The 57671-nt window shown below is 48.8% G+C and carries 57 protein-coding genes and 1 pseudogene (1 of these 58 running past the window's edge); 31 read left to right on the top strand and 27 right to left on the bottom strand.

Features of this window, described 5'->3' with window-relative positions; genetic code table 11:
- Together D9597_RS16555 and pabB are read right to left on the bottom strand one after the other, a co-directional pair.
- A protein-coding gene (locus tag D9597_RS16555; RefSeq protein ID WP_130223501.1) for a CoA pyrophosphatase crosses the window boundary here: on the bottom strand, nt 1–365 show its 5' portion. It extends 214 nt beyond the left edge of the window; 365 of the gene's 579 nt are visible here — the first part of the coding sequence; its start codon is at nt 363–365; its stop codon lies off the left edge, out of view.
- Between the two features lie 3 nt (nt 366–368).
- Nucleotides 369–1730: an aminodeoxychorismate synthase component 1 gene (pabB, locus tag D9597_RS16550; RefSeq protein WP_130223499.1), complete on the bottom strand. Its 1362-nt coding sequence runs from the start codon at nt 1728–1730 to the stop codon at nt 369–371.
- A 73-nt stretch (nt 1731–1803) separates the two neighbouring features.
- Between pabB and D9597_RS16545 the strand changes: the two genes are divergently transcribed.
- Nucleotides 1804–1983: a YoaH family protein gene (locus D9597_RS16545; protein WP_130223497.1), complete on the top strand. Its 180-nt coding sequence runs from the start codon at nt 1804–1806 to the stop codon at nt 1981–1983.
- A gap of 282 nt (nt 1984–2265) precedes the next feature.
- Here D9597_RS16545 and D9597_RS16535 read toward each other — a convergent pair whose 3' ends face one another.
- The gene (locus D9597_RS16535; protein ID WP_130208426.1) at nt 2266–2565 is read right to left on the bottom strand and encodes a DUF1889 family protein; all 300 of its coding nucleotides are present in this window, start codon (nt 2563–2565) and stop codon (nt 2266–2268) included.
- Nucleotides 2566–2998: 433 nt separating this feature from the next.
- A complete protein-coding gene (locus D9597_RS16530; protein WP_130223696.1) occupies nt 2999–3343 on the bottom strand; it encodes a RidA family protein in 345 nt (114 codons plus the stop codon).
- A 131-nt stretch (nt 3344–3474) separates the two neighbouring features.
- Here D9597_RS16530 and D9597_RS16525 point away from each other — a divergent pair, with 131 nt between their 5' ends.
- From D9597_RS16525 to rnd, 5 genes are all read left to right on the top strand, one after another.
- Nucleotides 3475–5385 (top strand): ATP-dependent DNA helicase, encoded by a 1911-nt coding sequence (locus D9597_RS16525; protein WP_130223495.1) that lies wholly within the window; start codon nt 3475–3477, stop codon nt 5383–5385.
- 57 nt (nt 5386–5442) lie between these two features.
- Complete coding sequence (tsaB, locus tag D9597_RS16520; RefSeq protein WP_130223493.1) at nt 5443–6138, top strand: tRNA (adenosine(37)-N6)-threonylcarbamoyltransferase complex dimerization subunit type 1 TsaB; 696 nt, start codon at nt 5443–5445, stop codon at nt 6136–6138.
- A gap of 38 nt (nt 6139–6176) precedes the next feature.
- Nucleotides 6177–6758: a Slp family lipoprotein YeaY gene (gene yeaY, locus D9597_RS16515; RefSeq protein WP_130218769.1), complete on the top strand. Its 582-nt coding sequence runs from the start codon at nt 6177–6179 to the stop codon at nt 6756–6758.
- Nucleotides 6759–6962: 204 nt separating this feature from the next.
- Nucleotides 6963–8648, top strand: a complete 1686-nt coding sequence (gene fadD / locus D9597_RS16510) for a long-chain-fatty-acid--CoA ligase FadD (RefSeq protein ID WP_130218771.1) — start codon at nt 6963–6965, stop codon at nt 8646–8648.
- Nucleotides 8649–8729: 81 nt separating this feature from the next.
- Nucleotides 8730–9845, top strand: a complete 1116-nt coding sequence (rnd, locus tag D9597_RS16505) for a ribonuclease D (protein ID WP_130223491.1) — start codon at nt 8730–8732, stop codon at nt 9843–9845.
- Between the two features lie 42 nt (nt 9846–9887).
- Here rnd and yeaX read toward each other — a convergent pair whose 3' ends face one another.
- From yeaX to dmlA, 4 genes are all read right to left on the bottom strand, one after another.
- Nucleotides 9888–10853, bottom strand: coding sequence for a carnitine monooxygenase reductase subunit YeaX (gene yeaX / locus D9597_RS16500; RefSeq protein WP_130223489.1), 966 nt, complete (start codon nt 10851–10853; stop codon nt 9888–9890).
- A 55-nt stretch (nt 10854–10908) separates the two neighbouring features.
- Nucleotides 10909–12033: a carnitine monooxygenase, oxygenase subunit YeaW gene (gene yeaW, locus D9597_RS16495; RefSeq protein ID WP_130208412.1), complete on the bottom strand. Its 1125-nt coding sequence runs from the start codon at nt 12031–12033 to the stop codon at nt 10909–10911.
- Between the two features lie 31 nt (nt 12034–12064).
- On the bottom strand, nt 12065–13675 hold the full coding sequence (gene yeaV / locus D9597_RS16490) for a BCCT family transporter YeaV (protein WP_130223487.1): 1611 nt from the start codon (nt 13673–13675) through the stop codon (nt 12065–12067).
- Nucleotides 13676–13925: 250 nt separating this feature from the next.
- A complete protein-coding gene (dmlA, locus tag D9597_RS16485) occupies nt 13926–15011 on the bottom strand; it encodes a multifunctional D-malate/3-isopropylmalate/tartarate dehydrogenase (protein ID WP_130223485.1) in 1086 nt (361 codons plus the stop codon).
- Nucleotides 15012–15113: 102 nt separating this feature from the next.
- On the opposite strand from dmlA, the gene dmlR reads away from it, so the two are divergent.
- From dmlR to D9597_RS16460, 5 genes are all read left to right on the top strand, one after another.
- A complete protein-coding gene (gene dmlR, locus D9597_RS16480; protein ID WP_130223483.1) occupies nt 15114–16037 on the top strand; it encodes a DNA-binding transcriptional regulator DmlR in 924 nt (307 codons plus the stop codon).
- Between the two features lie 126 nt (nt 16038–16163).
- Entirely contained in the window at nt 16164–16802 is a 639-nt protein-coding gene (leuE, locus tag D9597_RS16475; RefSeq protein WP_130223481.1) for a leucine efflux protein LeuE, read from the top strand.
- Between the two features lie 181 nt (nt 16803–16983).
- The gene (gene yeaR / locus D9597_RS16470; RefSeq protein ID WP_240725503.1) at nt 16984–17334 is read left to right on the top strand and encodes a DUF1971 domain-containing protein YeaR; all 351 of its coding nucleotides are present in this window, start codon (nt 16984–16986) and stop codon (nt 17332–17334) included.
- Between the two features lie 3 nt (nt 17335–17337).
- A complete protein-coding gene (locus tag D9597_RS16465) occupies nt 17338–17520 on the top strand; it encodes a DUF1869 domain-containing protein (protein ID WP_064529220.1) in 183 nt (60 codons plus the stop codon).
- 148 nt (nt 17521–17668) lie between these two features.
- Nucleotides 17669–17917: a GlsB/YeaQ/YmgE family stress response membrane protein gene (locus D9597_RS16460; protein ID WP_130223479.1), complete on the top strand. Its 249-nt coding sequence runs from the start codon at nt 17669–17671 to the stop codon at nt 17915–17917.
- A gap of 59 nt (nt 17918–17976) precedes the next feature.
- On the opposite strand, the gene yoaJ is transcribed toward D9597_RS16460, so the two are convergent.
- Genes yoaJ through D9597_RS16445 form a run of 3 tightly spaced genes read right to left on the bottom strand, consistent with a single transcriptional unit; the run spans nt 17977 to nt 19210 of the window.
- Nucleotides 17977–18051, bottom strand: coding sequence for a protein YoaJ (gene yoaJ, locus D9597_RS16455; RefSeq protein ID WP_001386836.1), 75 nt, complete (start codon nt 18049–18051; stop codon nt 17977–17979).
- Nucleotides 18052–18053: 2 nt separating this feature from the next.
- Nucleotides 18054–18152 carry a YoaK family small membrane protein gene (locus D9597_RS16450; protein WP_001219350.1) on the bottom strand — a complete coding sequence of 33 codons (99 nt, stop codon included), beginning with the start codon at nt 18150–18152 and terminating at the stop codon, nt 18054–18056.
- Nucleotides 18153–18184: 32 nt separating this feature from the next.
- Nucleotides 18185–19210: a sensor domain-containing diguanylate cyclase gene (locus D9597_RS16445; protein ID WP_130208400.1), complete on the bottom strand. Its 1026-nt coding sequence runs from the start codon at nt 19208–19210 to the stop codon at nt 18185–18187.
- A gap of 184 nt (nt 19211–19394) precedes the next feature.
- Between D9597_RS16445 and D9597_RS16440 the strand changes: the two genes are divergently transcribed.
- On the top strand, nt 19395–19649 hold the full coding sequence (locus D9597_RS16440; protein WP_130223477.1) for a DUF333 domain-containing protein: 255 nt from the start codon (nt 19395–19397) through the stop codon (nt 19647–19649).
- Nucleotides 19650–19670: 21 nt separating this feature from the next.
- Here D9597_RS16440 and D9597_RS16435 read toward each other — a convergent pair whose 3' ends face one another.
- Nucleotides 19671–20018 carry a DUF488 domain-containing protein gene (locus D9597_RS16435; RefSeq protein ID WP_130223475.1) on the bottom strand — a complete coding sequence of 116 codons (348 nt, stop codon included), beginning with the start codon at nt 20016–20018 and terminating at the stop codon, nt 19671–19673.
- A gap of 81 nt (nt 20019–20099) precedes the next feature.
- A complete protein-coding gene (locus tag D9597_RS16430) occupies nt 20100–20546 on the bottom strand; it encodes a DUF441 domain-containing protein (RefSeq protein ID WP_130223473.1) in 447 nt (148 codons plus the stop codon).
- Nucleotides 20547–20715: 169 nt separating this feature from the next.
- Between D9597_RS16430 and yoaI the strand changes: the two genes are divergently transcribed.
- The gene (gene yoaI / locus D9597_RS16425; RefSeq protein WP_130218789.1) at nt 20716–20820 is read left to right on the top strand and encodes a small membrane protein YoaI; all 105 of its coding nucleotides are present in this window, start codon (nt 20716–20718) and stop codon (nt 20818–20820) included.
- Here the strand turns inward: yoaI and yeaK are convergent, their stop codons facing one another.
- The 5 genes from yeaK to yeaG all read right to left on the bottom strand — a co-directional run bounded on the left by yeaK (nt 20821) and on the right by yeaG (nt 27988).
- Nucleotides 20821–21324: a mischarged aminoacyl-tRNA deacylase gene (gene yeaK / locus D9597_RS16420; protein WP_130218791.1), complete on the bottom strand. Its 504-nt coding sequence runs from the start codon at nt 21322–21324 to the stop codon at nt 20821–20823. It abuts the gene before it with no gap.
- Between the two features lie 42 nt (nt 21325–21366).
- Nucleotides 21367–22857 (bottom strand): diguanylate cyclase DgcJ, encoded by a 1491-nt coding sequence (dgcJ, locus tag D9597_RS16415; RefSeq protein ID WP_130223694.1) that lies wholly within the window; start codon nt 22855–22857, stop codon nt 21367–21369.
- 180 nt (nt 22858–23037) lie between these two features.
- A complete protein-coding gene (locus D9597_RS16410; protein ID WP_130218793.1) occupies nt 23038–24381 on the bottom strand; it encodes a GGDEF domain-containing protein in 1344 nt (447 codons plus the stop codon).
- Nucleotides 24382–24658: 277 nt separating this feature from the next.
- Entirely contained in the window at nt 24659–25942 is a 1284-nt protein-coding gene (locus tag D9597_RS16405; RefSeq protein WP_064529212.1) for a YeaH/YhbH family protein, read from the bottom strand.
- A 111-nt stretch (nt 25943–26053) separates the two neighbouring features.
- Nucleotides 26054–27988 carry a protein kinase YeaG gene (gene yeaG / locus D9597_RS16400; protein ID WP_130223471.1) on the bottom strand — a complete coding sequence of 645 codons (1935 nt, stop codon included), beginning with the start codon at nt 27986–27988 and terminating at the stop codon, nt 26054–26056.
- A gap of 435 nt (nt 27989–28423) precedes the next feature.
- Here yeaG and mipA point away from each other — a divergent pair, with 435 nt between their 5' ends.
- Together mipA and D9597_RS16390 are read left to right on the top strand one after the other, a co-directional pair.
- Complete coding sequence (gene mipA, locus D9597_RS16395; protein WP_130223469.1) at nt 28424–29170, top strand: scaffolding protein MipA; 747 nt, start codon at nt 28424–28426, stop codon at nt 29168–29170.
- An 88-nt stretch (nt 29171–29258) separates the two neighbouring features.
- Nucleotides 29259–30113: an aldo/keto reductase gene (locus tag D9597_RS16390; protein WP_130223467.1), complete on the top strand. Its 855-nt coding sequence runs from the start codon at nt 29259–29261 to the stop codon at nt 30111–30113.
- A gap of 48 nt (nt 30114–30161) precedes the next feature.
- On the opposite strand, the gene D9597_RS16385 is transcribed toward D9597_RS16390, so the two are convergent.
- Both D9597_RS16385 and gapA read right to left on the bottom strand, forming a co-directional pair.
- The gene (locus tag D9597_RS16385) at nt 30162–31046 is read right to left on the bottom strand and encodes a D-hexose-6-phosphate mutarotase (protein WP_130223465.1); all 885 of its coding nucleotides are present in this window, start codon (nt 31044–31046) and stop codon (nt 30162–30164) included.
- An 83-nt stretch (nt 31047–31129) separates the two neighbouring features.
- The gene (gene gapA, locus D9597_RS16380) at nt 31130–32125 is read right to left on the bottom strand and encodes a glyceraldehyde-3-phosphate dehydrogenase (RefSeq protein ID WP_000153502.1); all 996 of its coding nucleotides are present in this window, start codon (nt 32123–32125) and stop codon (nt 31130–31132) included.
- A 341-nt stretch (nt 32126–32466) separates the two neighbouring features.
- On the opposite strand from gapA, the gene msrB reads away from it, so the two are divergent.
- From msrB to D9597_RS16330, 10 genes are all read left to right on the top strand, one after another.
- The gene (gene msrB / locus D9597_RS16375; protein WP_130218799.1) at nt 32467–32880 is read left to right on the top strand and encodes a peptide-methionine (R)-S-oxide reductase MsrB; all 414 of its coding nucleotides are present in this window, start codon (nt 32467–32469) and stop codon (nt 32878–32880) included.
- Between the two features lie 41 nt (nt 32881–32921).
- Nucleotides 32922–33194, top strand: a complete 273-nt coding sequence (locus D9597_RS16370) for a YeaC family protein (RefSeq protein WP_130223463.1) — start codon at nt 32922–32924, stop codon at nt 33192–33194.
- Nucleotides 33195–33554: 360 nt separating this feature from the next.
- Nucleotides 33555–34631 carry a zinc-binding dehydrogenase gene (locus tag D9597_RS16365; protein WP_130223461.1) on the top strand — a complete coding sequence of 359 codons (1077 nt, stop codon included), beginning with the start codon at nt 33555–33557 and terminating at the stop codon, nt 34629–34631.
- Nucleotides 34632–34657: 26 nt separating this feature from the next.
- Nucleotides 34658–36037, top strand: a complete 1380-nt coding sequence (locus tag D9597_RS16360) for an MFS transporter (protein WP_130223459.1) — start codon at nt 34658–34660, stop codon at nt 36035–36037.
- 15 nt (nt 36038–36052) lie between these two features.
- Entirely contained in the window at nt 36053–37096 is a 1044-nt protein-coding gene (locus tag D9597_RS16355; RefSeq protein ID WP_130223457.1) for an NAD(P)-dependent alcohol dehydrogenase, read from the top strand.
- A 20-nt stretch (nt 37097–37116) separates the two neighbouring features.
- Complete coding sequence (locus D9597_RS16350) at nt 37117–37953, top strand: ketose-bisphosphate aldolase (RefSeq protein WP_130223455.1); 837 nt, start codon at nt 37117–37119, stop codon at nt 37951–37953.
- A gap of 4 nt (nt 37954–37957) precedes the next feature.
- On the top strand, nt 37958–38905 hold the full coding sequence (locus D9597_RS16345; protein WP_130223453.1) for a sugar kinase: 948 nt from the start codon (nt 37958–37960) through the stop codon (nt 38903–38905).
- Nucleotides 38906–38914: 9 nt separating this feature from the next.
- Nucleotides 38915–39895 (top strand): NADH-dependent methylglyoxal reductase, encoded by a 981-nt coding sequence (gene ydjG, locus D9597_RS16340; protein ID WP_130223451.1) that lies wholly within the window; start codon nt 38915–38917, stop codon nt 39893–39895.
- Nucleotides 39896–40030: 135 nt separating this feature from the next.
- Nucleotides 40031–40789: a DeoR/GlpR family DNA-binding transcription regulator gene (locus D9597_RS16335; protein WP_130223449.1), complete on the top strand. Its 759-nt coding sequence runs from the start codon at nt 40031–40033 to the stop codon at nt 40787–40789.
- 119 nt (nt 40790–40908) lie between these two features.
- Nucleotides 40909–42267, top strand: a complete 1359-nt coding sequence (locus D9597_RS16330; RefSeq protein ID WP_130223447.1) for an MFS transporter — start codon at nt 40909–40911, stop codon at nt 42265–42267.
- Nucleotides 42268–42366: 99 nt separating this feature from the next.
- On the opposite strand, the gene pncA is transcribed toward D9597_RS16330, so the two are convergent.
- From pncA to sppA, 4 genes are all read right to left on the bottom strand, one after another.
- Nucleotides 42367–43008 carry a bifunctional nicotinamidase/pyrazinamidase gene (pncA, locus tag D9597_RS16325; protein ID WP_130223445.1) on the bottom strand — a complete coding sequence of 214 codons (642 nt, stop codon included), beginning with the start codon at nt 43006–43008 and terminating at the stop codon, nt 42367–42369.
- 10 nt (nt 43009–43018) lie between these two features.
- Nucleotides 43019–44035, bottom strand: a complete 1017-nt coding sequence (gene ansA, locus D9597_RS16320) for an asparaginase (RefSeq protein ID WP_130223443.1) — start codon at nt 44033–44035, stop codon at nt 43019–43021.
- Between the two features lie 131 nt (nt 44036–44166).
- Nucleotides 44167–44877 carry an SIMPL domain-containing protein gene (locus D9597_RS16315; RefSeq protein WP_130208358.1) on the bottom strand — a complete coding sequence of 237 codons (711 nt, stop codon included), beginning with the start codon at nt 44875–44877 and terminating at the stop codon, nt 44167–44169.
- A 115-nt stretch (nt 44878–44992) separates the two neighbouring features.
- Nucleotides 44993–46849 (bottom strand): signal peptide peptidase SppA, encoded by a 1857-nt coding sequence (gene sppA, locus D9597_RS16310; protein ID WP_130223441.1) that lies wholly within the window; start codon nt 46847–46849, stop codon nt 44993–44995.
- A 161-nt stretch (nt 46850–47010) separates the two neighbouring features.
- Between sppA and D9597_RS16305 the strand changes: the two genes are divergently transcribed.
- From D9597_RS16305 to D9597_RS16285, 5 genes are all read left to right on the top strand, one after another.
- A complete protein-coding gene (locus tag D9597_RS16305; RefSeq protein ID WP_130218825.1) occupies nt 47011–47562 on the top strand; it encodes an NAD(P)H nitroreductase in 552 nt (183 codons plus the stop codon).
- 116 nt (nt 47563–47678) lie between these two features.
- A complete protein-coding gene (gene selD, locus D9597_RS16300) occupies nt 47679–48722 on the top strand; it encodes a selenide, water dikinase SelD (RefSeq protein WP_097502026.1) in 1044 nt (347 codons plus the stop codon).
- Nucleotides 48723–48726: 4 nt separating this feature from the next.
- Complete coding sequence (gene topB, locus D9597_RS16295) at nt 48727–50673, top strand: DNA topoisomerase III (RefSeq protein WP_130218829.1); 1947 nt, start codon at nt 48727–48729, stop codon at nt 50671–50673.
- 241 nt (nt 50674–50914) lie between these two features.
- Nucleotides 50915–52615, top strand: coding sequence for a molecular chaperone HscC (locus D9597_RS16290; RefSeq protein WP_130223439.1), 1701 nt, complete (start codon nt 50915–50917; stop codon nt 52613–52615).
- Nucleotides 52612–54570, top strand: a complete 1959-nt coding sequence (locus tag D9597_RS16285) for an SEL1-like repeat protein (RefSeq protein ID WP_130223437.1) — start codon at nt 52612–52614, stop codon at nt 54568–54570. The genes D9597_RS16290 and D9597_RS16285 overlap by 4 nt, the downstream gene beginning before the upstream one ends.
- Before the next feature lie 55 nt (nt 54571–54625).
- Here D9597_RS16285 and gdhA read toward each other — a convergent pair whose 3' ends face one another.
- Complete coding sequence (gdhA, locus tag D9597_RS16280) at nt 54626–55969, bottom strand: NADP-specific glutamate dehydrogenase (RefSeq protein WP_130223435.1); 1344 nt, start codon at nt 55967–55969, stop codon at nt 54626–54628.
- A gap of 295 nt (nt 55970–56264) precedes the next feature.
- Here gdhA and D9597_RS16275 point away from each other — a divergent pair, with 295 nt between their 5' ends.
- Entirely contained in the window at nt 56265–56537 is a 273-nt protein-coding gene (locus D9597_RS16275; RefSeq protein WP_130223433.1) for a YnjH family protein, read from the top strand.
- On the opposite strand, the gene D9597_RS16270 is transcribed toward D9597_RS16275, so the two are convergent.
- Together D9597_RS16270 and D9597_RS23200 are read right to left on the bottom strand one after the other, a co-directional pair.
- Nucleotides 56497–56904: a pyrimidine (deoxy)nucleoside triphosphate diphosphatase gene (locus D9597_RS16270; protein ID WP_130223431.1), complete on the bottom strand. Its 408-nt coding sequence runs from the start codon at nt 56902–56904 to the stop codon at nt 56497–56499. The genes D9597_RS16275 and D9597_RS16270 overlap by 41 nt on opposite strands.
- Before the next feature lie 47 nt (nt 56905–56951).
- A pseudogene (locus tag D9597_RS23200) lies at nt 56952–57671 on the bottom strand (transposase); the annotation flags it as partial.

The following is a 57671-nucleotide window of genomic DNA, read 5'->3' as shown; positions in this document are numbered from 1 at the left end:
TCGGGCGGGATAATGCCGACCACTGGGGTTACCTGATAGCCAGTTATGCTATCGACGGGCGGCAGCACGCCGATAACTTCAACGGCGGAAGGCGGTATAGCGACCTCTTCTTCGGCTTCACGCAGCGCAGCGGCGATAACTGACGCGTCCGTGTCATCGACTGCACCTCCAGGGAATGCGACTTGTCCAGCATGTTTGCGCAGATGAATGGAACGCTGAGTCAGCAGCAAGCCCGGTTGCGGTCGGCGGACGATGGGGATTAACACGGCAGCCTGACGATGATTTAAGGTTTCCCGGTTAATTTGCGGACGCAATAGTTGAAATCGCGATAAAAAATCATCAAGCGTCAGGCCACGGTATTCCACGTCTTACTTCTCCAGTTGCTTCAGGATACGATTAACTTTATCAAAAGTTTCCTGATATTCCGCTTCTTCCTGGCTATCAGCAACGATGCCGCCACCAGCGGAACAGTAAATCTGCCCGTTAACCGCCGTCAGCGTGCGGATGGTGATGCTGGTATCCATATTGCCGCAGAAGCTTAAATAGCCAATGCTGCCGCACCAGGCATTGCGTCGCTGCGGTTCCAGTTCATCAATAATCTCCATTGCCCGTACTTTCGGCGCGCCGGTGATTGAGCCTCCGGGAAAAGCCGCGCGCAGCAGATCGCTGGCATGCAACTGCTCTGGCAAGCGCGCCGTTATGGTGCTGACCAGATGATGCACGGCAGGGAAGGGCTCTACCACAAACAGTTCAGGCACTTTTACTGAGCCTGGTACGGCAACTCGGCCAATGTCATTGCGCATTAAATCGACAATCATCAGATTTTCGGCGCGATCTTTCGGTGAGTTCGCCAGTTTTTCAGCTTGTTTGTTATCTTCCTGAGGATCGGACAAGCGTGGGAGCGTGCCTTTAATCGGGCGGGTCTGGATCTCACCACCATCACAAAGAATAAACCGTTCTGGTGAAAGGCTTAAAATCACACCTTGTTCCAGACGCAGGAAGGCACTGAACGGTGCGCGGTTGGCCTGATTAAGCTGAACGAACGCCTGCCATTCATCGCCAGAATAGGTCGCGTGAAAACGCTGGGCGAGATTCACCTGATAGCAATCGCCGCTGTGCAGATATTCCTGCACCTGGCGAAATTTCTCGCCATACTGCTCGCGGTTCATATTGGATTGCCAGGCGGATGTTAACTGGAAATCTTGCTGTGGTGCTATTTGCTGGCTATCCAGCCACGCCAGACGGGCATTGACATCACGATGGCTGAGTAGCGAAATACGCTGGCGCTGGTGATCGACGATCAGCGCCCAGTCGTAGATACCAACCGCCATGTCAGGCAGGTCGATATCTCGTTGCGCAATTTCTGGCAGCGACTCAAACCGACGACCCAGATCGTAGCCAAACAGCCCAAGCGCGCCGCCCTGAAATGGCAAATTATTGCTATGCGACGGGTGAATGTTTGCACGGTCCAGTGCCTGTTGGAGCACTTTGAGCGGATCGTCAGTGGTCGTTGTGCGGATTTCTCCTTCACATACCCGGGTTTCATTATCGTGAGTGGTTAAAGTGCAAACGGGGTCAGCCACCACAATATCAAAGCGACTATGCGGATGGTCGGCGTAGCCGGAGTGCAACAACATCGCCCACGGCAGGTGGCTTAAGCGGGCAAAATAAAATTCAGCGGCGTCCTGACGCCAGGGTAAAGTAATCACAGCGGGAGATAACGTCTTCATCAGTCCTGACTCTACTGGCTATGTGCCGGGTAGCATGAAATAATTAGCGCCAACAATTTAGCAGGAGTTAACAATGTTTGCAGGTTTACCTTCACTCACCCATGAACAGCAGCAAAAAGCCGTTGAGCGTATTCAGGAACTGATGGCACAGGGGATGAGCAGCGGTCAGGCAATCACGCTGGTGGCAGAAGAGCTGCGCGCCAACCATACCGGCGAGCAAATAGTGGCGCGTTTTGAGGATGAAGACGAGTAACACAAAATGATCCGTATCGATTTCGTCACGGATGACGTCCTGTATCTTGATACGGATAGCCTCATCGGCTGGGAATTTCCGGCATGAACTTACATCGTGCCATTTTTGACGGTATGTGCCTGGACGGCGCGCGTTATGACAATGGTCCACTGCGTTGAAACAAAAATCACGGGGCCATATCTGTTGATTAATTTGGGCTGTGTTGATGATGACGAGAAAAAAGGACGCTTTTCTGAGGTCAATGAAAGCGTCCGGATTGATTTTTAAAGCTGGAGTTTTAACTCACACAAGGGCTTTAAGTTCTTCCTGCATATAAGACGAGAAGTATTCAGGGTTTTTAATCACCACGCGTTCGCCAGAATCCATCTTTTTTGCCCATCCCACCATTTTTTCCGTGAATCCAGGATTCCAGCCTTCCTGTTCAGCTCGCGCAGTAATATCGGCGGTACTCGCGGGGACTCCCAGGTCATGCAAATATTTAAATATTCCTTTCGCCGTACTTTCATTCATCGAGCTTGGTGTTGATGCTGATACATCCATGGCACTAATGAAATCCAGGGCTTTATCTATTGCAGCAGGCATATTCTTGTCCTTAAATTAACCACGTTTTTGATAAGGCTATATATGACCTTAAATTGCATCTAATATCAAAGGGATTATAACGATATATCAGTAGTTAACCTGTTGACATTCAGGTATTTTAAAGGTAGCAGGTCATGGCGGGTTTTCTAGTGATATGGCAAAAAATTAACGGTGAATCGCCGCGCTCCAGCCAGATTGTTAAGGGCAGAAAAGTCAGAGTAAACGGCTCGGGGAGTTAACAGAATGGTTTAATTTGGGTGATTAATATCATTTTTGTATAGATGCAGTTGAAATCATAAAAATAAGTTACCTGACGGATTTCATTATTTATCTAAAGTATCCTCTTAAACACTGGCCGATTTGTTTATAACCGACCAGTATTTTCGAACAATTATCGTCTGATTTTTACTTTGATAGAATTCTTTTTCTGGAATTAAACCGCAGCGATAATCTTAATTTCAACCTTGTACTGCGGATTCATCAGCCCCGCCTGCACCGTGCAGCGCACCGGCGCGTGACCCGCTACAACCCAGGCATCCCATGCTTTATTCATTGCCGCAAAGTCGTTTTTATCGGCAAGGAAAATGGTGGCATCCAGAATGCTCGATTTATTGCTGCCCTGTTTTTCCAGCACGGCGTCAATTTGCGCCAGCGTGTTGGCGGTTTGTTCAAAAGCATCGGCATCGAGGTTTTCTGGTACGCCAGTGTAGTAGAGCGTGTTGTTGTGGATCACCACATCAGACCAGCGGGTTTCAGCGTCGATACGAACGATAGTCATCATTATGTCCTCATTAACTTTCCATTTTTGTGCTGCAAAGACTGCCACAATGTGAGGTTGCCGTCACCACTTCAACTGGCGAAAACCAGCCTGGCCTGACATAATCCCTGTTCAAATCAACAGGGGGTAGTGTGACGGACGATTTTGCACCAGACGGTCAACTGGCGAAAGCGATACCAGGCTTTAAGCCGCGAGAACCACAGCGACAGATGGCGGTAGCCGTCACCCAGGCGATAGAAAAAGGCCAGCCGCTGGTGGTGGAAGCAGGAACCGGTACGGGCAAAACCTACGCTTACCTGGCTCCTGCGCTGCGGGCGAAAAAGAAAGTCATCATCTCGACCGGCTCAAAAGCGTTGCAGGATCAGCTCTACAGCCGCGATTTGCCAACGGTCTCAAAGGCATTGAAATACACGGGCAATGTGGCGTTGCTGAAAGGGCGCTCAAACTACCTCTGCCTCGAACGACTTGAACAGCAGGCGCTGGCGGGCGGAGATTTGCCAGTACAAACCTTAAGCGATGTGATCCTCCTGCGCTCCTGGTCTAATCAAACAGTCGATGGCGATATCAGCACCTGCGTTAGCGTGGCGGAAGATTCACAGGCGTGGCCGCTAGTCACCAGCACCAACGACAACTGTCTTGGCAGCGACTGCCCAATGTATAAAGATTGCTTTGTGGTTAAAGCGCGTAAAAAAGCGATGGATGCTGATGTGGTGGTGGTGAACCATCATCTGTTTCTGGCGGATATGGTGGTGAAAGAGAGCGGATTTGGCGAACTGATCCCGGAAGCAGACGTGATGATCTTCGACGAAGCCCACCAGCTGCCGGACATTGCCAGCCAGTACTTTGGGCAGTCGCTCTCCAGCCGACAACTGCTCGATCTGGCAAAAGACATTACCATCGCCTATCGCACCGAATTAAAAGACACTCAACAGTTACAAAAATGCGCCGACCGTCTTGCCCAGAGCGCGCAGGATTTTCGTCTGCAACTCGGCGAGCCAGGTTATCGCGGTAATCTGCGCGAACTGTTAGCCAACCCACAAATTCAGCGGGCGTTTTTACTGCTCGATGACACCCTTGAACTCTGTTACGACGTGGCGAAACTGTCTCTGGGGCGTTCCGCCTTGCTTGATGCGGCATTTGAGCGCGCCACGTTATATCGTACACGTCTGAAGCGGCTAAAAGAGATCAACCAACCAGGCTACAGCTACTGGTACGAATGCACTTCGCGCCATTTTACTCTGGCACTCACGCCGCTCAGCGTGGCGGATAAATTCAAAGAGCTAATGGCGCAAAAGCCCGGAAGCTGGATCTTTACCTCGGCAACGTTGTCGGTGAATGACGATCTGCATCATTTCACCTCGCGGCTTGGTATCGAACAGGCGGAGTCGTTGCTGTTGCCAAGCCCCTTTGATTACAGCCGCCAGGCGTTACTCTGTGTGCCGCGCAATCTGCCGCAAACCAACCAGCCAGGTTCTGCTCGCCAGTTAGCGGCAATGCTGCGACCGATCATCGAAGCTAACAACGGTCGTTGCTTTATGCTTTGTACCTCGCACGCCATGATGCGCGATCTGGCTGAGCAGTTCCGCGCTACCATGACGCTTCCCGTATTGTTGCAGGGGGAAACCAGCAAAGGGCAACTGTTGCAGCAATTTGTCAGTGCCGGTAACGCGCTTCTTGTGGCGACCAGCAGTTTCTGGGAAGGGGTGGACGTGCGTGGCGATACATTGTCATTGGTGATTATCGACAAGTTGCCGTTTACCTCGCCGGATGACCCGCTGTTAAAAGCGCGCATGGAAGATTGCCGTTTGCGCGGTGGCGACCCGTTCGATGAAGTGCAACTACCAGATGCCGTTATTACTCTCAAACAGGGAGTAGGGCGACTGATTCGCGACGCCGACGATCGCGGCGTGTTGGTGATTTGCGACAATCGGCTGGTGATGCGCCCTTATGGCGCCACTTTTCTTGCCAGCCTGCCGCCCGCGCCGCGTACCCGTGATATTGCCCGTGCGGTTCGTTTCCTTGCGATACCATCCTCCAGGTAATTTGTGATGGAGTATGGTATGATGCGCGCCTTTTTATTGATCTAAGCACGAAGACCCATGCGAATTCTGGCTATCGATACCGCGACAGAGGCCTGCTCTGTCGCCCTGTGGAACGACGGTACTGTCAACGCTCATTTTGAGCTTTGCCCTCGTGAACATACTCAACGAATCTTACCGATGGTGCAGGATATCCTGACCACCAGCGGAACTTCCCTGACTGACATAAACGCTCTGGCTTACGGGCGCGGCCCCGGTAGCTTTACCGGCGTGCGCATCGGTATTGGCATTGCGCAAGGGCTGGCACTTGGTGCGGAGCTACCGATGATTGGCGTCTCCACGCTAATGACAATGGCGCAAGGAGCATGGCGCAAAACTGGCGCAACCCGCGTACTGGCAGCCATTGACGCGCGAATGGGCGAAGTTTACTGGGCCGAATATCAGCGTGATGAAAACGGTGTCTGGCACGGTGAAGAAACCGAAGCCGTACTCAAACCAGAACTCGTTCATGAACGGATGCAACAGCTTTCCGGTGAATGGGCGACCGTGGGTACAGGCTGGCAAGCCTGGCCGGATCTCGGTAAAGAAAGCGGGCTGGTTTTGCGCGATGGCGAAGTGTTACTGCCCGCTGCAGAAGATATGCTGCCGATTGCCTGTCAGATGTTTGCCGAGGGTAAAACGGTGGCGGTGGAACATGCCGAGCCGGTTTATTTGCGTAACAACGTCGCGTGGAAGAAACTTCCGGGCAAAGAATGAATCTTAAGAGTATGCCCTGAGAAAAAAGGAGTCGCATCATGGCGGTTCAAAACAATGTTATCAAAGGCATACTGGCAGGTACGTTTGCGCTAATACTGAGCGGTTGTGTCACTGTGCCGGACGCCATTAAAGGCAGTAGCCCAACGCCGCAACAAGATTTAGTTCGGGTGATGAATGCGCCGCAGCTGTACGTTGGTCAGGAAGCGCGATTTGGCGGTAAAGTGGTTGCGGTGCAAAACCAGCAAGGGAAAACCCGCCTGGAAATTGCCACTGTACCACTCGACAGCGGAGCAAGACCGACGCTGGGAGAACCTTCTCGCGGGCGCATTTATGCCGATGTGAATGGTTTTCTTGATCCGGTCGATTTCCGAGGCCAGCTGGTGACAGTTGTCGGGCCAATCACCGGTACGGTTGACGGAAAAATTGGCAACACGCCATATAAATTTATGGTAATGCAGGCAACGGGTTACAAACGTTGGCATTTAACCCAGCAGGTGATTATGCCGCCACAGCCGATTGATCCCTGGTTTTATGGTGGGCGAGGCTGGCCCTATGGCTACGGCGGATGGGGCTGGTATAATCCAGGTCCCGCGAGAGTACAAACAGTTGTAACTGAATAATTGCTTGTTTTTAAAGAAAAAGAAACAGCGGCTGGTCCGCTGTTTCTGCATTCTTACAGTAAAGATAAAAATAAATAGTGACGCGCTTCGCAACCTTTTCGTTGGGTAATTATCAAGCTGGTAAGATGAGTTAATATTATGTTAACAACATGTTTATCACTTGGGGTTGCGATGACGACGAACACGCATTTTAGAGGTGAAGAATTGAAGAAGGTTTGGCTTAACCGTTATCCCGCGGACGTTCCGACGGAGATCAACCCTGACCGTTATCAATCTCTGGTAGATATGTTTGAGCAGTCGGTCACGCGCTACGCCGATCAGCCCGCGTTTATGAATATGGGGGAGGTCATGACCTTCCGCAAGCTGGAAGAACGCAGTCGCGCGTTTGCCGCTTATTTGCAACAAGGGTTGGGGCTGAAGAAAGGCGATCGCGTTGCGCTGATGATGCCTAACTTATTGCAATATCCAGTGGCGCTGTTCGGCATTTTGCGCGCCGGGATGATTGTCGTAAACGTCAACCCGTTGTATACCCCACGCGAGCTTGAGCATCAGCTCAATGACAGCGGCGCATCGGCGATTGTCATTGTGTCTAACTTTGCCCACACTCTGGAAAAAGTGGTTGATAAAACCGCCGTTCAGCACGTTATTCTGACCCGTATGGGCGATCAGCTTTCCACAGCGAAAGGCACACTGGTTAACTTCGTTGTTAAATACATCAAGCGTCTGGTGCCGAAATACCATCTGCCAGATGCCATTTCATTTCGTAGCGCCCTGCATAACGGCTACCGGATGCAGTACGTCAAACCTGAACTGGTGCCGGAAGATTTAGCTTTCCTGCAATACACCGGCGGCACCACAGGTGTGGCGAAAGGCGCGATGCTGACTCACCGCAATATGCTGGCGAACCTGGAACAGGTCAACGCCACCTATGGGCCGTTGCTGCATCCAGGTAAAGAACTGGTAGTAACGGCACTGCCGCTCTATCACATTTTTGCACTGACCATTAACTGTCTGCTGTTTATCGAACTCGGCGGGCAGAACCTGCTTATTACTAACCCACGTGATATTCCGGGGCTGGTGAAAGAGCTGGCGAAATATCCGTTTACCGCTATCACCGGCGTAAACACCTTGTTCAATGCGTTGCTGAACAATAAAGAGTTCCAGCAGCTGGATTTCTCCAGTCTGCACCTTTCCGCAGGCGGTGGGATGCCTGTTCAGCAAGTGGTGGCAGAACGTTGGGTGAAACTGACCGGACAGTATCTGCTGGAAGGTTATGGCCTGACCGAGTGCGCGCCGCTGGTCAGCGTTAACCCGTATGATATTGATTATCATAGCGGTAGCATCGGTTTGCCGGTGCCGTCGACGGAAGCCAAGCTGGTGGATGACGACGACAACGAAGTACCACCAGGCCAGCCAGGTGAACTTTGTGTCAAAGGACCGCAGGTGATGCTGGGATACTGGCAGCGTCCGGATGCTACCGATGAGATCATCAAAAATGGCTGGTTACACACTGGCGACATCGCGGTGATGGATGAAGAAGGATTCCTGCGTATTGTCGATCGCAAAAAAGACATGATTCTGGTTTCCGGTTTTAACGTTTATCCCAACGAGATTGAAGATGTCGTCATGCAGCATCCTGGCGTACAGGAAGTCGCGGCTGTTGGCGTACCTTCCGGCTCCAGTGGTGAAGCGGTGAAAATCTTCGTAGTGAAAAAAGATCCATCGCTTACCGAAGAGTCACTGGTGACCTTTTGTCGCCGTCAGCTCACGGGCTACAAAGTACCGAAGCTGGTGGAGTTTCGTGATGAGTTACCGAAATCTAACGTCGGAAAAATTTTGCGACGAGAATTACGTGACGAAGCGCGCGGCAAAGTGGACAATAAAGCCTGAGCGTTAAGTCAGTCGTCAGACGCCGGTTAATCCGGCGTTTTTTTTGACGCCCACTAAAGAGAATACAATTTGAATTACCAAATGATTACCACGGACGATGCGCTGGCTTCTTTGTGTGAAGCCGTCCGTGCCTTTCCGGCGATAGCCCTGGATACTGAATTTGTTCGTACGCGCACTTATTACCCGCAGCTGGGGTTGATTCAACTTTTCGATGGCGAGCATCTGGCGCTAATCGATCCGCTCGGGATCACCGACTGGTCACCGCTGAAAGCGATCCTGCGTGATCCGTCCATTACCAAATTTCTCCATGCGGGCAGTGAGGATCTGGAAGTGTTCCTCAATGTCTTTGGCGAATTACCACAACCCCTGATTGACACGCAAATCCTCGCTGCTTTCTGCGGACGCCCGATGTCGTGGGGATTTGCTTCCATGGTGGAAGAGTACACCGGCGTTACGCTCGACAAGAGTGAATCGCGCACCGACTGGGTGGCAAGACCGCTAACCGAACGTCAATGCGAATACGCGGCAGCGGACGTCTGGTATTTGTTACCGATCACCGCAAAGCTAATGGTAGAAACGGAAGCCTCTGGCTGGTTACCTGCGGCGCTGGATGAGTGCCGCCTGATGCAAATGCGTCGTCAGGAAGTCGTTGCGCCGGAAGATGCATGGCGTGATATCACCAATGCCTGGCAATTACGTACACGCCAACTGGCCTGTCTGCAACTGTTAGCCGACTGGCGCCTGCGTAAGGCGCGGGAGCGCGATCTGGCGGTGAACTTTGTCGTGCGTGAAGAGCATTTGTGGTCGGTTGCGCGTTATATGCCGGGGAGTCTGGGCGAGCTGGACAGCCTGGGTTTATCCGGTAGCGAAATCCGCTTCCACGGTAAAACGCTGCTGGCGTTGGTGGAAAAAGCGCAGGCATTGCCGGAAGAGGCGTTACCGCAGCCAATGTCAAACCTGATGGACATGCCCGGTTATCGCAAGGCGTTTAAAGCGATTAAGTCGCTGATCACTGACGTGAGCGAAACGCACAAGATCAGCGCCGAGTTGCTGGCATCGCGTCGGCAAATCAACCAACTGCTGAACTGGCACTGGAAACTGAAACCGCAGAACAATTTGCCCGAGCTGATTTCCGGCTGGCGCGGTGAGCTGATGGCAGAAGCATTGCACAATTTATTGCAGGAATATCCGCAGTAAAACCTTCCTGAGCCGGACAGGGTGCGTCCGGCTTCAGACAAACTACAAATCTAACACCAGGCGTTTACCCTTCGCGCGTGAACAACAGATCAACATACTTTGCTGGCTGGCGCGTTCTTCATCGCTAAAATACTGGTCCCGATGGTCAGCTTCACCTTCAAGAATCGCCGTTTCGCAGGTCCCACATACCCCTTCACGACATAAACATTCCACTTTCGCTGCTTTATTATTTTCAATAACCTGCAAAATAGTCATCTCTTCCGGCACCACAAACTCTTTACCGGAACGCGCGAGTACCAGTGTAAACGCATCGCCGGTTTTGTCTTCAATAGCAAACTGCTCAAAGTGCAGCGTATCGGCGGCGATGTCCAGACGGGCAGCTTCACTTCTTACCGCTTCATTTAGCGCCTCGGGGCCACAGGTATAAACGTGTGTGCCAGGTTCGATATCCGCCAATAATCGCGCTAATTCAAGCCGCGTTCCGGTCGATGAGTGATGCAAATGGATTTTCTCAGCCTGCGGATGTTGGACTAGCTCATCACGAAATGCGCAACTTTCTGGATTTCGCGAGCAGTAATGTAGCTGCCAGTCGACGTCGCTGTGTTGTAACTCTGCCATGTGCGACAGGAAAGGGGTGATACCAATACCGCCCGCGATGAACAGATGCTTTCTGGCCGAGGGAATTAGCGCAAACAGGTTATTAGGCGTTGAAATGGTTAACCGATCGCCCACTTTTACCTGCTGATGTAAAAAGCGTGAACCGCCGCGCGAGTTTTCTTCCAGTCGAACGGCAATCTGATAATGAGTTGTATCGAGCGGCGAACTCAGTAGTGAATACGCATTGCTGTACTGGTTATCACCATCGCTCATCTGCACAATGACGTGACTTCCACCGTTGAACGCAGGCAGCGGTTTGCCATCGGTTGTCACCAGCGTGAAGCGTTTCACCTGTTCGGTAAGCGGTTCAACCTGGCTTACCTGTACTTCAAACATTTGATAGTCTGACATTGCTGTACTCCATCAAAAATCAGCCCGGCGGCGGAAAATACCGCCGCCGATGTCATTAGTCCTTAAACACCTGCGCCAGCAGATTATGGAAATGGGCGATACCGTGTTCGGAAATTCCGCTACCGCTACTGTCGGCCATGATGCGCCCCTGACCACGATAGCCACGCGATTTCAGCCCTTTCTGTACGCTTTCAACCAGACGTAAATCCTCCGGACGGAATACATCGCGATACCACTCAATCAGCGATTTTTGCTCGTCGGTCAACTCTTCATTGGTGAAGTAAATATCGTAGTTTTGCAGGGTAGTTTCAGAATCCACCGGGAATTCATAAATGACTGTCATCATCCCTTTGATCGGCGTGACGTTCAGCATCGTGCACGGCCACAGCCAGAAACCGTGGAATGCCGCATCCGTACCCTCTTCAAATTTAAACGACTGTTCGGACGGTTTGGCGAAACCGTATTGCAGCGTCCAGTTACCGTGCATGGTGTGCCAGTAACGATCAACCTGAACGGAGTCGGAGAAACCTGGATGCGCCGGACCACAGTGATAGCACTCGAGATAGTTATCGACAATGTTCTTCCAGTTGGCAGGCGTGCGGGTGGTAAAGCGGGCCGCCAGTTTCAGGTCGTGGACTTCCGGGCAGGCTTCCAGCACTTTCGCTCCCAGACCGGGTAACTGATCTTCAACGCTGGTGGCGTTGGGGTCCATGTTGATGAAGACGAATCCGGCATATTCTTCCAGACGCACCGGGACCAGTTGCGCTTTGTCGCTGTCGAAATTAGCGACGTTTTCACAGTTACGTGCGTGGGCCAGGTTGCCATCGAGTTTGAATGCCCATGCGTGATACGGACAGGTAATCACATTTTTTGCTTTTCCTTCACCGCTCAACAACTGATGACCACGGTGCGGACACACGTTATAGAACGCGCGCAAAACCTTATCACGACCGCGTACCAGAACAATGCTTTCGCCAATGATCTCACGCGTCACGTAATCATTCGCATTCGCCAGTTCGCTACTGTGAGCGACGCAAATCCAGCTTTTGGCGAAGACGTTTTCTTTTTCGTGTTCAAAGGCGCTCTGATCGGTATAAAAACGGGCAGGAATGGTCCACGCCTCCTGCGGGTTAGCGCAAAAATTTTCGGGTAGTACAAAGTCAGGGCTCAGATTGCTCATAGGGATACCTTTATCGTTAGGATGATGGCGTTCAGTTGTCGCCTTTGAATACCGTTCCTGCCGGGATCAGCGGATCTTTTTCCGATGCTTCTACCGGTGTCTGCGGGAGATAATGTTCAACTTGATGAGCCGGAATGTCGGCGTAATCCTGTTTCAGCCAGCGAAGAAATCCGCCGACTTTCACCAGTAAAATGACGAGGAAGGGAAGGGCTGTGAGCACGACGGTGGTTTTCATTGTTTCCAGCGACGCGCCGGTGAACAGAATTGAAAGCGGGATCAGTGTGATCACCACGCACCAGAAAAGACGCAGCCCACGGTCAGGATCGTCACCTTCCTGGAGATTTCGCGTACTGGTCGCCGCCATGGTGTAGGCCACCGCATCCATATGCGAGGCAAGGAAAATAATCATCACGCCCAGGTATGCGGCGAGGAACAATTTACCGGCTGGCAACGACATCAGAACTTGTTGAACGGCAGTTTCACCGCCCAGTGTTTCCAGCACCTGTGGGACGTTGATTACGCCATTGATAAACTGATGAATGGCATAGCTTTCCATTACACCGAAGAAGAACCAGCAACCGACGGTGCTGCCGAGGATCAAGCCCCAGATAACTTCTTTAATCTTACGACCGCGCGAAACGCGGGTGACAAACATTGCCACACCGGGCGTGTATGAGATCCACCACAGCCAGTAGAAAACGGTCCAGTTGCGGGTAAATGAACCATCGCCAAGCGGATCGGTAAATAAGCTCATTTGCAGGAAGTTTTGCGTGGTCAGGCCGATGGCATTGATGATGCTGTTGGTAATAAATTCGGTTGGGCCGACAATCAGAACCAGCAATGGCAGCAGGAAGGCGCCCCAGCCAACCATTTTGCTCAGACGTTGCAAACCGTTGTTGATACCAATCCACGAGCTAAGGCAAAAAATGCCGCCGGAAAGCAGGATCACAAATGCCTGCACGGTGAAGTTATCCGGTAAACCGGTCAGCGCGGAAAGCCCACGGGTAAAGGTTGCGGCGGTGACGACCAGGGAAATGGTCAGTGCGCCGACAGTGGCGATCAGGAACATCAAATCGACCAGTTTTCCCCACGGACCTTGCGGGCGAACGCCGGTAATAGCAGCAGTAATGCCGGAAAGGCTCAGCCCTTTATTTTTCCGTACATGAAAGTGGTAAGCCATGATTAATGAGGCCAGCGTATAAGTTGCCCAGGCGCTGATGCCCCAATGGAAGAAGGAGTAGGGAACGCTAAATTCGAGTGCCTGTTGTGAACGCGGCGCGATATTTAAACCAGGCGTTTGATAATAATAGGCCCACTCAGCAACCCCCCAATAAAGCGTAGAAGAACCTAAACCGGCACAAATAAACATAAACAGCCAGGAGAGCGTGCTGTATTCCGGTTTTCCTTCGCCAAGACGAATATTGCCGTATTTACTGGTGGCTAAATAAATCACCAGTCCCATTGCCAGCAAAACCAATACCTGTACGGCGGAACCTAACGTACGCGTGACAAATGTGAATATTGCGTTGGCCGCGTCGGCCGATTGTTGTGGGAAAAGGCTTAATGCAGCTGCGATGAAAAGAATGGCCACCAGACTGATGCTTATCAGCGGCACATCTTTTTTCTTAACATTGCTCATCATGAGTCATCTCCTGGGCATAAAAGCCCGTCTCTGGCTTTTGCCAGTTGTAATTATGTGCAGGGTAATGAATTGCATGTTGTGTTTAACAAATTGATTATTTGCATGTTACATAAATTAAACAATTAAGAATACGGAAAGCCATAAAACACGAAACGGAAACAATAAAAGGTGAAATGACGCAGGTTATTTACTGAAGAGAATGAATAAAAAAACCGCGTCAGTGACGCGGTTCAAATAAACTGGTTTGACCTTAACGCAAAATAATTTTGCAAATCGCGTCGGCAACCTGTGGCGTGGTGGCATTGCCTTTCATATCGGGTGTTTTCGGCCCGTGAGCAATCACTTCTTCAATCGCTGCCAGAATACCGTTATGCGCTTGCTGGAAACGCTCATCGCCATTGCCGAGGAAATCGAGCATCATTGCACCGGCCCAAATCGTGGCGATAGGGTTAGCAATATTTTTCCCGTAGATATCCGGCGCGGAACCGTGGACAGGCTCGAAGAGCGACGGGAAAGTACGTTCCGGATTCAGGTTGGCGGATGGGGCAATGCCGATGGTGCCGGTGCAGGCCGGGCCAAGGTCGGAAAGGATATCGCCAAACAAATTGGATGCCACCACCACGTCAAAACGTTCTGGTAGCATCACAAAGCGCGCGCAGAGAATATCAATATGCTGCTTGTCCCAGCGGATCGCCGGGTAATTTTCTGCCATTGCTTCCACGCGTTCGTCCCAGTACGGCATGCTGATGGCTAAACCGTTCGATTTAGTGGCAGAAGTTAGCGTCTTACGTGGGCGGCTTTGTGCAAGTTCAAAGGCATAACGCAAAATACGGTCGACGCCACGGCGGGTAAATACCGATTCCTGGATGACAACCTCATGCTCCGTTCCTTCGTTTAGCCGTCCACCCAGAGACGAGTATTCGCCTTCCGTGTTCTCGCGCACTACGTAAAAATCGATATCGCCAGGCTGTTTCCCCGCCAGTGGGCAAGGTACGCCAGGAAAGAGGCGGACCGGACGCAGGTTAACGTATTGGTCAAATTCACGGCGAAATTTCAGCAGCGATCCCCATAACGAAATATGGTCCGGAACGGTATCCGGCCAGCCGACGGCACCAAAGTAGATAGCGTCGAAACTGCTGAGTTGTTCATGCCAGTCGTCCGGCATCATTTTGCCGTGATGGCTGTAATATTCGCAACTTGCCCACTCCATCTGCTCAAAGCTTAAGGCAAAGCCCCAGCGTTCAGCGGCAGCCTGTAACACACGAATCCCTTCAGGAAGGACTTCTTTGCCGATTCCATCCCCGGGTATTGCAGCGATCCGAAACGTTTTCATCATTGGGTTCTCACTTCCTGACCATCAAAATTGACAATACCCTCATCCTATAATTGACTGAAAAGGAATTAATCCCCGCAACTGGTGAAACATAAAACACGAATCATGAATAATTTACCGCTGCTGAACGATTTGCGCGTCTTTATGCTGGTGGCTCGCCGGGCTGGTTTTGCTGCTGTAGCAGAAGAAATGGGTGTTTCTCCGGCTTTCGTTAGCAAGCGTATCGCCTTACTGGAACAAACGCTGAACGTGGTGTTATTACACCGCACCACTCGTCGCGTGACGATCACCGAAGAAGGTGAGCGGATTTATGAGTGGGCGCAGCGCATATTGCAGGATGTCGGGCAGATGATGGATGAACTCTCCGACGTGCGCCTCGTGCCACAAGGGATGTTGCGTGTTATCAGTAGTTTTGGGTTTGGACGGCGAGTTGTAGCTCCGGCATTATCGGCGCTGGCAAAGGCTTATCCGCAACTGGAATTACGCTTTGACGTGGAAGACAGACTGGTCGACCTGGTCAATGAAGGCGTCGATCTCGATATTCGTATTGGTGATGACATTGCACCTAACTTAATCGCCCGCAAACTGGCGACCAATTACCGTATCCTCTGCGCGTCGCCGGAATTTATTGCACAACATGGTGCGCCGAAACATTTCACGGACCTTTCAGCGTTACCTTGTCTGGTTATAAAAGAGCGCGATCATCCTTTTGGCGTCTGGCAATTGCGCAATAAAGAAGGAAACCACGCCATTAAAGTCACTGGCCCGCTAGCGTCTAATCATGGTGAAATAGTGCATCAATGGTGTCTCGATGGTCAGGGTATTGCGCTGCGCTCCTGGTGGGATGTCAGCGAAAATATTGCCAGTGGCCATTTGGTGCAGGTACTACCGGAGTATTATCAGCCCGCGAATGTCTGGGCGGTGTATGTATCCAGGCTGGCAACATCAGCGAAGGTGCGGATAACGGTAGAGTTTTTACGCCAGTATTTTGCCGAGCACTACCCGAATTTTTCACTGGATCACGCCTGATTAATGATTCAATTATCGGGTTATTATCAGGTTAAAACCTGATTTTCTCCTTTCTAAGCCACTACAGATTGGTTAGCATATTCACCTTTAATCGCGCATTTCCCAAAGAAAATTAAAGAGGTTAACGTGTTCGCTGAATATGGGGTTCTGAATTACTGGACCTATCTGGTTGGGGCCATTTTTATCGTGCTGGTGCCTGGGCCGAATACTTTGTTTGTGCTTAAAAATAGCGTCAGCAGTGGAGTGAAAGGTGGTTATCTTGCAGCCTGCGGCGTATTTATTGGTGATGCGGTATTAATGTTTCTGGCGTGGGCAGGTGTGGCAACGTTGATTAAGACCACACCGATATTATTCAACATCGTACGTTATCTTGGCGCGTTTTATTTGCTCTATCTTGGGGGTAAAATTCTTTACGTCACCCTGAAGGGCAACAATAGCGAGGCCAAATCGGATGAACCGCAATATGGCGCTATTTTCAAGCGCGCCTTAATATTGAGCCTGACCAACCCGAAAGCTATTTTATTCTACGTGTCATTTTTCGTGCAATTTATCGACGTTAATGCGCCACATACGGGTATTTCGTTCTTTATTCTGGCGATGACACTTGAGATAGTTAGCTTCTGTTATTTGAGCTTCCTGATTATTTCCGGCGCCTTTGTCACGCAGTACATTCGCACTAAAAAGAAACTGGCAAAACTAGGCAACTCTCTGATTGGTTTGATGTTTGTCGGTTTTGCCGCTCGACTGGCGACGCTGCAATCTTAATGCTTTCCGCCCGCGATCCCGCGGGCTTCCCTCCTGAACGCTACCGCGACTGGACGTTGACACGGTGCTAAAAAGTAACCAATAAATGGTATTTAAAATGCAAATTATCAGGCGTACCCTGAAACGGCTGGAGTAAACGGTTTTCAGCGCATTTACCGAAGGAGGGAGAAGGATGCTACAAATCCCACAGAATTACATTCATACACGCTCAACACCTTTCTGGAATAAACAAACCGCACCTGCCGGAATATTCGAACGTCATCTTGATAAAGGAACTCGTCCCGGGGTTTACCCTCGATTGTCAGTTATGCATGGGGCGGTCAAATATCTCGGCTATGCTGATGAACACAGCACAGAACCTGATCAGGTGATCCTTATCGAAGCAGGGCAATTTGCGGTGTTCCCGCCGGAAAAATGGCACAACATTGAAGCCATGACTGACGATACTTATTTCAACATCGACTTCTTCGTTGCCCCTGAAGTCCTGATGGAAGGCGCAAAACAACGGAAAGTCATTCATACCGGGAGATGAATTATGGGCAAAGCAACGTATACCGTAACCGTCACCAATAACAGTAATGGTGTCTCTGTTGATTATGAAACAGAGACACCGATGACATTGCTGGTGCCAGAAGTTGCGGCGGAAGTGTTAAAAGATCTTGTTAACACGGTGCGCTCTTATGACACAGAAAACGAACATGATGTTTGTGGCTGGTAATTTTACCTGATAGAAAAATTCGCCATTTTATGCGCCATCGCAAAAAAAATATGCGTGATGCTCATCACAATTTTTACTTCTTTGATGTTGTGCTATGCTTTTTATTAGCGACCAACTCGCTAATACAAAACAGATAAGGAAGGATAAAATGGGCATTCTGTCATGGATTATTTTTGGGCTTATTGCTGGTATTCTGGCTAAGTGGATTATGCCAGGTAAAGATGGTGGTGGATTCTTCATGACTATCCTGTTGGGGATTGTCGGCGCCGTGGTCGGCGGATGGATCAGTACACTGTTTGGTTTTGGTAAAGTCGATGGCTTCAACTTTAGCAGCTTCGTGGTTGCGGTGATCGGTGCGCTTGTCGTGCTGTTTATCTACAGAAAAGTCAAAAGCTAACGCTGAAATAAAACAAAGGCTGCTTTTTCGCAGCCTTTGCTATTTTTACAGGTGCAGTGTTACCACCACCCTAGCTCGGTACCGAGGACGACAATAATCGCAACACCCATCATAATAATCGTTGTTTTTTTCATCTTTATGCTCCTGGGGCAGCATAGCCGCCAATAAAAAACCACGCTAAAAATACGACTGCCGTAATAAAGATTACGACAGGGAAAATAATACCGATTCGCATGTTATCACCAATCAAAAGGATGTGAATACGCCTCAGGAATCCAGAGCTGAATGCGCGACAAAAGGCTTTTTCTCTTTGTGTTTTTTCTCCTGGTACATTGCAATATCGGCGGCATGCAGGGCGCTGTCGGCATCAGTTGTTTCAGGATCCACTTCAATAATGCCGAGGCTGGCGCCAGGATAAAACAAGTCAACATCACCTAAGTGATATTCACCGCGTATTTGCTGCTGAATACGCTCACGCAATGACGGGATATCGGCATTTTCATCGGCCAGCGATGCGACCAAAAATTCATCACCGCCGAGACGACCAATAATCTCGCTATTCTGATGTAGTGTGTTAAGGCGCTGGCCAACCTGAATAAGAAACAGATCGCCGCTATTATGACCAAAACGGTCATTGATTAATTTGAAGTTATCCAGATCGATAAAGGCAATAATTGCTTTACGCTTCAGATGCCGCGCGAGAGAAAAAAGTGTCGTCAGATTATCAAAAATTGCCCTTCGATTCGGCAGTCCCGTCAAAGAGTCAGTATAGGATTGCGCAATCAACGCCGCATTAGCTTCACGCAATTGCTCAACCAGCGCCTCTTTTTGGATGTATTGTGTAATAAGCCCGGCGAATAACTGCAAAACTTGCTCCGCGCGTTCGCTCCACGGGCGTTTCTCGCTGCTGGCGGCGCAAAGCGTGCCGTAGAATGAGCCATCCGGTAAGTGAATCGGCGTGCTCAGAAATGTCGTGATCCCAAGATTGCGTGCCGCAATGCAGTCGCCCCAACGGTCAGGGACTTCATCGCTGAAAAAACAGTTCTCATCAATTGCGCGTTTGCACAATGAGTGATCCCAGGAAACGGTAAAATTCTCCGGGATGTGCATTTTCTGGCTATTACGGGCATACAAAATGTGTTGCAGGCGCGCGTCAATATCCACTTTTGTCAGATACGTCGACTCCATGTCGGTAACCATTTCTAGCATCTCCAGAAGTTGCCGGACCAGACTTTCCAGAGACTGTTCCGAGGCAAGTGACTGCGAGACGCGGGCAATGATCTGATCTGACACGAAAGAACTCCAGGTGGTGGTAGGCAAAATGCTGAATATTTAATCTTTGCAGGCATGATAAAACATCATCAACAAAGATGAAACCAGACGTAATATATTTTGAATGAATGTAAAAGAAATAGTGCTGCAAAACATAACGATACCGCGATACTCTAAAGAGTAGATAAACGAGTGAGATCACTATATGAAAATTATCCGTTTTGCTCTGCCTTGCCTGCTAGTCCTGGCGGGGTGTTCAACCGCCTCTCAACCCGATGCGCCTAAACCGCCACATGTTGGAATGGCTAATCCTGCATCGGTCTACTGCCAGCAAAAGGGAGGTGCGCTCATTCCGGTACAAACAGCGCAAGGGGTCAGCAACAATTGCAAACTACCGGGCGGTGAAACGATTGATGAATGGGCATTATGGCGGAGGGATCATCCGGCTGATAGAAAATAACAACCGGATGCCGGGCTGGAATCACAAACTGCGTAGCCAATCGGCCAGCACCAGTGCATGGTTTTGCGTGGTATTTTTTGCCGAATAGAGTAGGGTTAGTGTCTGCTGGCGGGCAATATCCGCCAGTCGTTTCCCTTCTTGCTCATGCTGCGCCAGTTCTGCAAGATATTGTTCGCGAAAGGTTTCAAAATCGATCACTTCGCTGTGAAAGGCTTTGCGTAGTTCTGTTGAAGGCGTGATGGTTTTGTCCCATTCATCAAGTGCTAAATCTGTTTTCTTGATACCACGCGGCCAGAGACGATCGACCAGTACGCGATAACCATCGCCTTGTTCAGCCGCATCATAGACGCGTTTACACTGAATATTCATCGTGTTTGTTCTCCCTTTCACGCAACATTGCCACGCCACTATAGCACTTTGTTTTTATGCTTATGGCGGCTACGGCAACAATTACTGCTTACCAATAATCAGCGAAACCAGGCCAGCAGCAATAAGCGGGCCGACGGGCACACCGCGAAAAAGCGCTACGCCTAAAACCGTACCCATCAGTAATCCGGCGACCAGTTGTGGTTGACTACCCATTAACGTGACGCCGCGTCCGCCAAGCCAGGAAACAATGACGCCTACGGCAATCGCGACTAATGATTTCCAGTTCAGAAACGAGTGAACAAGTGTTGACGGGGGCAGCGTCCCGCTGGCGATTGGGGCCATAACACCGATGGTGAGAATAATTATCCCGATGCTCAACCCTTGTTTTTCAATCCAGGGGAAAAAGGTGCTCAACGGTGTGACGCGGACAATGATCAACACCAGAATTGAAACGGCGACAGTGGTGTTGTGGCTGATGAAGCCCAGCGCAGCTAATCCGAGGAGGATTAACAAAGTGACATCAAACATCGTGGTTTCCTTGCCAAAAAATAATTACCCCCTGTACTTTACGCTTGCTGAGGGCAGGAATCAGACATTAATTACCCTTTTTGCATAAAAAATAGGGAGAATTGTCATCAAACTGCCATTTACGTACGCTAACAATAACGTGAAAACAGTTATCTCCAGGGGTAAAACCATGAACGATCAAATGTTCATTGAGACACTGATTATCACGTCATCGTTTTTTGCCATTGCAGTTGTGCTGGTACTGTCAGTTTTGCTACTTGAACGGACCAGCTAGTTATACAGTACGGCGAAAATGGACCAGCTCTGGTTGCGCAATACGTAAATAATCTGCGGTGTTAAGAATAACTGATTTATCCAGCATGCCCGCATTGAAGGCAATTTCATCGAATCGCTCGAAGAGTAGTGGGTCGGCGACCAGTTTGAGTTTGGGGTGAAAGCTGAAAGGTGGGATAGCGCCAAAAACGCAGCCCGTGAGTTCATCGACCTCTGCCGGGCTGGCAAGCGAGGCGCGTAACCCGCCAATGTGACTGGCGAGTTGGCTCAGATCGGCCTGTTGATCGGCAGGAAGTATCGCTAATACATGTTGATTAACGCCATTACCTTTGACTTTACACACCAGCGCCTTGGCGCCCTGGCCCAAAGCGGTGCCGCGAATTTCTGACACCGCTTCACATTTGCCCACTGCTTCGTGGGTGACGATGCGGAAGTTAGCGCCTTCTTGTGATAATAAAGCGATTAAGCGCTGATGCGTCACGCTTCCTTTAGCCACTTCAGTCATTTCACGCTCCTGGATTTATAACGAAACAACCACAGAAGATTATCATGAACTGCTGTTTTTGTTCTGTTTATTGACATACAGACGTTCATCGGAAGCTTTATAAGCATCATGGATCGTATCGGTTTCTTTCATCGCGTAAATACCGGAAGAGAAGCCGATCTCTTTCTGCGGCGCGATGTGTTGTAGGCGTTTTTCAATACGTTCAGGCAATTGCGCAGCAATTTGTGGCGTCGAATCGACCAGGATGATGCAAAATTCATCACCGCCGAGACGGATAGCATAATCACTTTTACGAATCGACTGTTTAATCGCCTGTGCTAATAAAGTAATCGCTAAATCACCTTCCTGATGACCCAGTGTGTCGTTAATTTGTTTTAACTTGTCCATGTCAATAGCAATGAACATGACTGCAGAACCTGCCTGAACCAGGCGTTGCAAGCGTTGCTGCAACTCAGGAGTCAATATTTTGCGGTTATACAATCCAGTCATTGCATCGCTAATATTTTCGCGAGTCACATTTTGGTACAAGCGGAAGTGCATGCGTACCATATTCAGTAATATCAATGCCGTCAGCAGCCAGAAGACAACGCTTTTCCATGAAGAAGTAATAAAGTAAAGAATATCAATGGATAATGTGACGCGAATTCCGCCAGGTAAGTCATGGACATAACTGACATACTGAAACAGATTGTCTTCACTCTGGTTGATAATAATGTCTCGGCCCGAATCTACATCGGTAAGCGTAACATTGAGAAAACGCCAGAGGAGAGGGCGGTCATGAGTGTAAAAGATATTCCGCAGATTGTTTTTATTGATATCCAGCAGCACAATCCCTTTAAGTTCACCCGCAAGATAAACCGGCGTCAGCAAGCTCATCACATTCTGTTTGGTACGCTGATCCTGGTAAATGCTCGATAACACGGTGCGACCAGTAAACACCTTTTCAATATCTTTACGGTTAATGCCAATGCTTCCTGATTGCAAAAACGACCAGTTATTCATGGCGAAGTATTCAACATTGACCGGCTCATAAAAATAGACATAGCGGTCATTGAGATCGAGATAATAGTGAAATTTCTCTTCGGCCATACCAAGACCGGAACCATAATCATCTTGATGGCGATTACCTTCCACCGCTTGATCAAATGCGGGTAATAGCGCCGCTGCTTCCACAATTGTGTCACAGTCATCGGATGCGCTCTGTAATGTCCCGCGCAAGCCAGAATAAGTATGGGCCGTCAGATTTAATCCATGAGTATTATTGGCCGATTCAAAAGCCTCGCAGATAGCACGTCGCTGTTCTGGCGACACCTCTGACTGCTCAGCAGCAAGTGCGCGCATGACATGTGCGGCAATACTCTGATTTTGATACTTATCATAGAGAAAGGAGGAATCCGCTTTCTGGACGATATAGCGCAAGTAGGCGCTCATCGCTCTGTCGCTGGCGACAAGTTCAAAAATAAGGAAGGAAGATGTCAGCACAATGACACTTGCGGCGATAAAATGCCGGAGCATTCTATGGTGCAATTTCATGATAAATGGCACTCCTTCGGTTAGTGAAATGAGAAAACCAGTTAAAGTTCGATTGCGGCCTGGCACAGGGGCGCTAATTATACTCATCTCTGTGCCGTTGGGGAGGAGAAATTTAGTGGTATTAGATATTAATTGTATGCAAAAGCCACGCAAAAAGCATGGCTGTGAATATTTTTGCACTCAAAGACGATGAATAATCACTTTGTTGCCTCCCTCGCTTTTCGCCTCACGTAAGGCTTTATCTGCTTCTGTCATGACAAGTGAAAGATTGTGCGTATCTCCGGTGGAAAAAACACTGCCAATGCTGATAGTCATTGGTTCAGGAACAGCATACCTGTTACTAAAGCCGGTCAGGAGTTCGACATTTTTACGCACACGTTCAGCAATAATTTTTGCCTGGGCAGCATTGAGTTCGGTAAATAGCAGGCCAAATACTTCCCCCTCAAGACGGGCTAAAATGTCATCGGGGCGGATACTTTGCTGGATAATATCGACAATTGAAACCAGCACTTTATCACCCACATGATGCCCCCATTGGTCATTGATGCGTTTGAACTGGTTAATATCTACCAGCATGATACAAAAATCCTTCACAACAGGTTGCGACAATAATGACTCTACGCTGTTGAAAAAGTAACGGCGATTATAAATATTGGTCAACACATCATGAACCGCCAGTTTGCTGGAGAGTTGCAGTTCCTGAAAAATGTTATAAATCAGAAAAGCAACAACAAACAGTTTGCTGGAAACTTCAATACCACGACTGATGTACCAGATGGTGTAGTTATATTCATCCAGAGTCAGCAGAAGTAAGTTACAGCAGAGCGATGCCAGACATAATAACGCTATTGACGGCCAAAGTTCGCTGGTTAATCGTGTGCGCATGATAATAAAGAACAGTAAACATGCCCACAGACAAACCAAAATTTTTGTGTAGTTAATTCCCCAGCTCGCAGAATGGCTATCCGGACAGTAATCTACGACGTATAAGGAATAGTCAGGATTATAACTGCTCAGGTTGTGTGCCAGTAAGGGAAACAACATGAAAGGTATCAGCGCCAACAACAGGATGCAGGTTTTTTTCTTGTTGTTCGTTAGAATACTGTTTCTGTCATAACAGAAGAGAGCTAACGCTGTTAAGCAAATGAAACTTAGCTGGCGAAACAGATATAATATGGAAACATCATTTGATTTAGCCTGAATAAGTGTGCTGTCACTGATAGGTTTATGAATAATGACAATGGTTTCAGTTAAATAGAAAATACCACTTAAAAAAGCAAGGCTTAAAATGAGTGTTGGAAAAATTTCACGGTTAGTGAAATATTTCATTAGCATGAATAGAAAAATGACGGCGTTAAGGAAAAACAAAGCCACAACAACCATCAGGTAATTCATCTGCGGGATGAGTTTTACATTGGTGTTTTCGTTATATAAGGTGGTGATACAAAATAAAATCAATGTCAGTAGCAAACTGAAAATAAAAAAGCTTTGTGCTTTTAGCTTTTGTGTACACATAGAAATCATAAAAAGGAGAGCAGTGTGAGTGCTGATTTTATTGATGGTCGAGATATGTGGTTTTGATCATGATCAATTTTCGTTATTGCTAAAAAATAATTAAAGAATAACCCCGGGAAAATACGTGTTAATCAAATCATTTTTCCGAATGATTGTTTTCTGGAACTAAATTGTGTAAAGGTTGCGCTGTTATATTTAAAGCAATTGTAAGCTAACGTATATAATAAATTAAATAATTTACAGTAAGCTAAAAATCAGCCAGGTAATAATGACCTGGCTGATGGTACTAGTCTTTAGCAGTTGCGTTTTGCTTATGAAACAGTTCACGGAATACTGGATAAATATCATCCTGATCGCGGATATGCTGCATCGCAAAGTTTTCGAAAGTAGATTGCAGATGCTCATATTCTCGCCACAATGTCTGATGAGCACGACGAGTAATTTCGATATAGCTGTAATAACGAACAACTGGCAGTAATTTCTTCGCCAGAATCTCATGGCACAGCGGAGAATCATCAGCCCAGTTGTCGCCGTCCGATGCTTGTGCAGCATAGATATTCCACTGCGCCGGGTTATAACGCTCTTTTACCACATCATCCATCAGTTTCAGCGCGCTGGAAACAATGGTGCCGCCCGTTTCCTGTGAGTAGAAAAACTCATGTTCATCAACTTCTTTCGCCTGGGTATGATGGCGAATGTAAACGACTTCTACGTTCTTGTATGTTCTGCTCAGGAACAGATACAGAAGAATGTAAAAACGTTTGGCCATATCTTTGGTGGATTGATCCATCGAGCCAGAAACGTCCATCAGGCAGAACATTACTGCCTGGCTGGAGGGATCGGGCCGTTTCTCATAATTTTTGTAGCGTAAATCGAAAGTGTCGATGAAAGGAACACGTTCAATTTTAGCTCGCAGTTCGGCAATTTCTTTGCGTAAGCGTTCCTCTTCCAGCAGTTGCGCAGGTTCAGTATTGCTGATTATCGCTAAATCTTCTTCCAGCGCGTGCAGTTCCCGCCGCTTGCCCGCGGTCATCGCGGTACGTCGCGCCAGCGAATTTTGCAATGAGCGTACCACGCTAATATTGGCCGGAACGCCGTTAGCGGTATAACCCGCGCGATGCGTTTTAAATTCGGTCAACTGGCGTTGCTGGTTTTGTTTCAGATTTGGTAAAGCCAAATCTTCAAACAGCAGATCGAGATACTCATCTTTCGAAATCTGAAAGACGAATTCATCCTGACCTTCACCATCCTGGCTGGCCTGGCCCTGACCGCTACCAGAACCACCGCCGCCGCCTTGAGGCCGCTCAATACGGTCGTTCTGTACGAAATGGTCGTTGCCCGGATGAACGCGATGGCGCAAGCCGCCACGCCCCTGATGAAACATTGGTTCGCTGATATCTTCCGTTGGAATGGAAACAGACTCGCCGCTGTCGACATCGGTCACCGAACGCTTATTAATGGCCTCGGAGATCGACTGTTTAATTTGCGCTTTATAACGGCGTAAAAAACGCTGGCGATTCACCATGCTTTTATTTTTGCCGTTCAGACGCCGGTCAATAAACCAGGTCATATGCCCCCCGTACTGCATTTGCCAACTGTATGCTACGCCTGTGTTGCCGCCTGTCTGGCCCACGGTTCGCTGTCGTTGTAGGCCCGGCGCATGCGCACCGGGCCGTTGTTGTTAAGACGATTTACGTACGCGCAAATACCATTCGCACAGTAAACGTACCTGTTTACGGGTGTAGCCTTTTTCCATCATACGGTCGACAAAATCGTCGTGTTTCTTCTGCTCGTCGGTTGAGGTTTTGGCGTTAAACGAAATGACCGGCAACAACTCTTCGGTATTGGAGAACATTTTCTTCTCAATGACCGTGCGCAGTTTTTCGTAACTGGTCCAGTTCGGATTGCGTCCGCTGTTATTCGCTCTGGCACGCAGTACAAAGTTGACGATCTCGTTACGGAAATCTTTCGGATTGCTAATCCCCGCCGGTTTTTCTATTTTCTCCAGCTCGGCGTTCAGCGACTCGCGATCAAACAATTGACCAGTATCCGGGTCGCGATACTCCTGATCCTGAATCCAGAAATCCGCATAAGTGACATAACGGTCGAAAATGTTCTGCCCATATTCAGAATAGGATTCAAGGTAGGCCGTCTGGATCTCTTTGCCGATAAACTCGGCATATTTCGGGATCAGATAACCTTTCAGGAACTCCAGATAGCGTTCGGCCTGCTCTTGCGGGAACTGCTCGCGTTCAATCTGCTGTTCAAGAACGTAGAACAGATGAACCGGGTTAGCCGCAACTTCCACGTGATCGAAGTTGAACACGCGGGAGAGGATCTTAAACGCGAAACGCGTAGACAGACCGTTCATCCCTTCATCGACGCCCGCGTAATCACGATATTCCTGATATGACTTGGCTTTCGGGTCGGTATCTTTCAGGCTTTCGCCATCATAAACGCGCATCTTCGAATAAATACTGGAGTTTTCTGGCTCTTTCAGGCGCGAAAGAATGGAAAAACGTGACAATGTTTCCAGCGTGCCTGGCGCGCATGGCGCGTGAGTCAATTCACTATGATTAAGTAATTTCTCGTAGATTTTGATCTCTTCGGAAATACGCAAGCAATACGGCACCTTCACGATATAGACACGGTCGAGGAAGGCTTCGTTGTTTTTATTATTACGGAAAGTCACCCATTCAGATTCGTTCGAGTGGGCGAGAATAATCCCGTTGAACGGCAGGGCGGAGATACCTTCCGTCCCGTTGTAGTTACCTTCCTGAGTGGCGGTTAACAGGGGATGCAGCACTTTAATCGGTGCTTTGAACATCTCAACAAATTCCATGATCCCCTGGTTGGCGCGGCACAGCGCCCCGGAATAGCCGTAGGCATCCGGATCGTTCTGGGCGTGGTGTTCGAGTTTACGAATATCCACTTTCCCCACCAGCGCGGAAATATCCTGGTTGTTCTCATCGCCCGGTTCCGTTTTGGCAATGGCAATCTGTTGCAGAATAGACGGCCACACTTTGACCACGCGGAATTTAGTGATGTCGCCACCAAATTCATGCAGACGTTTTGCCGCCCACGGCGACATAATGGTGCCAAGGTAGCGGCGTGGAATGCCGTACTCTTTTTCAAGGATCTGCGCATCTTCCTGTGGATTGAACAGGCAGAACGGATGATCGTTAACCGGGCTTCGCTCACCGTTGGCGCTCAATACGTAAATAGGCACGCGTTGCATTAATGATTTCAGTCGTTCAGCAAGTGACGACTTACCCCCACCCACAGGCCCCAGCAGATACAGGATTTGTTTCTTCTCTTCCAGCCCCTGAGCCGCGTGTTTCAGATAAGAGACAATCTGTTCAATCGCGTCTTCCATGCCGTAAAACTCTTCAAATGCCGGATAACGTGCGATGACCCGGTTAGAAAAGAGTCGAGAAAGTCTGGGCTCCTGGGCTGTATCGACCATGACAGGCTCACCAATAGCCATCAATAGCCGCTCTGCCGCGTTGGCATAAGCACTGCGATCTTGCCGACAAATGGTAAGAAACTCCTGCAGTGTGAACTCTTCGTCCTTGGCAGCTTCATATCGCTGGTGATAGTGATCGAATATATTCATGGTATGCCGTCCTTTCGTTTTTTAGCACAGGTTAAGAGCCGTTCATATGAATAGTAGAGGCTCCCGGAAGAGGTAAACTGAACGACGTCTCTTGCTAAAACACAGCAACTCTCATGCCATCCTGCCGACCATGAGAACAACGTGCCCGGTGATACACCTTCAAAATTAAGCGTAGATGGCAATTGAGAAACTTGCCTGCACGGCTTTCTGAATTTCAATGGCATATCAACAACTCATCCATAAAAATTGCATAACTAATGTAAAGAATAATGCCGCCAGAAACGCAGAATTCATTCAGCTGTAAGCACTGCGTCATCAGCGTCAGGAAAATTAAACAGTTACCTTTTGAAATGAAAACGTAAAAAGTTTGGGTTTCGTTGTATTGACGGGTAAACTTTGTCGCCCGCTAAACATTTGTTTAAGGAATAATTAATTGTGACCAAACTCAAACTTCTGGCACTTGGAGTGCTTATCGCAACGTCTGCAGGCGTAGCACACGCTGAAGGTAATTTTTCCCTGGGCGCAGGCGTAGGTGTCGTTGAACACCCTTATAAAGATTACGATACCGATGTTTACCCAGTACCAGTAATCAACTACGAAGGCGATAACTTCTGGTTCCGTGGCTTAGGTGGTGGTTACTACCTGTGGAATGATGCAACGGATAAACTCTCAATTACCGCTTACTGGTCGCCGCTCTACTTCAAAGCCAAAGACAGTGGCGATCACCAAATGCGTCACCTGGATGACCGTAAGAGCACCATGATGGCAGGTCTGTCTTACGCTCACTTTACCCAGTATGGTTACCTGCGTACCACCCTGGCTGGCGATACCCTGGATAACAGCAACGGCATTGTCTGGGATATGGCCTGGTTGTATCGTTACACCAATGGCGGCCTGACTGTGACCCCGGGTATCGGTGTGCAGTGGAACAGCGAAAACCAGAACGAATACTATTATGGCGTATCGCGTAAAGAGTCCGCTCGCAGCGGTCTGCGTGGCTATAACCCGAATGACAGCTGGAGCCCGTATCTGGAGCTGAGTGCCAGCTACAACTTCCTCGGCGACTGGAACGTTTATGGCTCCGCGCGCTATACCCGCCTGTCTGACGAAGTTACTGACAGCCCGATGGTGGATAAATCCTGGACTGGCCTGATTTCTACCGGGATCACCTACAAATTCTGATAATGCATCTTTCCAGGGCATTTTGTGCATAAAAACAGGGCGTAATGCCCTGTTTTGCATTACGGTGGTGCAAAACTGGGAGGAAGCGATGCAACAGAAAACGATTCAATTTAGTGGCGATGTCTCACTGCCAGCCATAGGGCAGGGAACATGGTATATGGGCGAAGAGGTCAGCCAGCGTAAAATCGAAGTTGATGCACTGCGTGCGGGCATTGATCTTGGTTTAACTCTCATTGATACCGCCGAAATGTATGCCGATGGCGGTGCCGAAAAGGTGGTTGGTGAAGCATTATCCGGCCTGCGTGATAAGGTTTTCCTCGTCTCCAAAGTCTATCCGTGGAATGCCGGCGGGCAAAAAGCCATTAACGCTTGCGAAGCCAGTTTACGTCGTCTCAATACCGATTATCTCGATCTCTACTTATTGCACTGGTCTGGCAGCTTCGCTTTTGAAGAGACTGTTGCGGCAATGGAAAAACTGATCGCCCAGGGCAAAATTCGTCGCTGGGGCGTTTCTAATCTTGATTATGCCGACATGCAGGAACTCTGGCAGGTGCCAGGGGGAAATCAGTGCGCTACCAATCAGGTGCTTTATCATCTCGGTTCGCGCGGTATTGAATATGATCTGCTACCCTGGTGTCAGCAACAACATATGCCAGTGATGGCATACAGTCCGTTGGCGCAGGCCGGGCGCTTACGTAATGGCTTGCTAAAAAACGCAGTGGTCAACGAAATAGCTCATGCTCACAATGCCACTGCCGCGCAAGTTTTGCTGGCGTGGGTGATCAGCCATCAGGGCGTGATGGCGATTCCGAAAGCGGCAACTGTCGCACATGTCCAACAAAATGCGGCAGTGTTGGAATTGACGCTTTCAGGAGAAGAACTGACGATGCTGGAAAAAGCGTACCCGGCACCAAAAGGAAAAACTGCACTGGATATGGTGTGATTTGCTGCAAGGCCGGATGCATGCATCCGGCACAGCGACTAACGCAAATTAACGTTTGGCAACGCGAATGGATTGCGCCAGATGTGAAGGTTTCTCTTTGGTGACTTTTTGAGTTTCTGAGGCGTAAGCTGTTTCTACACAAACAAAGGTCTTGTAGCCATCATCCGGCATATCGCCCATGCTGACTGAAAGCGCCGGTCCTGGGTTCCAGCCAACGACGTTCAGATGATGCTGGTGGCCTACGGTGACAATACGATTCAACGCCTCGTCATTAATCACACTGCAATCCTGCGCATTCAGATACACGCGATCGGTACGGTCAGGGAAGGTCTGAATACCGTCGGTCAGTACATCTTCTTTTGCGTCATTTACTTTATCAATGAAGCGATCGCCCAGTCCGCTGACGCTTACCTTAGCAATATCACCCACGTTAAAGTAGGTATGCAGGGCAGAGGTGGTTTCAAATTCGCCATGTGATTCAAGATCGATTTCACAGGTTTTACCCACGCGGAAATGCGCTAACAGCGTAAAGTCGTGCGGCCAGAATTTTTTCGTCTCTTCGCTTTGTGTCAATTCGAAAGTCAGCGCCACGCCATCGGCATCTTCACGATGTGATTTCAGCGTCCACGGCAGGTTACGGGCAAAACCGTGCGCAGGCAGACCTTGTTGTGCAGCCGGACCAAACCACGGCCAGCAAACCGGTACGCCACCGCGAATGGCGACACCATTTTTAAACGGGGTATTGTTGCTCAACCACAGAACTTCTTCCTCACCCGCAGGTTTCCACGAGAGAAGATGAGCGCCCTGTAATGCAAAAGAGGCTTTTACCTGGGGATGATCGACCACAATAAGGTCCAGTTCATCCAGTTTACGACGGGAGAGGACAGGGGTAATTTGTTCGATGACCGGAAGGGCAAAAATTTTCTTAATCATGACGCAGTCCTTTAACTTCATTTCATCAGGTAAAAAAAAGAGCGACCGAAGTCGCTCTTTATAGATCACAGTATCATCTCAACTTATTTGGAGATGTGAGCGATCAGGTCCAGAACTTTGTTGGAGTAACCGGTTTCGTTGTCGTACCAGGATACCAGTTTCACGAAGTTGTCGTTCAGAGCGATACCAGCTTTAGCATCGAACACGGAAGTGCAAACTTCGCCGTTGAAATCGGTAGATACTACGTCATCTTCGGTGTAGCCCAGAACGCCTTTCATTTCGCCTTCAGCAGCAGCTTTAACGGCAGCTTTGATCTGCTCGTAAGTTGCAGCTTTTTCCAGACGAACGGTCAGGTCAACTACGGATACGTTCGGGGTCGGAACGCGGAACGCCATACCAGTCAGTTTGCCATTCAGTTCTGGCAGTACTTTACCTACAGCTTTAGCAGCACCGGTAGAGGACGGGATGATGTTCTGGGAAGCGCCACGGCCGCCGCGCCAGTCTTTGTGAGACGGGCCGTCAACGGTTTTCTGAGTAGCGGTGGTAGCGTGAACGGTGGTCATCAGACCTTCGATGATGCCGAAGTTATCGTTGATAACTTTAGCCAGCGGAGCCAGGCAGTTGGTGGTGCAGGAAGCGTTGGAAACGATGTCCTGGCCAGCATATTTGTCGAAGTTAGCGCCTTTAACGAACATCGGAGTGTTGTCTTTAGACGGACCAGTCATAACCACTTTTTTCGCACCAGCGGTGATGTGTTTACGAGCAGTTTCGTCAGTCAGGAACAGACCAGTTGCTTCAGCGACAACGTCAACACCAACTTCGTCCCATTTCAGGTTAGCCGGATCACGTTCAGCGGTAACACGGATTTTTTTACCGTTAACGATCAGATGACCGTCTTTCACTTCAACGGTACCGTCGAAACGGCCGTGAGTGGAGTCATATTTCAGCATGTATGCCATGTAATCAGCGTCTAACAGGTCGTTGATTGCAACGATCTCGATGTCAGAACGTTTCTGAGCAGCACGGAAAACAATGCGACCGATACGGCCAAAACCGTTGATACCTACTTTGATAGTCATATATTCCACCAGCTATTTGTTAGTGAATAAAAGGTTGCCTGTAAAATTACAAAAACCTTACGCAGCGTCAAGCGGAATCGTGTCAATCATTGCGACAAATCAATCCTCTGCCTAAGCATTACGCGACTGACTTGCCTCACTCTTCCTTTGTGCCTGAAACCACATGAGGGCGGCGCCGGGAATTTTAAAGGGCAATTATGATAAAAATGTGATTTTCATCACGATTCAGGCGCTGCCATTTCGCTGAGATCAAGTTTAGGACAAATTTTTGCCAGTTGGTGTTAATGTTTTGTTAGAATTGGTCGCGTAATGTGAGCGTGATTAAAGTGAGATGTGAGCAAATGGCTAACAAACCTTCGGCAGACGAACTGAAAAACAAATTGTCCGAGATGCAGTTTTACGTGACACAGAATCACGGGACGGAGCCGCCATTTACTGGCCGTTTACTGCACAATAAGCGTGACGGCGTTTACCACTGTTTGATCTGCGATGCCCCTCTGTTTCACTCCCAGTCTAAATATGATTCAGGTTGTGGCTGGCCGAGCTTCTACGAACCGGTGAGTGAAGATTCAATTCGTTATATCAAAGACTTGTCACATGGAATGCAACGCATCGAGATTCGTTGCGGTAACTGTGATGCCCATCTTGGACATGTCTTTCCTGATGGGCCGCAGCCCACAGGCGAACGTTATTGTGTTAACTCAGCCTCTTTACGTTTCACTGATGGTGAAAATGGCGAAGAAATCAACGGTTGAAAAAACGATTCAGCAACTTATTCCACAGGAGCGGAAAAATCATGAATCTTGATGAAATGATCAACAGCATGACGCCTGAGGTTTACCAGCGTTTATCGACCGCTGTTGAACTGGGAAAATGGCCAGATGGCGTTGCGCTGACCGAACAACAAAAAGAGAACTGCCTGCAACTGGTCATGCTGTGGCAAGCCCAAAACAATACCGACGCGCAGCATATGACCATCGACACCAACGGTCAGATGGTGATGAAGAGCAAGCAGCAACTGAAAGAAGATTTTGGTATTACGGCGAAGCCGATTGCTATGTTTAAGTGATGGAGTTATCCCCTTTACAGGTAATTAATAAAGGGGATTGCCTGAAATTAATTGTCCAATCCCTCGTCGATTTCGTTTGTAGCTTTAAACCTTTCCGGAGCTTCACGTCTGTATTAACCCCCTGAATTTTTCATCCCTGAATCCTTTCTTTCGTTAAGTAGGGATCACTGCTGAATTTCCCTCTTTTGCGTACCGCCTTCCATCAATCTGTAACCCATTCTCAGGTTTTCTGCGTATTTGTGATCTAAGTTGTAAATCGCAGATCACTATCTGTGTTTTAAAGATTTAATGTTGACCTCAAAAATCATGTGGGTAAGTATGATGGTCATCTAAGCAAAACAAAACACAGAGGATGACGCAATGAAAGCACTGGCTCGGTTTGGCAAGACCTTTGGCGGCTACAAGATGATTGATGTCCCACGGCCCGTTTGTGGCCCGGAAGATGTTGTGATTGAAATTAAAGCCGCAGCTATCTGTGGTGCAGACATGAAACACTACAACGTTGATAGCGGTTCAGATGAGTTTAACTCGATTCGTGGCCATGAATTTGCAGGCCGAATTGCGCAGGTTGGCGAAAAAGTCAAAGACTGGAAAGTGGGGCAGCGCGTCGTCTCTGATAACAGTGGTCATGTTTGCGGCGTTTGTCCTGCCTGTGAACAAGGTGATTTTCTGTGTTGTACAGAAAAAGTGAATCTTGGTCTGGATAACAATACCTGGGGCGGTGGCTTTTCCAAATATTGTCTGGTTCCTGGCGAAATCCTCAAAATTCATCGCCATGCGCTGTGGGAAATCCCTGATGGTGTTGATTATGAGGACGCAGCCGTACTTGACCCTATCTGTAATGCCTACAAATCCATCGCGCAGCAATCGAAATTCCTTCCTGGTCAGGATGTGGTTGTCATTGGCACTGGCCCGCTCGGGCTGTTCTCTGTACAAATGGCGCGGATTATGGGGGCGGTAAATATCGTCGTCGTTGGTCTGCAAGAAGATGTAGCGGTCCGCTTCCCGGTTGCAAAAGAACTGGGGGCGACGGCAGTAGTAAATGGTTCTACCGAAGATGTGGTGGCGCGCTGCCAGCAAATTTGTGGCAAAGACAATCTCGGACTGGTGATTGAATGCTCCGGTGCCAATATCGCACTGAAACAAGCCATCGAAATGCTGCGCCCGAATGGGGAAGTGGTACGCGTTGGAATGGGCTTCAAACCTCTTGATTTCTCGATTAATGACATTACCGCATGGAACAAAAGCATCATTGGGCATATGGCCTATGACTCCACCTCCTGGCGTAACGCTATCCGGCTATTAGCCAGCGGCGCTATCAACGTCAAACCGATGATCACGCATCGTATCGGCCTTTCGCAATGGCGCGAAGGGTTTGATGCGATGGTCGATAAAACCGCAATCAAAGTGATTATGACTTACGACTTTGATGAATAACTACTCTCCTGAAGGAACGTTATCGCATGGAACAGATAACAAAACCGCATTGCGGCGCCCGGCTGGATCGTTTACCGGATTGTCGCTGGCATTCATCAATGTTTGCCGTCGTCGCTTTTGGCTTGCTTGTCTGCTGGAGTAATGCCGTAGGAGGCTTGATTCTCGCGCAGTTAAAAGCGTTGGGCTGGACAGATAACTCCACCACCGCCACCTTCTCGGCAATTACGACCGCCGGAATGTTTCTCGGTGCGCTGGTGGGCGGCATTATCGGAGACAAAACCGGACGCAGAAACGCGTTCATCCTCTATGAGGCCATTCATATTGTCTCTATGGTTATTGGCGCTTTCTCGCCAAATATGGATTTCTTGATTGCCTGCCGCTTTGTGATGGGGGTCGGGCTGGGGGCATTACTGGTTACTCTGTTTGCCGGCTTCACCGAATATATGCCCGGTAGAAATCGTGGAACGTGGTCCAGTCGGGTTTCATTTATTGGCAACTGGTCATATCCGCTCTGTTCATTGATTGCGATGGGACTTACACCGCTAATTAGTGCCGAGTGGAACTGGCGGGTACAACTGCTCATTCCCGCAATATTGTCGCTTATCGCTACCGCGCTGGCCTGGCGTTACTTTCCTGAATCACCGCGCTGGCTGGAATCGCGCGGACGGTATCAGGAAGCAGAGCAAGTCATGCGGAACATTGAAGAAGGGGTCATTCGCCAGACGGGTAAACCCTTACCGCCAGTGGTTATTGCTGATGACGGTAAAGCACCACAAGCGGTGCCTTATTCTGCCTTACTGACGGGAGTATTACTGAGACGCGTTATTTTAGGCTCTTGTGTACTTATTGCCATGAACGTTGTGCAGTACACGTTAATTAACTGGTTGCCAACGATATTCATGACCCAGGGAATTAATTTAAAAGACTCCATTGTCTTAAATACTATGAGTATGTTTGGCGCGCCGTTTGGCATTTTTATTGCCATGCTGGTGATGGATAAAATTCCGCGCAAAACAATGGGTGTTGGGCTGTTAATTCTGATTGCGGTGCTCGGATATATCTATTCACTGCAAACCAGTATGTTGCTCATAACGTTGATTGGTTTCTTCCTGATTACTTTCGTCTATATGTACGTTTGCTATGCCTCGGCAGTGTATGTACCTGAAATCTGGCCGACAGAAGCCAAATTGCGTGGCTCGGGCCTGGCGAATGCAGTAGGGCGGATCAGTGGTATTGCCGCACCTTATGCCGTCGCAGTGTTACTAAGCAGCTATGGTGTTACTGGGGTATTTATCCTGCTTGGCGCTGTTTCAATTATTGTTGCAATTGCTATCGCCACCATTGGAATTGAAACCAAAGGTGTCTCGGTTGAAAGTCTAAGTATTGAAGCTGTGACTAATAAATAATTTTTAGGGGGAGAAATGAAAAATTCAAAAGCAATATTACAAGTACCTGGCACCATGAAAATTATTGCTGCAGATATACCCGTACCCAAAGAAGATGAAGTGCTGATTAAAGTGGAATATGTCGGTATTTGCGGTTCAGATGTACATGGTTTTGAATCAGGGCCGTTTATTCCACCTAAAGACCCAAATCAGGAAATTGGCCTGGGCCATGAATGTGCGGGGACGATTGTGGCTGTGGGAAGCCGCGTGCGTAAATTTAAACCAGGGGATCGGGTAAATATCGAACCTGGCGTTCCTTGTGGCCACTGCCGTTACTGCCTGGAAGGCAAATACAACATTTGCCCGGATGTCGATTTTATGGCGACGCAACCGAACTACCGTGGTGCATTAACGCACTATCTGTGTCATCCGGCGAGCTTTACTTACAAACTGCCCGACAACATGGACACGATGGAAGGGGCGCTGGTGGAGCCTGCGGCGGTCGGGATGCACGCCGCCATGCTGGCAGATGTTAAACCTGGCAAAAAGATTGTCATTCTGGGCGCGGGATGTATTGGTTTAATGACTTTGCAAGCCTGCAAGTGCCTCGGGGCAACGGAAATTGCCGTGGTCGATGTGCTGGAAAAACGTCTGGCAATGGCGGAACAGCTTGGTGCGGCAATGGTCATCAATGGTGCTAAACAAGACACTATTGCGTGCTGTCAGCAATTTACCGAAGACATGGGTGCAGATATTGTTTTTGAAACAGCGGGTTCTGCGGTAACGGTAAAACAAGCTCCCTATCTGGTGATGCGCGGTGGAAAAATTATGATTGTCGGCACAGTACCCGGCGATTCGGCCATCAACTTTCTCAAAATCAATCGGGAAGTCACCATCCAGACGGTTTTCCGCTATGCCAACCGTTATCCGGTCACGATTGAAGCTATTTCATCAGGGCGATTCGATGTGAAATCGATGGTAACGCATATTTACGATTACCAGGATGTACAACAGGCATTTGAAGAGTCGGTTAACAACAAACGCGACATTATTAAAGGCGTTATTAAACTTAGCGATTAATTACTACGGGAGAACGGAATATGCTAGCAGATATCAGATTTTGGGAAAACGATGCCACCAATAAACATTATGCAATTGCCCATTTTAACGTATGGAATGCTGAAATGTTAATGGGTGTTATCGACGCAGCAGAAGAAGCAAAATCACCGGTTATTATTTCTTTTGGTACGGGATTTGTCGGAAATACCTCATTCGAAGATTTCTCGCATATGATGGTATCGATGGCACAAAAAGCAACGGTACCGGTAATTACCCACTGGGATCATGGGCGGAGTATGGAAATTATCCATAACGCCTGGACTCATGGAATGAACTCCTTAATGCGCGATGCATCCGCGTTTGATTTCGAAGAAAATATTCGTTTAACCAAAGAGGCTGTTGATTTCTTCCATCCGCTGGGTATTCCGGTAGAGGCGGAATTAGGGCATGTCGGTAATGAAACCGTTTATGAGGAAGCGCTGGCGGGCTATCACTATACCGATCCTGACCAGGCCGCAGAATTTGTTGAACGCACGGGCTGTGACTCATTGGCTGTCGCCATTGGCAACCAGCATGGGGTTTATACGTCAGAGCCGCAATTGAACTTTGAGGTCGTCAAACGCGTGCGCGATGCCGTTTCTGTTCCGCTGGTTTTACATGGCGCATCGGGGATCAGTGATGCTGACATTAAAACTGCTATTTCGTTGGGTATCGCGAAAATCAACATTCATACGGAACTGTGTCAGGCCGCAATGGTGGCAGTGAAAGAAAACCAGGACCAGCCTTTCCTGCATTTAGAGCGTGAAGTGCGTAAAGCCGTAAAAGAACGGGCATTGGAAAAAATTAAACTGTTTGGTTCTGATGGCAAAGCGGAATGATGATATGGATAATCTCGATGTTATTTGTATAGGTGCCGCTATTGTTGATATTCCATTACAACCGGTCAGTAAAAATATCTTTGATGTAGATTCTTATCCTCTTGAAAGAATCGCAATGACCACCGGGGGCGATGCAATAAATGAAGCAACAATTATTTCTCGTTTGGGTCATCGTACGACATTAATGAGCCGCATTGGTAAAGATGCCGCAGGGCAATTTATTCTCGACCATTGTCGCAAAGAGAATATTGATATTCAAAGCCTGAAACAGGATGTCAGCATAGATACCTCTATTAACGTTGGACTGGTGACGGAGGATGGCGAGCGGACGTTTGTCACGAACCGTAACGGCAGTCTGTGGAAATTGAATATTGACGATGTTGATTTTGTGCGGTTTCCTCAGGCGAAATTATTATCACTGGCCAGTATTTTCAACAGTCCTCTATTGGATGGTAAAGCGCTAACAGAAATTTTTACGCAAGCGAAAGCCCGGCAGATGATCATTTGTGCCGATATGATCAAACCGCGGTTGAATGAAACGCTGGATGATATTTGCGAAGCATTGAGTTATGTCGATTATCTGTTTCCAAATTTTGCCGAGGCAAAATTACTCACAGGGAAAGATACGTTGGATGAAATTGCTGACTGCTTTCTTGAGTGCGGTGTAAAAACGGTAGTAATTAAGACGGGTAAAAACGGCTGTTATATCAAGCGTGGTGAAATGACGATGACGGTACCAGCAGTAGCGGGAATTACGGCCATCGACACCATTGGCGCGGGCGATAACTTTGCTTCAGGTTTTATTGCGGCACTGCTGGAAGGTAAAGAACTGCGTGAATGCGCGCGCTTCGCCAATGCAACGGCAGCTATATCGGTACTGAGTGTTGGTGCCACCACCGGTGTGAAAAACAGAAAGCTGGTCGAACAATTGCTGGAAGAATATGAAGGGTAATGAAGGCAAATGAAAATGATACCTTTAGGCACAACGGATATAACGCTTTCTCGGATGGGGTTGGGGACATGGGCCATTGGCGGTGGCCCTGCATGGAATGGCGATCTCGATCGGCAAATTTGTATTGATACAATTATTGAAGCTCATCGTTGCGGTATTAACCTGATTGATACTGCGCCAGGATATAACTTTGGGAATAGTGAAGTTATTGTCGGGCAGGCGTTAAAACAATTGCCTCGCGAACAAATTGTCGTCGAAACGAAATGCGGTATTGTCTGGGAACGAGAAGGCAGTTTATTCAACAAAGTCGGCGATCGTCAGTTGTACAAAAACCTCTCTCCTGAATCTATCCGCGAAGAAGTCGATGCCAGCTTGCAACGTCTCGGCATTGACTACATCGATATTTACATGACGCACTGGCAGTCGGTGCCGCCTTGTTTTACGCCGATTGCAGAAACCGTAGCAGTACTTAATGAACTGAAGGCTGAGGGGAAGATTCGTTCGATAGGCGCTGCTAATGTCGAAGCTGACCATATACGCGAATATCTGCGATATGGTGAGCTGGATATTATTCAGGCGAAATATAGCATCCTCGATCGGGCAATGGAAAACGAACTGCTGCCGCTATGTCAGGATAACGGCATTGTGGTTCAGGTCTATTCCCCGCTAGAGCAGGGACTGCTGACAGGTACCATCACTCGCGATTATATTCCGGGCGGAGCACGGGCAAATAAAGTTTGGTTCCAGCGTGAAAATATGCTCAAAGTGATTGATATGCTTGAACAGTGGCGGCCACTTTGTGCGCGTTATCAGTGCACAATTCCTACTCTGGCGCTGGCGTGGATATTAAAACAGAGTGATTTAATCTCCATTCTTAGTGGAGCAACCGCGCCGGAACAGGTACGCGAAAACGTGGCGGCACTGAATATCAACTTATCGGATGCTGATGCAATATTGATGAGGGGAATGGCAGAGGCCCTGGGGCGTTAACTACTCCACACGAACCACCTCTGTTTCTTTGAAAACTGTGATGAAAATCTGTGATTCAAACAGGTTATTTTGAAAGTAAACATCGCTTATGCGATAATCGCGCTAATGTGATGTAAAAGAGACAGGGGTGTAATCGTGGCGGCAAAAGACAGGATTCAGGCAATTAAACAGATGGTTGCCAACGATAAAAAAGTAACGGTTTCGAATTTGAGCTCGATTTTTCAGGTAACCGAAGAAACCATTCGCCGCGATCTTGAGAAGCTGGAAGATGAAGGCTTTTTGACCAGAACTTATGGTGGCGCTGTTTTAAATACAGCGATGCTGACGGAAAATATTCATTTTTATAAGCGCGCTTCGTCGTTTTATGAAGAGAAGCAGCTTATTGCTCGCAAGGCATTACCCTTTATCGACAATAAAACGACGATGGCAGCCGATTCCAGTAGTACCGTTATGGAATTGCTCAAATTGTTACAGGACCGTAGTGACCTGACGTTGCTGACCAACTCGGCGGAAGCCATTCATGTTCTGGCTCAGTCAGAAATTAAAGTTGTTTCAACCGGTGGGGAACTGAACAAAAACACACTTTCTCTGCAAGGACGAATTACTAAAGAGATCATCAGTCGTTATCACGTCGATATTATGGTGATGAGTTGTAAAGGTCTTGATATTAACAGTGGCGCGCTGGACTCGAACGAAGCTGAAGCTGAAATCAAAAAGACAATGATCCGCCAGGCGGCAGAAGTCGCGTTATTAGTCGATCACTCCAAGTTTGATCGCAAGGCTTTTGTCCAGTTAGCTGACTTTAGTCATATTAATTACATAATAACTGATAAATCACCGGGTGCAGAATGGGAAGAATTTTGCAAAGACAATAATATCCGGCTGGTGTGGTAGCTTAAACACACGTTGTCAATGTTATTTGTTCCAGCGCCTGTGAAATAAAATGATGATAAAAATGCGGCAAGTAAATTTGCCGCAATTGCTACCTTTTTTAGCAAAATTCGAGGCACCAAATGGAACAATATGATCAAATTGGCGCAAGACTGGACCGCTTGCCTTTGGCACGGTTTCATTATCGTATATTTGGCATTATAAGTTTTAGTCTGTTATTAACGGGGTTTTTGAGTTACTCCGGTAATGTCGTCTTAGCAAAGCTGGTAAGCAATGGATGGTCAAATAATTTCCTCAATGCTGCTTTTACGTCGGCATTGATGTTTGGTTATTTCCTCGGTTCGCTTGCCGGTGGATTCATTGGTGATTACTGTGGACGGCGCCGGGCATTCCGCGTAAACCTTCTGATTGTCGGTATTGCGGCGACAGGCGCTTCTTTCGTCCCTGATATGTACTGGCTCATCTTCTTTCGCTTCCTTATGGGGACAGGAATGGGGGCGCTGATTATGGTTGGCTATGCTTCATTTACTGAGTTTATTCCCGCTCTGGTTCGTGGAAAATGGTCCGCGCGACTCTCATTTGTCGGCAACTGGTCGCCCATGTTGTCAGCGGCGATTGGCGTTGTCGTTATCGCTTTCTTCAGTTGGCGCATAATGTTTCTACTGGGCGGCGTTGGGATAATATTAGCATGGTTACTTTCTGGTAAATATTTTATTGAGTCGCCTCGTTGGCTGGCGGGTATTGGACAATTACCGGGAGCAGAAAGACAACTTCGTGAAGTAGAGCAGCAAATCGAAAAAGAGAAGGGTATTCATCTACCACCACTTGCTTTGAGGCAAAGCGAAAGTCGGAGTCATGAAATCAGTGGTACTTTTTGGTTGCTATTTAAAGGCGAGATGTTGCGGCGCACGTTAGTCGCGATTACGGTTTTGATTGCAATGAATATTTCGCTTTATACTATCACCGTATGGATACCGACCATATTTGTTAACTCTGGTATTGATGTTGATAAATCGATATTAATGACCGCTGTTATTATGATTGGTGCTCCGGTTGGAATATTTATAGCTGCATTAGTTATTGATCACTTTCCTCGCCGATTATTTGGCTCGTCTTTGCTTATAATTATTGCTGTGTTGGGATATATATATTCAATACAAACTACAGAATGGGCTATTTTAGGCTATGGCCTGGTGATGATCTTCTTTCTTTATATGTATGTTTGTTTCGCGTCGGCGGTGTATATCCCGGAACTTTGGCCAACCCATTTACGCCTGCGCGGCTCGGGATTTGTTAATGCAGTAGGACGAATCGTCGCGGTCTTCACTCCGTATGGCGTCGCGGCGTTATTAACGCATTATGGTTCGATAACGGTCTTTATGGTGCTTGGTGTCATGTTGGTGTTATGTGCGCTGGTCCTCTCCATTTTTGGCATCGAAACGCGAAAGGTGTCGCTGGAACGAATTTCTGGTGTGAATTGAATTTTCGCTGATTGTGTCAATTGCCAGACGCAGCTGGCGTGTTTATCTGGCCTACGATGTAATTAAGGAATTGTAGGCCAGAGATGGATCTGACTAATTTTATCCCTGCGTCTCTTCCCAGTCTGCCAGCGTGTACAATGTTGCTCCGGCAACTGACATCTCCATAAACGCGTGCGCACTGTCCTGCGGCTGGATATTCACGCCACGACAGCCATCGGTAATCACGTTCACCTTATAACCTAACTGTAATGCGTCCAGGACGGTAAACTTCACGCAATAGTCCGTAGCCAGCCCCATAACGATCAATTCATTGATTTCATGGTCGCGTAACCAACCATCGAGCTCGGTTTTCTGCCGCCGCCCGTTATCAAAAAAGGCACTGTAACTGTCGACTAAAGAATTTTCGCCTTTGTGAAACACGGCATCAATCGACTTTTGCGCCAGCAGAGGGTGCAACGCCGCACCTTCGCTGTGTTGCACACAGTGATCGGGCCAGAAGGTTTGCGGTAGGCCATCGAGCTGACCCTGTGTATAAGGCTCTACACCTTGCTGGCTGGCGAAGCTGCCGTGATTGGCCGGATGCCAGTCCTGACTGGCGACGACCACTTCACCGCGCGCTTTGCACCAGCTTATCAGGGCATTAGCAACATCAACCGTGCTATCGCCTTCGGCAACAGCCAGCGCACCGCCAGCGCAGAAATCATTTTGTAAATCGACCAGTAACAGAGCGCGTTGGGGCATTACAGTCTCCTTAATCATCCGGCGTCAGTTCGCCGCGCAGGTTTTGGCTCATGGCCTTGCGAATGGTTTCGGTATCCAGTCCCTGGCTGAGCAGGTAGTGCAGTTTGGTTAGCGTGGCTTCTACGGTCATATCCGCACCGCCAATAACACCGGCATGGGCGAGGGCGTTACCGGTGGCATAACCGCCCATATTGACTTTACCGGACATGCATTGTGTCAGGTTAACCACCACAATTCCGCGATCGCTGGCTTCTTGTAATTCTTGCAGGAATGCTTTGTTTTGCGGCGCATTACCCACGCCATAAGAGTGCAGAATCAACGCCTTAACCGGTTGACGCAGGAAGTTACGTACGACGTCAGCAGAAATCCCCGGATAAATCGTCACTACGCCGATCGGCTGTGGTGTAATCGGATGAACGATCAGCTCACCAGTGCCGTGTGGGGCGGGCGGTGTATTTAAACGGCGAATATGAATACCCGCTTCCAGTAACGGTGGAAGGTTTGGTGACGCGAAGGCATCAAAACCATCGGCATGGGCTTTGGTGGTGCGGTTGCCGCGATACAGGCGATTATTAAAAAAGAGTGTGACTTCGTTGATGGGATAGTTCGCCGCAACGTACAACGCATTCAGCAAATTGATTTGACCGTCAGAGCGTAACTCGGCTAATGGGATTTGTGACCCTGTCACAATAACCGGTTTTCCGAGGTTCTCCAGCATGAACGACAGCGCAGAGGCGGTATACGCCATCGTGTCGGTGCCGTGCAGAATGACAAAACCATCGTACTCGTCATAGTGCGCTTTAATATCTTCAGCAATATGCTGCCAGTCCTCTGGCGTCATGTCAGAAGAATCCATCAGCGGCGTGTATTCATGAATGGTGAAATCCGGCATCTCCGGGCGATGGAACTCTGGCATCAGCGCCAGTTGGCGTTGTAGATGGCCCGACACCGGAATATATCCCTGCTCGGAACGCTGCATCCCGATGGTCCCGCCCGTGTAGGCAACGTAAATTGATTTCTTTTGCATGATATTGATATGAATGATACCGAAAGAGCAAAAGTATATACGTGAGGGGCGGCAAGCGCACCTGGATACTCTGTGGATATGAGAACAGCCCGGCGGAACAGAGGGATTAGCGTTCCGCCGGAGAAAAATGGTTAATCCTGCAACGCATAGGTTACGGTCGTGACTACACGCACCGTTTTGTTAATCGCCGAGGGATCATCTTCGTCACTGCCACTGGCGAAGATCTGGAATACGCCTTGTGACGCATCGCTAATGGACCCCACCTGACTACCTGAATCTGTCGCAAACTGTAATGCTGCGTTGCGTGCGTCTTTCGTTGCGGCAGCAATCATCTCCGCGCGAACTGCGCCAATACCATTAAAGCGATAGGCGATTTTGCTATCAGCGATCGCGCCATCTGTGGCGATTTGCAGGTCGTTTAGTTTCGCGACGACTTTTTCGACAGCAGCAACGTTATGCGTTTTTATCGTAACAGACCCGTCAGCGTTATAGCGTGGCATCGTCGGATCATCTTTGAGGTAAAAGGCATCCGTTCGCTTACTTGTCCATTGACCCACGTTGATCTCTTTATCGTTAATCCCCTGAGCGTGGAATTCGGCAACAATCTTTTTCTGCGCATCTTCAAGTTTCGGGAACAGTTCGCCAGGAACATTACCCTTAAAGTTGATAGCAATTGTTAATTCAGCCGTATCTGCGCGAACTTCTTTTTCTGAAAGCCCCCGCACGTTCACATAACGGTTGTTGGTTTTTAGATGTTTAACACCATCGCCAACAAAATAACCACAGGCGCTGATCCCCAGTCCGAGGACAATCGCGGCAATTAAAGAGGGTGCCTTATTCACTGATGACTCCATATCAGATGCTAAATGAGCAAGGGAATGTAGTGGAGAGAGGGAGTGAAAGACAGTCCGGTTCAGGAGCGTGGCCGACAGCATATCGGCCACATATTTGCAGGAATTAACGCACGTTGGCGCAGGTCAGGCAAAACGCGTAACGATTTTGCGGATCGTTAAAGGCTGCCAGCTTGTCGCTTTCGCTTTTAACGGTTGAAGCGACCGAGGCCAGCGGCGCAGGCAGCATGGTCTGGAGCGTATCTGGCAGCATCGCCCGTACTGAACCTGACATGTTGTCCATCACCTTGTCGAAGAAGGTCGGTTCATCGACGTAATATTCCAGATGCCATTGTTTCAGTTTTGCCAGTTCAGCCGCTTTGGCAACTGCATCATCGAAATCACCGAGACTATCGACCAGCCCATTCGCTTTTGCATCCTGACCGGTCCAGACATGGCCCTGGGCGATTTTATCAATCTGCTCTGGCGTCGAATTACGCGAATCAGCAACCAGCGTGATAAAGCGTTTATAGCCGTTCTCAATGCTCAATTGCATCATCTGCTGCACTTCTGGCGGCAGTGATTTAGTGATGGAAACATCTGCCAATGGTGATGTAGACACGCCATCGGTATGTACACCAATCGAATCCAGGCTGTTTTCTACCGTGGTGATCACGCCGAAGATACCGATAGAACCGGTCAGGGTGCTCGGGTTAGCCACAATGTAATTGGCCGGCGTGGAGATCCAGTAACCACCGGATGCCGCCATACCGCCCATTGACACAACCACAGGCTTGCCAGCGGCTCTGGCGGCTGCCAGTTCAGAGCGAATCACTTCAGAAGCCGTTACGCTTCCGCCAGGGCTGTTTACGCGCAGAACGATCGCTTTCACTTTCGGATCAAGGCGAGCGTCACGGATTTGTGCCGCAGTCGTATCGCCGCCAACATTCCCCTGAGTTTCTTCGCCATCCATAATCGCGCCATTAGCGAAGACGACACCGATGCTATCGCCGGTATCAGCCGGAGTTTTCAGTGCGTAATCGTAATAACTGATGGCGCGATAATTTTTATCAGCCTTGCTCCAGCCAAACTCTTTGGTCAGGGCTTTTTCAATTTCGGCATTCGTTGCCAGCGCGTCGACCAGTTTGTTGTCCAGCGCGTACTTCGCAGTATCGCCACCCGTTTTGGTTAAGCCTGCAAGTAGCCCTTGCGCCCCAGGGAATACCTGCTGGGCAGGGATCTGGCGGTTAGCGGCAACGGTGTTGAGATAGTTTTGCCACAGTTCGCCAATCCAACGGCTATCGGCTTCGCGAGCCGCCGGGGACATATCATCACGAATAAACGGTTCAACGGCAGATTTATACGTACCCACGCGGAACACATGGGTGGAAACTTTCAGCTTATCCAGCAACGATTTGTAGTACAGACCGTTGGTGGCAAAACCGTGCAGATCAACCGCGCCTTGCGGGGACAGCCAAATTTTGTTGGCGAAACTTGCGAGATAATATTGCCCCTGGCTGTAGTTCTCGCCAATGGCATAAACCGGTTTACCGCTGTCACGAAACTCTTTCAGGGCTTTGCCGATGTACTGCATAGACGGTTGGTCGCCGCCCGCAAAATCTTTCAAATCCATCACGATACCGGTGATATTCCGGTCATCTTTAGCCTGGCGAATCGTGTTCACGATATCAAACAGCGAATTTTCCTGCAGACGATCGGAACTGGCGCCAAGCAGCTGGCGGCTTAACTTACTAAACCGCTGCGAACTGTCGGGCTTATCGACGATCACGCCTGAAATATCGAGCAGTAATGCGCCACGACCGGCGGTTTCTTTGGTATCGCTACTACTGACCTGCATCCAGATCCCCACGCCAACCAGCACGAGGAAAATAAAGAACAGGTTAAGTACCATTTCACGGACAAAATTGAGCAGACGCCACGTCCATTTAAAAAATCCGGCAATAAATCGCCAAAGGGTTCGCATGTATTCTCCCAGACTAAAGGTCACACCTGTTGCAGGTGCAATAGATGTGGTTATCGTAATGACCCAACCGGCACTTGTCAGCAGGAATCGCGGACTGTGCTGTAACAAAATCCACTCTCGTGTTAATTTTGTGAATAAACATCATGACAGGAGTTAATCAAATGGATGCACTCGAACTATTGATCAACCGCCGCAGCGCCTCACGTCTGGCTGAACCTGCTCCGACTGGCGAACAACTGCAAAATATCCTGCGTGCCGGAATGCGTGCACCGGACCATAAGTCCATGCAACCGTGGCATTTTTTTGTGATTGAAGGGGAAGGCCGCGAACGTTTCAGTACCGTGCTGCAACAGGGTGCAATTGCTGCGGGTAGTGATGATAAAGCTATCGACAAAGCCCGTAATGCCCCGTTCCGTGCGCCGCTCATCATCACCGTGGTGGCGAAATGTGAAGAAAATCATAAAGTCCCGCGTTGGGAGCAAGAGATGTCTGCGGGTTGCGCGGTTATGGCGATGCAAATGGCGGCGGTTGCCCAGGGCTTTGGTGGCATCTGGCGTAGTGGCGGGTTAACCGAAAGTCCGGTGGTGCGCGAGGCGTTCGGCTGTCGGGAGCAGGATAAAATTGTCGGCTTTCTCTATCTCGGCACGCCGCAATTGAAAGCGTCAACGTCGATTAACGTTCCGGATCCGACGCCGTTTGTGACTTATTTTTGATAATTTTCGCAAAACTGTCTGGATTATGAGCAAAGGCGCAGGAATTCAGACACTCTCACTTATCACTTCACGGAATGAAGGTTACCATACCCGGATTGCATTGACAGGAGATGTCCATGAGCGAGAACTCGATTCGTTTGACCCAATACAGCCACGGAGCAGGTTGCGGCTGTAAAATTTCCCCAAAAGTGTTGGAAACCATTCTGCACAGCGAGCAGGCGAAGTTTGTTGATCCGAATTTGCTCGTGGGTAACGAAACCCGCGACGATGCGGCAGTATACGATCTTGGTAATGGCACCAGTGTCATCAGCACCACCGATTTCTTTATGCCGATCGTTGATAATCCTTTCGATTTTGGCCGCATTGCGGCGACTAATGCTATCAGCGATATCTTCGCGATGGGCGGCAAACCGATTATGGCCATTGCGATCCTTGGCTGGCCGATTAACAAACTTTCCCCGGAAATTGCCCGCGAAGTGACCGAAGGTGGCCGCTATGCATGTCGTCAGGCGGGTATTGCGCTGGCAGGCGGTCACTCCATCGACGCGCCGGAACCCATTTTTGGTCTGGCGGTGACGGGGATCGTACCGACTGAACGAGTGAAGAAAAACAGCACCGCACAAGCCGGATGTAAACTGTTCCTGACGAAACCGCTGGGAATTGGCGTTCTTACCACGGCTGAGAAAAAATCACTGCTCAAACCAGAGCATCAGGGGCTGGCGACGGAAGTGATGTGCCGGATGAATATCGCAGGTGCGTCTTTTGCCAACATCGAAGGCGTAAAAGCGATGACCGACGTTACGGGCTTTGGTCTGCTGGGCCACTTGAGCGAAATGTGCCAGGGGGCAGGCGTGCAGGCTCGCGTCGATTATGAAGCGATCCCGAAACTGCCGGGCGTGGAAGAGTACATTAAACTGGGCGCTGTGCCGGGTGGCACCGAACGCAACTTTGCCAGCTACGGCCATTTGATGGGCGAAATGCCGCGTGAAGTACGCGATCTGTTGTGCGATCCGCAAACCTCTGGTGGTCTGCTGCTGGCGGTGATGCCGGAAGCTGAAAATGAAGTCAAAGCTACCGCAGCCGAGTTTGGCATTGAGCTGACGGCGATTGGCGAACTGGTGCCTGCGCGTGGCGGTCGTGTCATGGTTGAGATCCGTTAATTCAATGCGGTTGTTTATAGCCGAAAAACCGAGTCTGGCACGCGCTATTGCTGATGTCCTGCCCAAACCGCACCGTAAAGGCGATGGCTTTATCGAGTGCGGCAATGGTCAGGTGGTGACCTGGTGTATCGGTCACCTGCTTGAGCAGGCGCAGCCAGACGTCTACGACAGCCGCTATGCGCGCTGGAATCTGGCGGATTTGCCGATTGTCCCGGAAAAGTGGCAACTGCAACCACGCCCCTCTGTAACCAAACAACTTAACGTCATCAAACGCTTTCTGCATGAAGCCAGCGAAATTGTTCATGCCGGTGACCCGGATCGTGAAGGGCAATTGCTGGTGGATGAAGTGCTGGACTACCTGCAACTGGCACCGGAAAAGCGCCAGCAGGTGCAGCGTTGCTTGATCAACGACCTGAACCCGCAGGCGGTTGAGCGGGCGATCGATCGTCTTCGCTCCAATAGCGAGTTTGTGCCGCTGTGCGTTTCTGCGCTGGCGCGAGCGCGTGCCGACTGGCTGTACGGCATCAATATGACCCGTGCGTATACCATTCTCGGTCGCAATGCGGGTTATCAGGGCGTACTTTCCGTTGGACGCGTGCAGACGCCTGTGCTCGGGCTGGTAGTGCGCCGCGACGAAGAAATTGAAAACTTCGTGGCGAAAGATTTCTTTGAGGTCAAAGCGCATATCGTGACACCTGCCGATGAGCGGTTTACCGCTATCTGGCAACCGAGCGAAGCGTGTGAACCGTACCAGGATGAAGAAGGGCGCTTATTGCATCGCCCGCTGGCGGAGCATGTGGTTAACCGCATCAGTGGTCAACCGGCGATCGTCACCAGCTATAACGATAAACGGGAATCAGAATCCGCGCCGCTGCCGTTTTCGCTTTCGGCGTTGCAGATTGAAGCGGCAAAACGCTTTGGTCTGAGCGCGCAGAACGTGCTTGATATCTGCCAGAAGCTGTACGAAACACACAAGCTAATCACTTATCCGCGTTCCGATTGTCGTTATTTGCCAGAAGAACATTTTGCCGGACGCCACGCGGTGATGAATGCCATCAGCGTTCATGCGCCGGGACTATTGCCGCAGCCGGTGGTTGACCCGAATTTACGCAACCGCTGCTGGGATGACAAAAAGGTCGATGCTCACCACGCCATTATCCCGACCGCGCGTAGTTCTGCCATCAACCTGACGGAGAACGAATCGAAGGTCTATAACCTGATTGCTCGTCAATACCTGATGCAGTTCTGCCCGGATGCGGTGTTCCGCAAGTGTGTTATCGAACTGGACATTGCCAAAGGCAAATTTGTCGCTAAAGCCCGTTTTCTTGCCGAAGCAGGCTGGCGCACGCTGTTAGGCAGCAAAGAGCGCGATGAAGAAAACGACGGTACACCACTGCCTGTAGTGGCGAAAGGCGATGAGTTGCTGTGTGAAAAAGGTGAAGTGGTAGAGCGGCAAACGCAGCCTCCACGCCATTTTACCGATGCAACACTGCTTTCGGCGATGACCGGGATCGCGCGCTTTGTGCAGGACAAAGATCTGAAAAAGATCCTTCGTGCGACCGATGGTCTGGGAACAGAAGCAACGCGTGCCGGGATTATTGAACTGTTGTTCAAGCGTGGTTTCCTGACCAAAAAAGGGCGCTATATCCACTCCACCGACGCCGGAAAAGCGTTATTCCATTCGCTGCCAGAAATGGCTACGCGACCGGACATGACCGCACACTGGGAATCGGTGCTGACGCAAATCAGCGAAAAGCAGTGTCGCTACCAGGACTTTATGCAGCCGCTGGTGGGGACGCTTTACCAACTGATTGATCAGGCTCGCAGCACTCCGGTCAGGCAGTTCAGGGGAATTGTGGCACCAGGTGGGGAGTCAGTTAAAAAAGCACCCAATAAACGTGTGAAAAAAGCGGCAAAGCCTAAAAAAGATAATACGGATTCTGCTAATTAATTCGGTTTCCACTCTTAAACAAAGCCAGTGGTAGATATTCTGCCATTGGCTTTATTTATTATGATATAAATATCCACAGCTAAAATTATTAACGGAATGTCTTTATATTCACGTGATTAATGTTATTGGCTGCATCATTATAAATTATTTTAAAACGCAGGGGTTGTGAACATTATTCACAAAACGAATATATATAACTGCTCTATAAAAGAAACAGTTCATTTATTTGAAGAGGATAATTATGATTATCGGTATCGATCTCGGGACGACTAACAGTCTGGCAGCAGTCTGGCGAAATGGACAAAGTGAACTGATCCCCAATGCGTTAGGCAAGTTTTTAACGCCCAGCGTAGTTTGTGTTGATGAAGATGGTATAGTTTTGACTGGGGAGGCAGCTCGTGACCTGCAACTCATCAAACCACAAAACTGTGCAGCCAATTTTAAACGCATGATGGGCACATCAAAGACGTTTAAATTGGGCGGACGTGAATTTCGGGCAGAAGAACTCTCATCGCTGATATTACGTCAGCTAAAAGAAGATGCTGAAAGCTATTTAGGTGAAGAGATAACAGAAGCAGTAATTAGCGTACCTGCTTATTTTGGTGATGTACAACGCAAAGCAACAAAATTGGCAGCTTCAATGGCAGGCTTAAACGTCGAACGTTTAATTAACGAACCAACCGCCGCTGCACTGGCGTATGGTTTGCATAATAAAGATGATGAACATCAATTTCTGGTATTCGATTTAGGTGGCGGTACATTCGATGTCTCCATACTGGAGTTGTTTGACAATATTATCGAAGTACGTGCCAGTGCCGGGGATAACTTTTTAGGTGGTGAAGATATTGTCGATATCCTGATCGATGCATATTGCTCACGTATGGATCTTCCTGAAAATATTGAATGGCGTGAACCGACACTCCAGCGCCATTTACGCATCGAAGCGGAGCGTGTGAAACGCGTGCTTAGTATGCGCGACGAAGCTACTTTCAGTATGGAGATTGAAGGAAGGCGATATTACTGGCATCTGACCACAGAAAAATTTGAATTTTTATTACGGACCTTTTTCGAGCGAATCCGTATGCCACTGGAACGGGCAATTCGCGATGCCAAAATTAATATTAGCCAATTAGACCAGGTCGTTCTTGTTGGTGGCACTACACGTATGCCGCTGATTCGCAAACTTGTGACACGACTTTTTGGTCGTATACCGGCAATGCATTTAAACCCTGATGAAGTCATTGCTCAGGGCGCGGCTATTCAGGCCGCACTTAAAGTGCGCCACAGCGAATTACAAGATGTAGTAGTGACCGATGTTTGCCCTTATACGCTGGGCGTTGATACCTCTAAATCGCTGGGGCATACCCGCGAATCAGGTTATTTTGCACCAGTAATTGAACGTAACAGAAGTATTCCTTGTAGTCGCGTTCGTGCCTTTTACACGGCACATGATCAACAAACAGAGGTTAATTTTAAAATCTACCAGGGTGAAAGCAGGATGGTGGCTGATAATATTTTCCTTGCGGAGTTGTCAGTGAATGTTCCCCCAAAACCGGCCGGTGTTGTGCGTATTGATGTTCGTTTTACGTACGACATTAACGGTATTCTTGATGTTGATATCAGCGTGCCACTGACAGGGGCTAAAAATAGTCTGGTTATTGAACAGAATCCAGGGGCATTAACGGAAGAACAAATACAGCAGTCGTTGTCCAAATTAAGCCTGTTAAAAATTCACCCACGCGATGAACAGATAAACCAGGCCTTTATTGCCCGTCTTGATAACCTCTATCAACTTACGCTTGTGGAAACACGAGACTGGATAAGCAATTGCTCTCGTCAATTCAGTTATCTACTCGAGAAGCAGGATCCTGATCAACTTGCTGATTTTCGGGCTAAAGTTGAACCTACATTAGACTCTCTGGAATGGGAGCGTCTGCAATGAACTGCTGGGAAATATTAGGTTTACAACCTGGCGTGGATGAACGAGATATTAAGCGTCGTTATGCGCAACTGGTAAAAAATTGCCGCCCGGAAGATTCTCCCGAAGCCTGGCAACAATTGCACGATGCTTATGAACAGGCTTTACGTTATGACGACGAAGAGCTGTGGCAAGAAGATGAAGAAGAACAGTGGCAAGAAGAGGAAGAAGAGCAACCGATCAATATGTCCAGGGGGATTGTTCATCCTCGTCCTGTGATGACATTTCGCGCACCCAACACCTTTTCTGGTCATCCACTTCCAGACATCGCTGTTAAATCAGAAGGGGAACTCACCTGGCAAGCCGTTCTGGATATGCTCTTTGAGGAGAATGAAGCTATTCCCGAACACGCCCCCATGCAACTTGCTAAGGCGTTATCTTTCCTTGAGAAAAAAGATCTCAGCTCACGAATGTGCTTTGAAGAAGCGTTATTACTGCATCTTCATCGGGTATTCCGGCCACTATTAACTCTCGCTGCAGCACAAACGTTCAGATGGCATTTAGTTGCAGGCAGTAGGCAACCCGCTATCCAGACAGAAATTAACGAAAGTTGTCTTCTTTATTATCGCATCGAAAAACAAATTACCCCTTTCTTTGCCAGTAACTTGTCTCCACTGGAAGAAATGGAAAACGGGAAGGAAATGGCTACGATTTATCAATCATTAAAGGATAATGAAGAGAGCCTGAAATGGTTTGATATCGCAGTATTAAATAAAGTCGCTGAATTTGAACTATCAGACAACTATATGGCATTGTTAATAGAGCGTTTATCATATTCCTGGCGAAAAGAAAAAATGATTCGCAAGTGGAAATTAACAGAGCGCTTCAATAATTTAGCAATGCAACATCATAGTGGATATGAAAAGTTGTTAAATGCTATAAAATTAAAAGGTCTTTATTATTATCCATCTTCTGTATTCCAGTCTTGCTTACATGCTGCAGAGCAAGGCTATTCACTTGCCTGGTATTCTCTTGGCAAAATGTATTACGAAGGTGATGAAGTTGCACAGGATCTAAAATTAGCCTTTAACTGGTTTACCCGCGCCGCGCAGCATAATGTTATCGATGCTCAGTATGCGTTGGGCGTTATGTATAACGATGGAAAGGGGACGGACAAGAACATTAGTGAGGCAAGAAAATGGTTTTTACTTGCAGCCGAAAATGGCAAAACATCTGCGCAATATGAACTTGCCCGTATCTCTCGCTTTGCTGTTGAGCCATTACGAAATTACGAAGAAGCATTACGGTGGTATTTATCTGCCGCCACACAAGGGCATGAACTGGCCCAATATGAGTTGGGACAAATGTATATACAAGGGATTGGCGTGGCGCGCGATGAGGTACAGGCCCATCGTTGGTTTTTGCAATCGGCGGAACAGGACCATCCTGACGCACAATATCATACTGCAAGGTTGTATAGTGAAAGCGAAAAAATTCCTCAGGATCCGGAAAAAGCACTGTACTGGTTTACCCGATCTGCAAAAAATGGTTCCGGGGATGCCATGTATGAATTGGGGAAATACTATTTAACCAACAATGATGATCCTGAAAATAACGCTGAGGCTATTCAATGGCTTACTGGTGCAGCGCAGCGTGGGCGAATAGAGGCGATATTTTTGTTAGCCGAAATGTATCTCTACGGTACAAAAGATATCGCAAAAGATGAAAATCATGCGCTGCACTGGTATGAAAAAGCGGCGCGTTTAGGGTCGACCGAAGCGCAACACCAGACTGCGGCAATGTATGCTCAGGGGACAGGCGCTAAAATTGATAATAAACAAGCATGGATGTGGTTAACAATTGCCGGAAATAACAACCCCTGGATTGAAAAAGATGCGTTGCGATGCTTAATGTCTGAACAGGATATTCAGGATGCAGAACAAACGGCTGCAAATTGCAAACGTCTGCTAAGGATTTAATTAACTCAGGGAAAATCGTCTGGTTATAAGGAAAACCAGACGATTGTAATAACGATTAAATCACGCCCTGGCTTAACATCGCATCCGCAACCTTCACAAAGCCCGCAATGTTCGCGCCCTGCACGTAGTTGGTTTGCTCACCTTCACCACCATGTTCAACACAGGCATGGTGGATATCCAGCATGATGTGATGCAAACGTGCGTCAACTTTCTCGGCTTTCCAGCCCAGACGCGCAGCGTTTTGCGCCATTTCCAGGCCCGATGTTGCTACACCGCCAGCATTAGCCGCTTTACCCGGAGCAAACAGTACGCCTGCCTGCTGGAACAGTTCAGTCGCTTCGATGGTGGTTGGCATATTTGCCCCTTCGGCGACGGCTTTAACGCCATTGGCGATAAGCTGATGCGCGGCGTCAACATCCAGTTCGTTCTGGGTGGCGCAAGGCAGGGCGATATCAACCGGTACGGACCACGGCTGTTGGCCTTCGAGATAGACCAGGCCAAATTCTTTGGCGTAATCTGCCACTCGACCATCGCGGCTGGCTTTGATTTCGATAAGACGTGCCAGTTTCTCTTTCGTGAATCCGCTTTCATCAACTACAGTGCCGCTGGAGTCTGACGCAGTGATCACACGAGCACCAAATTCCATCGCTTTTTCGATAGCATACTGGGCAACGTTGCCGGAGCCAGAAACGGAAACGCGCATCCCTTCAAAACCAAGACCGTGGCGTTTTAGCATCGCTTCTGTGAAATAAACCAGACCGTAGCCGGTGGCTTCCGGGCGAATAAGACTGCCGCCAAAAGAAAGCCCCTTACCGGTGAAGACGCAGGCGGTATTGTTAGAGAGCTTTTTCATCATCCCCGCCATAAAGCCGACTTCACGACCACCAACGCCGATATCACCTGCCGGAACGTCGGTATCCGCGCCCAGGTGGCGATACAGTTCAGTCATCAGTGCCTGGCAGAAACGCATCACTTCGCCTTCGCTTTTCCCTTTCGGGTCGAAATCGCTGCCGCCTTTACCACCGCCCATCGGCAGGGTAGTCAGGGCATTTTTGAAGGTTTGCTCGAAGCCGAGGAATTTGAGAATGGAGAGGTTAACTGACGGATGGAATCGCATACCGCCTTTGTACGGGCCGATGGCGGAGCTGAACTGCACGCGCCATGCTCGGTTGACCTGCACCTGGTTGCGATCGTCAACCCATACCACGCGAAACTGGATCACGCGCTCCGGTTCAACCAGACGCTCCAGTAATGACATCTGGCGATATTTGGGATTTTGTTCAAGAAAAGGCCAGAGTGTGGTCATTACTTCACGAACGGCTTGCGCGAACTCGGTTTGATTCGGGTCGCGCTTTTGTACATGGTTGAGGAATGACTCCAGAGAATATGTCTGATCCATAGATATAAAACCCTTATATATTAAGACGATTGTGCGTATGTTGTTTGTTTTGCAGTTTTCGACTATACCATCAAGAATGTGACGGTAAGCAAGTAAAAAATGACACCGGAAAGCAAATTAATAATGTGAGGAATTTATAAACGCCGCCTAATGTCGGATACATCTTCTTCGGCCTACCAAAATGGGGACATTTGGTGGATAAGGCATTCACGCCGCATCCGGCAACCAGACGCTTAAGTTTTGCCGTCAGCCTACCGATATCAGTACATAGGCAACGAAATATAAGGAGTTTCCAGTGAGTCGAGCATTGTTCGCCGTAGCGTTGGTATTCCCGTTTTTTGCGCTGGCTAATCAGCATTATCGTCCGGATGTGGACGTGAATGTGCCGCCAGAAGTGTTTAGTTCTGGCGGACAGTCGGCGCAGCCTTGTAGCCAGTGCTGCGTTTATCAGGATCAAAACTATTCCGAAGGGGCAGTGATTAAAGCAGAGGGAATACTGCTGCAATGCCAGCGGGATGATAAAACCATTAGCACCAATCCGTTGGTCTGGCGGCGTGTAAAGCCATAAACGCCTGTAAAAGCGGAATGTCAGCAGGGGCCAGCGGATATTGCATTGCCTCTTCAGGTGAGCACCAGACCAACGCCTGATGTTCATGTGCCTGTAACGTCCCGTGGAAGTCGGGTACGTGCCAGGCATGAAGATGGATAATACGCCCTGAAACTTCCCGCTGGTGGCTGGCTACATATTTCCCGATGATAGCATCGATACCGAGCTCTTCACGCAACTCGCGTGTCAGCGCCTGCGGCTGGCTTTCTCCTGGTTCGACTTTACCGCCAGCAAATTCCCATAATCCCGCTTGATCGCTATGGACAGGACGTTGTGCGAGTAAAATTTTGCCATCCCGTTCGATAATGGCGGCAACAACATCAATCATTTTCTTGACATCCTCCCAGCCCTGAAGGACGTGGATCCCTGCTACATTCAGGCTGTCGCCTGAATCATTTCGGTGGGTTCCTGCTTCAACGGGCGGCCTGACTGCACCATCCCTCCACAGGCAAGAACGGCGTGTCCCGCCGCTAAAATGTTACGAGCGCCGTTTACATCGGCGTTCGCTGTATATCCACATGCCTGACACTCGAATTTACTTTGTGACGGGCGATTTTCTTTCGCTGTATGACCACAGCACGCGCAACGCTGGCTTGTGTACGCTGGCGGAACCGCAAGCACCTGACCGCCACGCCAGAGCTCTTTGTACTCAAGCTGGCGGCGCATTTTATACCAGCCCTGGTCCAGTATCGAACGGTTTAAACCTGATTTTGCCCGGACATTGCGCCCCGGCTGGCCGACCGTACCCGCTGCTGACTTTGACATGTTGCTGACCTTCAAATCCTCAATGACTATCATTGCGTGGTTTTGCTGATTGTCGTTGTGACTTTGTGAAGGTAGTCCCTGCGGATATTTGTGATACGGGAATGCAGACACTGTATTTTGCGTTTCTGCTTCTGCCAGTTGTTGCTGAGTTTGACCTTGCGGCTTAACTGTCGCTGAAGTCTCGCCAGCTTTTTCTGGTTTTTCTGGAAACTGTTTACAGGCTCAAAGACTGTGCCATCTGACAGCGTGGCAAGTTTAGCCACGCCAGCATCCAGTCCGACCATTGATACTGAAGGGTGAACCGGAGTTGATACTTCACTTTCAGTCTGA

This window comes from Escherichia sp. E13S3, assembly GCF_004212325.1.
GTDB lineage: Bacteria > Pseudomonadota > Gammaproteobacteria > Enterobacterales > Enterobacteriaceae > Escherichia.
This window is presented reverse-complemented; position numbering and strand designations above follow the sequence as displayed.

What these genes read in the sequence shown, in the direction of transcription:
- msrB (WP_130218799.1), top strand. Translation starts at nt 32,467, where the DNA reads ATGGCTAACAAACCTTCGGCAGACGAACTGAAAAACAAATTGTCCGAG.
- selD (WP_097502026.1), top strand. Translation starts at nt 47,679, where the DNA reads ATGAGCGAGAACTCGATTCGTTTGACCCAATACAGCCACGGAGCAGGT.
- D9597_RS16270 (WP_130223431.1), bottom strand. Translation starts at nt 56,904, where the DNA reads ATGATTGATGTTGTTGCCGCCATTATCGAACGGGATGGCAAAATTTTA.
- rnd (WP_130223491.1), top strand. Translation starts at nt 8,730, where the DNA reads ATGATTACCACGGACGATGCGCTGGCTTCTTTGTGTGAAGCCGTCCGT.
- D9597_RS16355 (WP_130223457.1), top strand. Translation starts at nt 36,053, where the DNA reads ATGAAAAATTCAAAAGCAATATTACAAGTACCTGGCACCATGAAAATT.
- tsaB (WP_130223493.1), top strand. Translation starts at nt 5,443, where the DNA reads ATGCGAATTCTGGCTATCGATACCGCGACAGAGGCCTGCTCTGTCGCC.
- dmlR (WP_130223483.1), top strand. Translation starts at nt 15,114, where the DNA reads ATGAATAATTTACCGCTGCTGAACGATTTGCGCGTCTTTATGCTGGTG.
- D9597_RS16360 (WP_130223459.1), top strand. Translation starts at nt 34,658, where the DNA reads ATGGAACAGATAACAAAACCGCATTGCGGCGCCCGGCTGGATCGTTTA.
- D9597_RS16350 (WP_130223455.1), top strand. Translation starts at nt 37,117, where the DNA reads ATGCTAGCAGATATCAGATTTTGGGAAAACGATGCCACCAATAAACAT.
- D9597_RS16390 (WP_130223467.1), top strand. Translation starts at nt 29,259, where the DNA reads ATGCAACAGAAAACGATTCAATTTAGTGGCGATGTCTCACTGCCAGCC.
- yeaW (WP_130208412.1), bottom strand. Translation starts at nt 12,033, where the DNA reads ATGAGCAATCTGAGCCCTGACTTTGTACTACCCGAAAATTTTTGCGCT.
- D9597_RS16545 (WP_130223497.1), top strand. Translation starts at nt 1,804, where the DNA reads ATGTTTGCAGGTTTACCTTCACTCACCCATGAACAGCAGCAAAAAGCC.
- D9597_RS16285 (WP_130223437.1), top strand. Translation starts at nt 52,612, where the DNA reads ATGAACTGCTGGGAAATATTAGGTTTACAACCTGGCGTGGATGAACGA.
- D9597_RS16385 (WP_130223465.1), bottom strand. Translation starts at nt 31,046, where the DNA reads ATGATTAAGAAAATTTTTGCCCTTCCGGTCATCGAACAAATTACCCCT.
- D9597_RS16290 (WP_130223439.1), top strand. Translation starts at nt 50,915, where the DNA reads ATGATTATCGGTATCGATCTCGGGACGACTAACAGTCTGGCAGCAGTC.
- D9597_RS16440 (WP_130223477.1), top strand. Translation starts at nt 19,395, where the DNA reads ATGAAAATTATCCGTTTTGCTCTGCCTTGCCTGCTAGTCCTGGCGGGG.
- D9597_RS16370 (WP_130223463.1), top strand. Translation starts at nt 32,922, where the DNA reads ATGAATCTTGATGAAATGATCAACAGCATGACGCCTGAGGTTTACCAG.
- gapA (WP_000153502.1), bottom strand. Translation starts at nt 32,125, where the DNA reads ATGACTATCAAAGTAGGTATCAACGGTTTTGGCCGTATCGGTCGCATT.
- D9597_RS16530 (WP_130223696.1), bottom strand. Translation starts at nt 3,343, where the DNA reads ATGACTATCGTTCGTATCGACGCTGAAACCCGCTGGTCTGATGTGGTG.
- ansA (WP_130223443.1), bottom strand. Translation starts at nt 44,035, where the DNA reads ATGCAAAAGAAATCAATTTACGTTGCCTACACGGGCGGGACCATCGGG.
- D9597_RS16410 (WP_130218793.1), bottom strand. Translation starts at nt 24,381, where the DNA reads ATGATTTCTATGTGTACACAAAAGCTAAAAGCACAAAGCTTTTTTATT.
- yeaX (WP_130223489.1), bottom strand. Translation starts at nt 10,853, where the DNA reads ATGTCAGACTATCAAATGTTTGAAGTACAGGTAAGCCAGGTTGAACCG.
- sppA (WP_130223441.1), bottom strand. Translation starts at nt 46,849, where the DNA reads ATGCGAACCCTTTGGCGATTTATTGCCGGATTTTTTAAATGGACGTGG.
- D9597_RS16345 (WP_130223453.1), top strand. Translation starts at nt 37,958, where the DNA reads ATGGATAATCTCGATGTTATTTGTATAGGTGCCGCTATTGTTGATATT.
- D9597_RS16535 (WP_130208426.1), bottom strand. Translation starts at nt 2,565, where the DNA reads ATGCCTGCTGCAATAGATAAAGCCCTGGATTTCATTAGTGCCATGGAT.
- yeaV (WP_130223487.1), bottom strand. Translation starts at nt 13,675, where the DNA reads ATGATGAGCAATGTTAAGAAAAAAGATGTGCCGCTGATAAGCATCAGT.
- D9597_RS16305 (WP_130218825.1), top strand. Translation starts at nt 47,011, where the DNA reads ATGGATGCACTCGAACTATTGATCAACCGCCGCAGCGCCTCACGTCTG.
- D9597_RS16435 (WP_130223475.1), bottom strand. Translation starts at nt 20,018, where the DNA reads ATGAATATTCAGTGTAAACGCGTCTATGATGCGGCTGAACAAGGCGAT.
- D9597_RS16430 (WP_130223473.1), bottom strand. Translation starts at nt 20,546, where the DNA reads ATGTTTGATGTCACTTTGTTAATCCTCCTCGGATTAGCTGCGCTGGGC.
- D9597_RS16365 (WP_130223461.1), top strand. Translation starts at nt 33,555, where the DNA reads ATGAAAGCACTGGCTCGGTTTGGCAAGACCTTTGGCGGCTACAAGATG.
- yeaG (WP_130223471.1), bottom strand. Translation starts at nt 27,988, where the DNA reads ATGAATATATTCGATCACTATCACCAGCGATATGAAGCTGCCAAGGAC.
- yeaY (WP_130218769.1), top strand. Translation starts at nt 6,177, where the DNA reads ATGGCGGTTCAAAACAATGTTATCAAAGGCATACTGGCAGGTACGTTT.
- topB (WP_130218829.1), top strand. Translation starts at nt 48,727, where the DNA reads ATGCGGTTGTTTATAGCCGAAAAACCGAGTCTGGCACGCGCTATTGCT.
- ydjG (WP_130223451.1), top strand. Translation starts at nt 38,915, where the DNA reads ATGAAAATGATACCTTTAGGCACAACGGATATAACGCTTTCTCGGATG.
- dmlA (WP_130223485.1), bottom strand. Translation starts at nt 15,011, where the DNA reads ATGATGAAAACGTTTCGGATCGCTGCAATACCCGGGGATGGAATCGGC.
- yeaK (WP_130218791.1), bottom strand. Translation starts at nt 21,324, where the DNA reads ATGACTGAAGTGGCTAAAGGAAGCGTGACGCATCAGCGCTTAATCGCT.
- D9597_RS16330 (WP_130223447.1), top strand. Translation starts at nt 40,909, where the DNA reads ATGGAACAATATGATCAAATTGGCGCAAGACTGGACCGCTTGCCTTTG.
- yoaI (WP_130218789.1), top strand. Translation starts at nt 20,716, where the DNA reads ATGAACGATCAAATGTTCATTGAGACACTGATTATCACGTCATCGTTT.
- dgcJ (WP_130223694.1), bottom strand. Translation starts at nt 22,857, where the DNA reads ATGAAATTGCACCATAGAATGCTCCGGCATTTTATCGCCGCAAGTGTC.
- D9597_RS16460 (WP_130223479.1), top strand. Translation starts at nt 17,669, where the DNA reads ATGGGCATTCTGTCATGGATTATTTTTGGGCTTATTGCTGGTATTCTG.
- D9597_RS16405 (WP_064529212.1), bottom strand. Translation starts at nt 25,942, where the DNA reads ATGACCTGGTTTATTGACCGGCGTCTGAACGGCAAAAATAAAAGCATG.
- D9597_RS16465 (WP_064529220.1), top strand. Translation starts at nt 17,338, where the DNA reads ATGGGCAAAGCAACGTATACCGTAACCGTCACCAATAACAGTAATGGT.
- pabB (WP_130223499.1), bottom strand. Translation starts at nt 1,730, where the DNA reads ATGAAGACGTTATCTCCCGCTGTGATTACTTTACCCTGGCGTCAGGAC.
- pncA (WP_130223445.1), bottom strand. Translation starts at nt 43,008, where the DNA reads ATGCCCCAACGCGCTCTGTTACTGGTCGATTTACAAAATGATTTCTGC.
- gdhA (WP_130223435.1), bottom strand. Translation starts at nt 55,969, where the DNA reads ATGGATCAGACATATTCTCTGGAGTCATTCCTCAACCATGTACAAAAG.
- D9597_RS16450 (WP_001219350.1), bottom strand. Translation starts at nt 18,152, where the DNA reads ATGCGAATCGGTATTATTTTCCCTGTCGTAATCTTTATTACGGCAGTC.